The sequence below is a fragment of the Enterobacter cloacae complex sp. SYL001 genome (assembly GCF_049237025.1).
GTDB lineage: Bacteria > Pseudomonadota > Gammaproteobacteria > Enterobacterales > Enterobacteriaceae > Enterobacter > Enterobacter intestinihominis.
The window spans coordinates 1-56651 of sequence record NZ_JBMKJI010000007.1; the positions used below are offsets into that span (position 1 = coordinate 1).

Annotated in this window: 54 protein-coding genes and 2 rRNA genes (1 of these 56 running past the window's edge); 41 read left to right on the forward strand and 15 right to left on the reverse strand. The window is 55.5% G+C overall.

What is annotated here, in order from left to right:
* The 4 genes from ACOTZP_RS09155 to ACOTZP_RS09170 all read left to right on the forward strand — a co-directional run.
* Positions 1-1182: ribosomal RNA gene (locus ACOTZP_RS09155) — 23S ribosomal RNA — on the forward strand; the annotation flags it as partial.
* Positions 1183-1251: 69 nt separating this feature from the next.
* Positions 1252-1367 (forward strand): 5S ribosomal RNA (gene rrf, locus ACOTZP_RS09160).
* A gap of 128 nt (positions 1368-1495) precedes the next feature.
* Positions 1496-1948, forward strand: coding sequence for a DUF4385 domain-containing protein (locus ACOTZP_RS09165; protein WP_006811623.1), 453 nt, complete (start codon positions 1496-1498; stop codon positions 1946-1948).
* Positions 1949-2099: 151 nt separating this feature from the next.
* Complete coding sequence (locus ACOTZP_RS09170) at positions 2100-3407, forward strand: MFS family transporter (protein ID WP_271074827.1); 1308 nt, start codon at positions 2100-2102, stop codon at positions 3405-3407.
* Here ACOTZP_RS09170 and ACOTZP_RS09175 read toward each other — a convergent pair.
* From ACOTZP_RS09175 to trxC, 5 genes are all read right to left on the reverse strand, one after another.
* The gene (locus ACOTZP_RS09175; RefSeq protein WP_046618949.1) at positions 3404-3727 is read right to left on the reverse strand and encodes a YfiM family lipoprotein; all 324 of its coding nucleotides are present in this window, start codon (positions 3725-3727) and stop codon (positions 3404-3406) included. The genes ACOTZP_RS09170 and ACOTZP_RS09175 overlap by 4 nt on opposite strands.
* Positions 3728-3773: 46 nt before the next feature.
* Positions 3774-5129: a CDP-diacylglycerol--serine O-phosphatidyltransferase gene (gene pssA / locus ACOTZP_RS09180; RefSeq protein ID WP_271074826.1), complete on the reverse strand. Its 1356-nt coding sequence runs from the start codon at positions 5127-5129 to the stop codon at positions 3774-3776.
* A gap of 109 nt (positions 5130-5238) precedes the next feature.
* On the reverse strand, positions 5239-7902 hold the full coding sequence (locus tag ACOTZP_RS09185; protein WP_271074825.1) for a bifunctional acetate--CoA ligase family protein/GNAT family N-acetyltransferase: 2664 nt from the start codon (positions 7900-7902) through the stop codon (positions 5239-5241).
* Between the two features lie 35 nt (positions 7903-7937).
* Positions 7938-8636 (reverse strand): tRNA-uridine aminocarboxypropyltransferase, encoded by a 699-nt coding sequence (tapT, locus tag ACOTZP_RS09190; protein WP_022649050.1) that lies wholly within the window; start codon positions 8634-8636, stop codon positions 7938-7940.
* A 70-nt stretch (positions 8637-8706) separates the two neighbouring features.
* Positions 8707-9126, reverse strand: a complete 420-nt coding sequence (trxC, locus tag ACOTZP_RS09195; protein WP_003860733.1) for a thioredoxin TrxC — start codon at positions 9124-9126, stop codon at positions 8707-8709.
* Positions 9127-9330: 204 nt separating this feature from the next.
* Here trxC and ACOTZP_RS09200 point away from each other — a divergent pair, with 204 nt between their 5' ends.
* Positions 9331-10416 (forward strand): tRNA/rRNA methyltransferase, encoded by a 1086-nt coding sequence (locus tag ACOTZP_RS09200; RefSeq protein ID WP_023300740.1) that lies wholly within the window; start codon positions 9331-9333, stop codon positions 10414-10416.
* Positions 10417-10455: 39 nt separating this feature from the next.
* Here ACOTZP_RS09200 and ung read toward each other — a convergent pair whose 3' ends face one another.
* Positions 10456-11145 (reverse strand): uracil-DNA glycosylase, encoded by a 690-nt coding sequence (ung, locus tag ACOTZP_RS09205; RefSeq protein WP_038416527.1) that lies wholly within the window; start codon positions 11143-11145, stop codon positions 10456-10458.
* 314 nt (positions 11146-11459) lie between these two features.
* Here ung and grcA point away from each other — a divergent pair, with 314 nt between their 5' ends.
* Positions 11460-11843 carry an autonomous glycyl radical cofactor GrcA gene (gene grcA, locus ACOTZP_RS09210; RefSeq protein ID WP_022649048.1) on the forward strand — a complete coding sequence of 128 codons (384 nt, stop codon included), beginning with the start codon at positions 11460-11462 and terminating at the stop codon, positions 11841-11843.
* Between the two features lie 52 nt (positions 11844-11895).
* Here grcA and srmB read toward each other — a convergent pair whose 3' ends face one another.
* The gene (gene srmB / locus ACOTZP_RS09215; RefSeq protein ID WP_022649047.1) at positions 11896-13224 is read right to left on the reverse strand and encodes an ATP-dependent RNA helicase SrmB; all 1329 of its coding nucleotides are present in this window, start codon (positions 13222-13224) and stop codon (positions 11896-11898) included.
* Between the two features lie 132 nt (positions 13225-13356).
* Between srmB and trmN the strand changes: the two genes are divergently transcribed.
* Positions 13357-14094 carry a tRNA(1)(Val) (adenine(37)-N(6))-methyltransferase TrmN gene (gene trmN / locus ACOTZP_RS09220; RefSeq protein WP_193129761.1) on the forward strand — a complete coding sequence of 246 codons (738 nt, stop codon included), beginning with the start codon at positions 13357-13359 and terminating at the stop codon, positions 14092-14094.
* Here the strand turns inward: trmN and nadB are convergent.
* On the reverse strand, positions 14079-15698 hold the full coding sequence (gene nadB / locus ACOTZP_RS09225; RefSeq protein WP_271074823.1) for an L-aspartate oxidase: 1620 nt from the start codon (positions 15696-15698) through the stop codon (positions 14079-14081). The genes trmN and nadB overlap by 16 nt on opposite strands.
* A gap of 425 nt (positions 15699-16123) precedes the next feature.
* Here nadB and rpoE point away from each other — a divergent pair, with 425 nt between their 5' ends.
* The 11 genes from rpoE to acpS all read left to right on the forward strand — a co-directional run bounded on the left by rpoE (position 16124) and on the right by acpS (position 25506).
* Positions 16124-16699: an RNA polymerase sigma factor RpoE gene (gene rpoE, locus ACOTZP_RS09230; protein WP_006176728.1), complete on the forward strand. Its 576-nt coding sequence runs from the start codon at positions 16124-16126 to the stop codon at positions 16697-16699.
* A 31-nt stretch (positions 16700-16730) separates the two neighbouring features.
* Positions 16731-17381, forward strand: a complete 651-nt coding sequence (gene rseA / locus ACOTZP_RS09235; RefSeq protein WP_022649044.1) for an anti-sigma-E factor RseA — start codon at positions 16731-16733, stop codon at positions 17379-17381.
* Positions 17381-18334, forward strand: a complete 954-nt coding sequence (gene rseB, locus ACOTZP_RS09240) for a sigma-E factor regulatory protein RseB (RefSeq protein WP_003860717.1) — start codon at positions 17381-17383, stop codon at positions 18332-18334. Before rseA ends, rseB begins: the two co-directional genes overlap by 1 nt.
* Complete coding sequence (rseC, locus tag ACOTZP_RS09245) at positions 18331-18807, forward strand: SoxR-reducing system protein RseC (protein ID WP_271074821.1); 477 nt, start codon at positions 18331-18333, stop codon at positions 18805-18807. Before rseB ends, rseC begins: the two co-directional genes overlap by 4 nt.
* 185 nt (positions 18808-18992) lie before the next feature.
* Complete coding sequence (gene lepA, locus ACOTZP_RS09250) at positions 18993-20798, forward strand: translation elongation factor 4 (RefSeq protein WP_003860714.1); 1806 nt, start codon at positions 18993-18995, stop codon at positions 20796-20798.
* Between the two features lie 15 nt (positions 20799-20813).
* The gene (gene lepB / locus ACOTZP_RS09255) at positions 20814-21788 is read left to right on the forward strand and encodes a signal peptidase I (RefSeq protein ID WP_006811565.1); all 975 of its coding nucleotides are present in this window, start codon (positions 20814-20816) and stop codon (positions 21786-21788) included.
* A 223-nt stretch (positions 21789-22011) separates the two neighbouring features.
* Complete coding sequence (gene rnc, locus ACOTZP_RS09260; protein ID WP_003860711.1) at positions 22012-22692, forward strand: ribonuclease III; 681 nt, start codon at positions 22012-22014, stop codon at positions 22690-22692.
* Complete coding sequence (era, locus tag ACOTZP_RS09265) at positions 22689-23594, forward strand: GTPase Era (protein ID WP_003860709.1); 906 nt, start codon at positions 22689-22691, stop codon at positions 23592-23594. Before rnc ends, era begins: the two co-directional genes overlap by 4 nt.
* Before the next feature lie 17 nt (positions 23595-23611).
* Positions 23612-24319 (forward strand): DNA repair protein RecO, encoded by a 708-nt coding sequence (gene recO / locus ACOTZP_RS09270; RefSeq protein ID WP_015572142.1) that lies wholly within the window; start codon positions 23612-23614, stop codon positions 24317-24319.
* Positions 24320-24394: 75 nt separating this feature from the next.
* Entirely contained in the window at positions 24395-25126 is a 732-nt protein-coding gene (gene pdxJ / locus ACOTZP_RS09275) for a pyridoxine 5'-phosphate synthase (RefSeq protein ID WP_003860707.1), read from the forward strand.
* Complete coding sequence (gene acpS / locus ACOTZP_RS09280) at positions 25126-25506, forward strand: holo-ACP synthase (RefSeq protein ID WP_015572144.1); 381 nt, start codon at positions 25126-25128, stop codon at positions 25504-25506. Before pdxJ ends, acpS begins: the two co-directional genes overlap by 1 nt.
* On the opposite strand, the gene ACOTZP_RS09285 is transcribed toward acpS, so the two are convergent.
* Positions 25503-25763: a YfhL family 4Fe-4S dicluster ferredoxin gene (locus tag ACOTZP_RS09285; protein WP_023300734.1), complete on the reverse strand. Its 261-nt coding sequence runs from the start codon at positions 25761-25763 to the stop codon at positions 25503-25505. The genes acpS and ACOTZP_RS09285 overlap by 4 nt on opposite strands.
* Positions 25764-25819: 56 nt before the next feature.
* Entirely contained in the window at positions 25820-26668 is an 849-nt protein-coding gene (locus tag ACOTZP_RS09290; protein ID WP_023300733.1) for a MurR/RpiR family transcriptional regulator, read from the reverse strand.
* Positions 26669-26786: 118 nt separating this feature from the next.
* Here ACOTZP_RS09290 and murQ point away from each other — a divergent pair, with 118 nt between their 5' ends.
* The 4 genes from murQ to tadA are packed head-to-tail and all read left to right on the forward strand — an operon-like array spanning position 26787 to position 30260.
* Positions 26787-27683 (forward strand): N-acetylmuramic acid 6-phosphate etherase, encoded by an 897-nt coding sequence (murQ, locus tag ACOTZP_RS09295; RefSeq protein WP_023300732.1) that lies wholly within the window; start codon positions 26787-26789, stop codon positions 27681-27683.
* Positions 27684-27692: 9 nt separating this feature from the next.
* Positions 27693-29057: a PTS transporter subunit EIIC gene (locus tag ACOTZP_RS09300; RefSeq protein ID WP_332975906.1), complete on the forward strand. Its 1365-nt coding sequence runs from the start codon at positions 27693-27695 to the stop codon at positions 29055-29057.
* 3 nt (positions 29058-29060) lie between these two features.
* Positions 29061-29696 (forward strand): phosphatidylglycerophosphatase C, encoded by a 636-nt coding sequence (gene yfhb, locus ACOTZP_RS09305; RefSeq protein ID WP_022649033.1) that lies wholly within the window; start codon positions 29061-29063, stop codon positions 29694-29696.
* A 24-nt stretch (positions 29697-29720) separates the two neighbouring features.
* A complete protein-coding gene (gene tadA, locus ACOTZP_RS09310; RefSeq protein ID WP_023300729.1) occupies positions 29721-30260 on the forward strand; it encodes a tRNA adenosine(34) deaminase TadA in 540 nt (179 codons plus the stop codon).
* On the opposite strand, the gene mltF is transcribed toward tadA, so the two are convergent.
* Positions 30148-31698, reverse strand: coding sequence for a membrane-bound lytic murein transglycosylase MltF (gene mltF, locus ACOTZP_RS09315; RefSeq protein WP_023306718.1), 1551 nt, complete (start codon positions 31696-31698; stop codon positions 30148-30150). The two genes, tadA and mltF, sit on opposite strands and share 113 nt — an antisense overlap.
* Before the next feature lie 268 nt (positions 31699-31966).
* Between mltF and purL the strand changes: the two genes are divergently transcribed.
* The 5 genes from purL (at position 31967) to glnB (ending at position 40321) form a co-directional block, all read left to right on the forward strand.
* Positions 31967-35854 carry a phosphoribosylformylglycinamidine synthase gene (gene purL / locus ACOTZP_RS09320; RefSeq protein ID WP_271074819.1) on the forward strand — a complete coding sequence of 1296 codons (3888 nt, stop codon included), beginning with the start codon at positions 31967-31969 and terminating at the stop codon, positions 35852-35854.
* A 531-nt stretch (positions 35855-36385) separates the two neighbouring features.
* Positions 36386-37819: a two component system sensor histidine kinase QseE/GlrK gene (gene qseE, locus ACOTZP_RS09325; protein WP_032622390.1), complete on the forward strand. Its 1434-nt coding sequence runs from the start codon at positions 36386-36388 to the stop codon at positions 37817-37819.
* Positions 37816-38568 (forward strand): two-component system QseEF-associated lipoprotein QseG, encoded by a 753-nt coding sequence (gene qseG, locus ACOTZP_RS09330; protein ID WP_032623754.1) that lies wholly within the window; start codon positions 37816-37818, stop codon positions 38566-38568. Before qseE ends, qseG begins: the two co-directional genes overlap by 4 nt.
* Positions 38565-39902 carry a two-component system response regulator GlrR gene (gene glrR / locus ACOTZP_RS09335; RefSeq protein ID WP_003860687.1) on the forward strand — a complete coding sequence of 446 codons (1338 nt, stop codon included), beginning with the start codon at positions 38565-38567 and terminating at the stop codon, positions 39900-39902. The genes qseG and glrR overlap by 4 nt, the downstream gene beginning before the upstream one ends.
* 80 nt (positions 39903-39982) lie before the next feature.
* Positions 39983-40321: a nitrogen regulatory protein P-II gene (gene glnB, locus ACOTZP_RS09340; protein ID WP_003860685.1), complete on the forward strand. Its 339-nt coding sequence runs from the start codon at positions 39983-39985 to the stop codon at positions 40319-40321.
* A gap of 80 nt (positions 40322-40401) precedes the next feature.
* Here the strand turns inward: glnB and hmpA are convergent, their stop codons facing one another.
* Positions 40402-41592 (reverse strand): NO-inducible flavohemoprotein, encoded by a 1191-nt coding sequence (hmpA, locus tag ACOTZP_RS09345; RefSeq protein ID WP_032623756.1) that lies wholly within the window; start codon positions 41590-41592, stop codon positions 40402-40404.
* 304 nt (positions 41593-41896) lie between these two features.
* On the opposite strand from hmpA, the gene glyA reads away from it, so the two are divergent.
* Entirely contained in the window at positions 41897-43150 is a 1254-nt protein-coding gene (glyA, locus tag ACOTZP_RS09350; protein ID WP_003860678.1) for a serine hydroxymethyltransferase, read from the forward strand.
* 53 nt (positions 43151-43203) lie between these two features.
* On the opposite strand, the gene ACOTZP_RS09355 is transcribed toward glyA, so the two are convergent.
* Positions 43204-43626: a DoxX family protein gene (locus ACOTZP_RS09355; protein WP_038416512.1), complete on the reverse strand. Its 423-nt coding sequence runs from the start codon at positions 43624-43626 to the stop codon at positions 43204-43206.
* Between the two features lie 172 nt (positions 43627-43798).
* Here ACOTZP_RS09355 and ACOTZP_RS09360 point away from each other — a divergent pair, with 172 nt between their 5' ends.
* Positions 43799-44938, forward strand: coding sequence for a 3-phenylpropionate MFS transporter (locus tag ACOTZP_RS09360; protein ID WP_003860673.1), 1140 nt, complete (start codon positions 43799-43801; stop codon positions 44936-44938).
* Here the strand turns inward: ACOTZP_RS09360 and csiE are convergent, their stop codons facing one another.
* Positions 44939-46216, reverse strand: a complete 1278-nt coding sequence (gene csiE / locus ACOTZP_RS09365; protein WP_421633697.1) for a stationary phase inducible protein CsiE — start codon at positions 46214-46216, stop codon at positions 44939-44941.
* Between the two features lie 125 nt (positions 46217-46341).
* Between csiE and ACOTZP_RS09370 the strand changes: the two genes are divergently transcribed.
* Both ACOTZP_RS09370 and ACOTZP_RS09375 read left to right on the forward strand, forming a co-directional pair.
* The gene (locus tag ACOTZP_RS09370) at positions 46342-46980 is read left to right on the forward strand and encodes a DUF1007 family protein (RefSeq protein ID WP_022649022.1); all 639 of its coding nucleotides are present in this window, start codon (positions 46342-46344) and stop codon (positions 46978-46980) included.
* Positions 46971-47951 carry a nickel/cobalt transporter gene (locus ACOTZP_RS09375; RefSeq protein ID WP_271074818.1) on the forward strand — a complete coding sequence of 327 codons (981 nt, stop codon included), beginning with the start codon at positions 46971-46973 and terminating at the stop codon, positions 47949-47951. Before ACOTZP_RS09370 ends, ACOTZP_RS09375 begins: the two co-directional genes overlap by 10 nt.
* A gap of 60 nt (positions 47952-48011) precedes the next feature.
* On the opposite strand, the gene suhB is transcribed toward ACOTZP_RS09375, so the two are convergent.
* Complete coding sequence (gene suhB / locus ACOTZP_RS09380; protein ID WP_022649020.1) at positions 48012-48815, reverse strand: inositol-1-monophosphatase; 804 nt, start codon at positions 48813-48815, stop codon at positions 48012-48014.
* Between the two features lie 132 nt (positions 48816-48947).
* On the opposite strand from suhB, the gene trmJ reads away from it, so the two are divergent.
* The 10 genes from trmJ to pepB form a co-directional block, all read left to right on the forward strand.
* Complete coding sequence (trmJ, locus tag ACOTZP_RS09385; RefSeq protein WP_015572157.1) at positions 48948-49673, forward strand: tRNA (cytosine(32)/uridine(32)-2'-O)-methyltransferase TrmJ; 726 nt, start codon at positions 48948-48950, stop codon at positions 49671-49673.
* Between the two features lie 222 nt (positions 49674-49895).
* Positions 49896-50387, forward strand: a complete 492-nt coding sequence (iscR, locus tag ACOTZP_RS09390) for a Fe-S cluster assembly transcriptional regulator IscR (protein ID WP_003860665.1) — start codon at positions 49896-49898, stop codon at positions 50385-50387.
* Between the two features lie 117 nt (positions 50388-50504).
* Complete coding sequence (gene iscS / locus ACOTZP_RS09395; protein ID WP_271074817.1) at positions 50505-51719, forward strand: cysteine desulfurase; 1215 nt, start codon at positions 50505-50507, stop codon at positions 51717-51719.
* A gap of 24 nt (positions 51720-51743) precedes the next feature.
* A complete protein-coding gene (gene iscU, locus ACOTZP_RS09400) occupies positions 51744-52130 on the forward strand; it encodes a Fe-S cluster assembly scaffold IscU (RefSeq protein ID WP_003860661.1) in 387 nt (128 codons plus the stop codon).
* Between the two features lie 13 nt (positions 52131-52143).
* Complete coding sequence (gene iscA / locus ACOTZP_RS09405) at positions 52144-52467, forward strand: iron-sulfur cluster assembly protein IscA (protein ID WP_003860659.1); 324 nt, start codon at positions 52144-52146, stop codon at positions 52465-52467.
* A 198-nt stretch (positions 52468-52665) separates the two neighbouring features.
* Positions 52666-53181 (forward strand): co-chaperone HscB, encoded by a 516-nt coding sequence (gene hscB / locus ACOTZP_RS09410; RefSeq protein WP_063849990.1) that lies wholly within the window; start codon positions 52666-52668, stop codon positions 53179-53181.
* 14 nt (positions 53182-53195) lie between these two features.
* Positions 53196-55046: a Fe-S protein assembly chaperone HscA gene (hscA, locus tag ACOTZP_RS09415; RefSeq protein WP_271074816.1), complete on the forward strand. Its 1851-nt coding sequence runs from the start codon at positions 53196-53198 to the stop codon at positions 55044-55046.
* Between the two features lies 1 nt (position 55047).
* Positions 55048-55383: an ISC system 2Fe-2S type ferredoxin gene (gene fdx / locus ACOTZP_RS09420; RefSeq protein ID WP_003860652.1), complete on the forward strand. Its 336-nt coding sequence runs from the start codon at positions 55048-55050 to the stop codon at positions 55381-55383.
* A gap of 1 nt (position 55384) precedes the next feature.
* A complete protein-coding gene (iscX, locus tag ACOTZP_RS09425; protein ID WP_003860650.1) occupies positions 55385-55585 on the forward strand; it encodes a Fe-S cluster assembly protein IscX in 201 nt (66 codons plus the stop codon).
* A gap of 53 nt (positions 55586-55638) precedes the next feature.
* Positions 55639-56651 carry the 5' portion of an aminopeptidase PepB gene (pepB, locus tag ACOTZP_RS09430; RefSeq protein WP_271074815.1) on the forward strand. It continues 274 nt past the right edge of the window, so the window shows 1013 of its 1287 coding nt (coding positions 1-1013); it begins with the start codon at positions 55639-55641; the stop codon falls past the right edge of the window.

The window sequence follows — 56651 nt, forward strand, 5'->3', positions numbered from 1 at the left end:
GTCCCTGCGGACGGAGCTGAAATCAGTCGAAGATACCAGCTGGCTGCAACTGTTTATTAAAAACACAGCACTGTGCAAACACGAAAGTGGACGTATACGGTGTGACGCCTGCCCGGTGCCGGAAGGTTAATTGATGGGGTTAGCGGCAACGCGAAGCTCTTGATCGAAGCCCCGGTAAACGGCGGCCGTAACTATAACGGTCCTAAGGTAGCGAAATTCCTTGTCGGGTAAGTTCCGACCTGCACGAATGGCGTAATGATGGCCAGGCTGTCTCCACCCGAGACTCAGTGAAATTGAACTCGCTGTGAAGATGCAGTGTACCCGCGGCAAGACGGAAAGACCCCGTGAACCTTTACTATAGCTTGACACTGAACACTGGTCCTTGATGTGTAGGATAGGTGGGAGGCTTTGAAGCGTGGACGCCAGTCTGCGTGGAGCCAACCTTGAAATACCACCCTTTAATGGCTGGTGTTCTAACGTAGACCCGTAATCCGGGTTGCGGACAGTGTCTGGTGGGTAGTTTGACTGGGGCGGTCTCCTCCCAAAGAGTAACGGAGGAGCACGAAGGTTGGCTAATCCTGGTCGGACATCAGGAGGTTAGTGCAATGGCATAAGCCAGCTTGACTGCGAGCGTGACGGCGCGAGCAGGTGCGAAAGCAGGTCATAGTGATCCGGTGGTTCTGAATGGAAGGGCCATCGCTCAACGGATAAAAGGTACTCCGGGGATAACAGGCTGATACCGCCCAAGAGTTCATATCGACGGCGGTGTTTGGCACCTCGATGTCGGCTCATCACATCCTGGGGCTGAAGTAGGTCCCAAGGGTATGGCTGTTCGCCATTTAAAGTGGTACGCGAGCTGGGTTTAGAACGTCGTGAGACAGTTCGGTCCCTATCTGCCGTGGGCGCTGGAGAATTGAGGGGGGCTGCTCCTAGTACGAGAGGACCGGAGTGGACGCATCACTGGTGTTCGGGTTGTCATGCCAATGGCACTGCCCGGTAGCTAAATGCGGAAGAGATAAGTGCTGAAAGCATCTAAGCACGAAACTTGCCCCGAGATGAGTTCTCCCTGAGACTTTAAGTCTCCTGAAGGAACGTTAAAGACGATGACGTTGATAGGTCGGGTGTGTAAGCGCAGCGATGCGTTGAGCTAACCGATACTAATGAACCGTGAGGCTTAACCTTACAACGCCGAAGCTGTTTTGGCGAAGAGACAGACACGATTTTCAGCCTGATACAGATTAACAGAATTTGCCTGGCGGCTTTAGCGCGGTGGTCCCACCTGACCCCATGCCGAACTCAGAAGTGAAACGCCGTAGCGCCGATGGTAGTGTGGGGTCTCCCCATGTGAGAGTAGGGAACTGCCAGGCATCAAACAAGAAGAACCCCGTACCGTAAGGTACGGGGTTTTTTGCTTTGGGCGCGGAAAACATGCCGGATGGCGGCTTCCCCTTATCCGGCCTACAATTGTTAAAACAATTTTAACAATGGTGCCGCTTTGACTCGTCCCTTTGATTATCAACAAGATTTTGCCAATATTAATTTTCGCGAACATCCCGAACGGTATCAGGTGGGCCGGGGTGAGCAGGGCGTATTGATGGTCGAGCCTTATAAAAGCGAAATCCTTCCACACTGGCGTTATAAAAATGCTGAAGTCGCAGCGCGTTCGGCAGAAGAGATCTACGCCCTCTTTGAAGAGTACCGCAGGAATAACGATTTTGTAGGTATGGATATGGCGCGTAAATTCATACAGATGGGATACACCCGTGCCCGGCGATACGCCAATCATAAAGGCGGAAAAAAGTATGATGAGAAGCGCCAGGTCAAACCCCTCGATCACGATCCCGTAAAAGCTGAGGCCGCTGCGGTATTCAAAACGTGGTGGGATAAAATTCGTGCCGATGAAGATTATTTGCAGCGAAAAAAGGCTCACCAGCAAGCGTGGGGATAATTACTACGTCCGCTAATAATTCGATACCTGATCGAGTTCACAAAATCCAATGAAACATATTGGAAACATTTTATTTACCTAACGATTCGTTTTAAATCCGGTTTTACTGTTTGTGGGCAATGGCCCGCAATGTGAGACAGGGGATTTTAAAATGACAGAAACCGTAGCCAGTGCAGATACGGATAACACAAGTTTAGCAGGCAAGGATACTCGCCGTCGGGTTTGGGCAATTGTTGGAGCCTCATCGGGGAACCTTGTAGAGTGGTTTGATTTTTACGTCTATTCATTCTGTTCACTCTACTTTGCGCATATCTTTTTCCCATCAGGGAACACCACAACGCAGCTTCTGCAAACCGCAGGCGTTTTTGCCGCCGGGTTCCTGATGCGTCCCATTGGCGGATGGCTGTTCGGCAGGATCGCGGACAGGAAAGGGCGCAAGACATCCATGCTCATCTCTGTATGCATGATGTGCGTCGGCTCGCTGGTGATTGCCTGCCTGCCCGGTTATGAGACTATCGGAACATGGGCACCGGCGTTGTTGTTGCTGGCACGTCTGTTCCAGGGGCTATCGGTCGGTGGCGAATATGGCACCAGTGCGACATACATGAGCGAAGTGGCTGTTGAAGGGCGCAAAGGTTTCTATGCATCATTCCAGTATGTAACCCTCATTGGCGGACAGCTACTGGCGTTACTGGTTGTGGTGATCCTTCAACAAATCCTTAGCGATGAAGATTTACGCGCCTGGGGCTGGCGCATCCCGTTTGCCCTGGGGGCAGCCCTGGCGGTTGTGGCGCTGTGGCTACGCCGTCAGCTTGATGAAACCTCACAACAGGAGGTCAGGGCGCTTAAAGAAGCTGGTTCGATGAAAGGGCTGTGGCGTAACCGCAAAGCATTTTTGATGGTATTAGGCTTTACCGCCGCAGGCTCGCTAAGCTTCTATACCTTCACCACCTATATGCAAAAATATCTGGTCAACACTACGGGCATGCATGCAAACGTTGCGAGTGTCGTCATGACGGTGGCGTTACTGGTCTTTATGCTCATCCAGCCGATTGTCGGCGCGCTGTCGGACAAAATTGGTCGCCGTACCTCCATGTTGATCTTTGGCGGCATGCTCACCCTGGGTACCGTTCCGCTTTTGACGGCGCTACAGCATACAACCTCTCCGTATGCCGCTTTCGCTTTAATCATGGTGGCGCTCATTATTATCAGTTTTTACACGGCAATCAGTGGCATTTTGAAAGCGGAAATGTTTCCCGCACAGGTGAGGGCGCTGGGCGTAGGCCTCTCTTATGCGGTTGCAAACGCCCTGTTCGGCGGTTCGGCAGAGTATGTCGCGTTATCCCTTAAGTCATGGGGCAGTGAAACGACCTTCTTCTGGTATGTCACCGTTATGGGGGCGCTGGCGTTTATTGTCTCGCTGATGCTGCATCGCAAAGGAAAAGGTATCCGCCTTTAATAATGCGCCATCTGCCAGACGGCGTAGCCGGTTGTTGCCCCGGCTACGTCCCAGGCAAAATCTTTCCAGCTCCAGCCACTTCCCGAGGGGCGGCTATCCCAAAGTTCTTTTGATGCCCCCAGGCTGATGGAGAACATCAGGCCTATTGTGGCACTTCGATCCCGGCTATATCCCTGGTGCAGCGCATACTCATTGCCCGCAGCGGACAACATTGCAGACGCCAGAAAGTGCTGAGCTTTATCCTGACCCGACCAGTTATCATTAGCCATATGGCTGCAACCTGTCAGCAAAAGAGGGATTATCAGGCAAGGCGTACGCATTAACAGGCTCCATAAAAAAAGCCCCGTCGATGACAGGGCTCGTGTATTACAGAATGCGGCTGATGAGGCGATCGATACGGATCCGACGTAGACGGCGAATCAGCTTGCGAACTTTCACCGGGTAATCAGCGATGCTTTGCAGATCGCGATAATGACGAACCACTGTGGTATGCGTGCGTATAAGCTCCAGCTCACGATCGCGTTTCGCGGCTAACGCATGCTGAGGATCATGAATAAGGATGGCGTTTTCCAGATCCAGACGCCAGGCGCGTGGGTTCAGGTTATTACCGGTCAGCAGCATCCACTCGTCATCCACCCACATCCCTTTGAGGTGATAGCTGTTGTCTTCATCTTTCCAGAGACGCACAACCAGCTGGTCCGTGTTCACATAGTACTGTAAACGGCTCAGGAAGCGGCGCAGGTTAATCTCATAGAGATAAGGCAGTGCGCCGATGATCTTGAAAGGCTGATCTTCCGGAATGAAAAAGTCATTTGCCGTTTTATCCCCGACAATGATTTCCACCTTTTTACCATCACGCAACAGCTGAATGATATTACGCACCAGAACGGCGGGAAGGTTGAAGTACGGGGTGCAGATGGTGAGCTTATGCTCAGCGCACGGCATCAAATGAAAGATGGTCTTGTTCAGCAGGCTGGATTTTCCCAGGCCTACCAGAGGCGTAACGGACAGTTCTTCATTACTGGCATCACCCTGAAAACGATAAACCGCATCGCGCAGTTCCTGGCGGAAGGAGCGAACGTCGTTTTTGATTTCCGGGCTTTTCGGACGATGAGGATCGTCAAGACGGTGCACACCCCGGCCATGAACCAGGTTTTTATCAACCCAGTTGAACATGATGTCGGTCATCTGCGGATTACGGATAAGATGGTAGCGATCGTAACGGTATTTATCGAGCTGATGGAGATACACATCATTCAGACTGGCGCCGCTATAAAGGACGCTGTCATCAATGATAAATCCTTTAAAATGAAGAACGCCAAGCGCTTCACGGGTATTCACCGGTACGCCATATACCGGGATATCAATACCCGGATTTTCCTGGGCCATGCGGCAATACCAGTCAGCATTGGTATTCGAGGCAGCCGCACCAATACGGCCACGCTGAGCACGGTGCCAGTCAACCAGCACGCGAACATCCAGTTCCGGACGCTGACGTTTCGCTTCATAGAGCGCGTTCAGGATCGCACGCCCACCTTCATCTTGTTCAAGATAGAGCGCCACAATGCAAATACGTCGCGTAGCGCTGGCAATCTTTTCAAGAAGCGTCTCCCGGAAATGAGCGGGAGCATAAAAGAACTCTACATCATCAACTGACTGAGAAATCTTCGGTAGTTGAGCAAGGTGTTGTTGATGTTTATTACGCTTAAATTTTGACAACATCACAGTGCGTTTCTTCTCTGTTCATTGAAGGGTTGTCTGTACCAGGCAAACAACATAAGCGGACAATGATACCCCAGTGCCGGGAAAAGTGGGTAACATTTCCAGCAGCTTACTCTTGTTTATCCGTCGAAGTCAGGCTGAGGGACAAAGAGACAATGCCTTCATCCAGCTGGATATCAACGTCAAAACCGAGCTTCCGCGCCAGGGTCACCATACCCCGATTATTTGGCATAGTAATGCCATTGAGCCGTGACAATCCGTGATCGCGCGTATAACCAATGAGTTTTTCGAGCAGCCGTCTGCCCAAACCCAAACCTTTAAGATCGGAACGCACCAGTACGGCAAACTCCGCATCCACGTTATCCGGGTCGGAAATGGCACGCGTCACGCCGAGGATCTCTTCTCCCTCTGCGGAACGGCGGACCGCCACAATCGCCATTTCTCGATCGTAGTCGATCTGGGTCATATTGGCTAAATCGTCGTGGGTAAATTCATTAATTTCGCTGAAATAGCGATAGTACAAATCTTCTTTCGTCACCTGCGAGATGAACGTTCGCAGCAGCGGCTCGTCTTCCGGCAGGATAGGGCGAAACAGTGCCCGCTCTCCATTTTTCATCTCCACCCACTCTTCCAGATGGAGAGGATAAGGACGAATGGCGAGACGGCTTTCCCGGTCACCGACAAATGGCGCAATTTCCAGCGTCACGTCGAGGGCAGTGAATTCATTTCCGGAAGCGAGGAGCGGGTGGATGTCCAGGCGCTGGATCTCCGCACAGTCAACAATGAGGTTGGAGACCTTCACCAGAAACTGGCTTAACCCGGCGATATCAAGCGGCCTCAGAGCGCTTCTGCCGCGGATTTTTTTACTTTTGATGGCCTGAATAACCAAATAACGCGCCAGGTTCATGTTTAGAGGTGGAAGCGCGACAGCCGCTTGTTCTTCTGGCCGCCATTCAACGCCGCCTTCACCCAGCATAATGAGTGGACCAAAAACCGGATCGTGTTCGACGACCACGCGCAGCTCCTGCGCACCTGCTCGGTTAGCCATGCTCTGCACCAGCAGGCCGTGGATCCGGGCCTGTGGCCACGTCATTTTAACGCGATCGATAATGGCATCCGCGGCCTGTTGTACTTCTGTCGCGGTGCGCAGATACAGCATGACGCCCTGAACATCCGATTTGTGCGGAATATCGGGGGAGCGCAGCTTCAGCGCGACCGGATAGCCAATCTGCTCAGCGATATGTACCGCCTCAGCGCTGTCACCGGCAATCCAGGTCGGCAGTGTTTGCATCCCATAGCAGCCAAGAATGGGTTGCACTTCATGCGTATCAAGCGAAGTGGCGCCCTCTTCGATGGCCTGTTGCAATAAACTGTGTACGTCCACCGAATTTGCTGTGAGGTTGCCCGGTAGGGCAGGCGTTTCACGCAGCTGCTTCTGGTTGCGGCGGTACTCAACCATATGCATAAACGCGGTTATGGTGCCCTCTGGCGTACGGTAGGTTGGCAACCCGGCTTCACTAAACAGACGTCGCGCTTCCTGCGAGGAGAACTCGCCGCACCAGTTGGTCAGCAGGGTGACGTATTTGCCGCGCGGATGGTTTCGGACAGCCTCAATCAGCGTTCGTGCACTTTCGCTGCCTGGCGCAACCGCGCTGGGCGAATGGATAATCATCAGCGCATCAAAGTCCTGGCTATCCAGCAAAATCGTGATCGCCTTAATGTAACGATCGCTGCTGGCATCATCGCGCAAATCGAGGGGATTATCGGGAACAACGCTTCCCGGTAACGCGTCCCGCAGGCGCTGGAGCGTCTCTTCACCCAGCGTGGCCAGCTTGCCGTTGCGTAGCCAGAGCTCGTCCAGCGCCAGGGCGGCGGGAGCGGCTCCGTTGCTGACAATCATCAGCTTTTCACCGCGCAGGGGACGCATGTGGCTCAACGTTTCGACGGCGGAAAAAAGCTCGTGCGTATCCTGTACCCGCAGTAAACCGGCGCGCTGGATCGCTGCATCCCATGCGGGATCCATCCCGGAATGGGAATGCAGCAGGCGCTGAGCCGCGGGGCTGCGCCCGCTTTTGATGACCAGAATCGGTTTATTACGCGATGCGCTACGCGACGCCGACACAAAACGACGGGCGTCGCTCAGGTGTTCAAGGTAGAGCAGGATAGCGCTGGTTTTGCTGTCACGCGCCAGGAAATCCAGCAGCTCATCAACGTCAATGTCCAGGCTGTCGCCGAGGGCGATGAAATAGGAAAAGCCCATCTCACGCTGCTGCGCCCAGTCGAGGATGGTATTGGATACCGCTGCCGACTGTGAAATAAAGGCCAGTTTGCCTTTACGGATCGGAACCGGGGAAAAACTGGCATTCAGCCCTTGCCAGGGCGCAAGCAGACCGAGGCTATTTGGACCAAGAATGCGCATCTGGTAGCGGCTGGCGCAGGCCAGCAGTTCGGGCTGCTGTTCAGGAGGCGAGGAAAGAATAATGCAGGTTTTACAGCCTTTCTGACCGAGCGACTCAAGCAATTCGAGGTTTCGTTTCGCATGCGTACAGAGCACGGCGAGGTCGGGAACAAACGGTAAACTTTGCACGTCCGGCCACGCCAGCACCCCCTGTACCGCTTTATAAGCGGGCGTAACGGGCATGACCGGGCCGTTAAACCCGCCAGCCAGCAGGTTACGCATCATCAGATACCCTGCGCGGTCCGGTTTCATCGAGGCGCCAATAACGGCAATGGATTTCGGACGGAGTAGCGCTTCTAACCCTCTCTGGCTCATGCAGGCCTCCTGTGAATGCAAGCGACCTGATGATTTTAAACGCTTTCTGTCTCTGTTGCTGTGACGCTACCCTTATGAACGGTTTTTCCTGCCAGATAACGTTCGCGGAAGCAGGAGAAGTGGGAGCTTAATGCGCTGGCCGCCTGGGTATCGCCCGCCAGATCCAGTAGCGCAATGGCGACTTCAGCGGTGCAATATTGACCCTCGGCATGCGCTTCCCGTAAGCGATAGGCCGAAACGCGCGACAGATCGACGGAAATCACCGGCAGCGCATCAAGATAAGGGCTTTTGCGAAACATCTTTCTTGCTTCGGTCCAGGTGCCGTCGAGCATAATAAACAGCGGCGGCTTACCGGATGGTGGCGCCGTAAGCACCTGGCGTTGTTCGCCTGCATATGATGCCGGGAAAACGACCATGGGCTGATAGTCAGGGTTTGCCACCAGGTCAAGCAGAGCCTGAGGTGGCTCAGTGCGCGACCACTGAAACGCTGCGGTATTGGGCAGAATATCGGCGATCAAACGCCCCGTGTTGCTGGGCTTCATCGGTTCGGTATCGAACATGACCAGACAAAAGCGGCTTTTCGCCTCGCTCGGTGCAAGCGTTTCGCATAGACACACTTTCAGCGGTAAAAGGCAGCGCTGGCAGCGGCGAATACGATTGCCTCGGGCCAGAAAAGGGCGGGTGGCGCGCGCAAGGCGCTCGGCGCGTAATTGAAGTACAGCGTTATCAGTCATGGGCGAAAAGGCAGGAAAAACCCCATTTTCGCAGAGGAGAGAACGGGGCACAAGATATGCCCCGCGAATGTTACAGGGATTCGTTTAACCAGCTGTCGAAAGGCGCTTTCGGTACTGCACCATTGAGCATGTCGATCACTTCACCATTTTTGAAAATCATAATGGTTGGAATGCTGCGAATGCGAAAACGGGCGCTGAGTTCACGTTCCGCTTCGGTATTCACTTTAACAAAACGCATTTTCCCGCTGCGCTCTTCAGCCACGTCTTCGAAGATGGGTGCAAAGTTACGGCAGGGGCCGCACCACGGTGCCCAGAAATCGACCACAACCGGCAGATCGTCCTTGAGGAGTTTGTCCAGCGTAGCACCCGTCGCGTTAATGACATCGCCATCAAATAATTCGTGGCCACAACGCCCGCATTTCGCACCGTCATCCATCCGATCGTCCGGAATGCGGTTTAAAGCCTGACAGTTGGCACATACGGTATTCATAACTAACCTCTGATAGAGCCGTGGAACAACGGCGGAACGCCGATAATGTTTCTGATATGTTACATATTATCAGTGAGCCTGTATAAATCGACAACGCGTTTTATTCAATGGGAACAATAGTCACAGGCTTTTGTACGAAATTATGGCTATGAGCTTGCACATCGGGTAATCTGCGCGCTTCGCGCAGCGCTGGTGGAGAAAAGCATGAACGACGAAATGAAAAACAAAAGCGGCAAGGTCAAAGTGATGTATGTCCGCAGTGATGATGACTCTGATAAACGCACCCAAAATCCGCGTACCGGAAAAGGTGGCGGGCGTCCGGCGTCTTCTCGTGCAGACGGTGGCCGTCGCCCCGCCCGCGATGACAGAAATAACCGCGGCGATGACCGCAAACGTGATGACCGTAAGCGTGACGATCGCAAACGCGATGATTTTGTCCGCGACGGTGGATCGCCATGGCGTACCGTTTCGCGCGCGCCCGGTGAAGAGGCGACCGAAAAAGCCGATCACGGCGGTATCAGCGGAAAAAGCTTTATCGATCCGGAAGTGCTGCGTCGTCAGCGTGCGGAAGAAACCCGTGTATATGGCGAGAACGCCTGTCAGGCCCTGTTCCAGAGCCGCCCGGAGTGTATCGTTCGCGCATGGTTTATCCAGAGCGTGACCCCGCGCTTTAAAGAAGCGCTGCGCTGGATGGCGGCGAACCGTAAAGCCTACCACGTGGTTGACGATGCCGAGCTGACAAAAGCGTCCGGGACTGAACACCACGGCGGCGTCTGCTTCCTGATCAAAAAACGTAACGGCACCACCGTGCAGCAGTGGGTCAGCCAGGCGGATGCCGATGACTGTGTGCTGGCGCTGGAAGATGTGGGTAACCCGCATAACCTGGGCGCTATGATGCGTAGCTGCGCGCACTTTGGCGTGAAAGGCGTTCTGTTGCAGGATGCCGCGCTGCTGGAATCCGGTGCGGCAATCCGTACCGCGGAAGGCGGTGCTGAGCATGTTCAGCCGATCACCGGCGACAGCGTGCTGGAGGCCCTTGAGCAATTCCGTAACGCGGGCTACACCATTGTCACCACCTCAAGCCGTGCCGCTACGCCGCTGTTTAAAGCGACGTTGCCGCGCAAAATGGTGCTGGTGTTAGGTCAGGAGCGCGATGGTCTGTCTGATGCGGCACTCTCCAGCGCTGACATGAGCGTTTCTATCGACGGCACTGGCAACGTTGAAAGCCTGAACGTATCCGTTGCGACCGGCGTGCTGCTGGCCGAATGGTGGCGTCAGAACAAGGCATAAGCCTTATATGTGCCGGGCCTGACCCGGCACATTCAAACCCTACTCACTCTCTGCCGGTAACACAGGCATCCAGTCAATCGGCTTTTCGCCACGCTTTTCCAGCCACTCATTCGTCAGAACAAAATGGTTACTGCCAAAGAAACCGCGATGCGCAGACAGCGGCGACGGGTGCGGTGCTTTCAGTACGTGATGGCGCTGACGATCGATAATCGCCCCTTTCTTTTGGGCATGTGAACCCCAGAGTAAAAACACGACGCCTTCACGATGCTCATTGATTAGGCTGATAACCTTATCGGTAAAGGTTTCCCATCCCAGACTGGCGTGGGAGTGTGCCTGACCCGCCCGGACGGTTAATACGGTATTCAGCAACAGCACGCCCTGGCGCGCCCAGCTTTCCAGATAACCGTGATTAGGGCGGGTGAAACCCGGAATCGTTCCTTCCAGCTCTTTATACATATTCAGCAGAGAAGGGGGAATGGCCACGCCCGGACGCACGGAAAATGCCAGTCCGTGAGCCTGCCCGGGACCATGGTACGGATCCTGCCCCAGTATAACCACCTTCACGTCGCTCAGTTCGGTGTAGCGAAAGGCGTTAAATACATCTTTCTGCGGTGGATAAATTATCTGGCCGGCCTGCCGTTCAGCCGCAACGGTACTGAGGGTATTAATAAAATAGGGCTGCTGCTTCTCTTCTGCCAGCACGTCATGCCAGGTTAAAGGTGTTGTCATCTCGCTCTCCTGCGAATTTCATTCTCTGCCTAGCTTACCTGCTAATGCCTGGTGAGCAAAATTACCCGCGGAAAAGCGGCTAAGTGTCTCAATTTATGTTGAAAACCAGGCAGGGTAAGTTGAATTGGTAAATCATTAAAATTGATCTAAAACAAAAAATTCAGACCACACTCTTTATGTGGTTAGTGATTTTGTTGATTTAAATCAATAAATCACCCGGGTCTGAATGTTATATATACACACAACAAACAATGGTTTTACCAATTGGCCGCAAAAGGCCAGCATCAGTTAATGTAGCCTAAGGGAGGCAACACATGATTACAGGTATCCAGATTACTAAAGCTGCAAATGACGATCTGCTGAACTCTTTCTGGCTGCTGGACAGCGAGAAAAACGAAGCGCGCTGTGTAGTAGCGAAAGCAGGTTTTGCGGAAGACGAAATCGTTCCGGTGAGCAAACTGGGCGAAATTGAATACCGTGAAATTCCAATGCAAGTGCAACCAGAAGTGCGCGTGGAAGGTGGTCAGCACCTGAACGTTAACGTCCTGCGTCGTGAAACGCTGATGGATGCTGTTGAGAACCCAGAAAAATACCCGCAGCTGACCATCCGTGTGTCTGGCTATGCGGTGCGTTTCAACTCTCTGACTCCGGAACAGCAGCGCGACGTTATCGCCCGTACCTTTACTGAAAGCCTGTAAGGTTTCAGCTTCGGGGGTGGAATAAAAAAGCCGGGAATGTCCCGGCTTTTTTTTACTCTTCAGTTTTTGTCTCTGGCGCAGCAGAACTTGGCTTACGGCGCTTACCAATATTTTTGGTATCGCGGTGGCGCTGCTTCACGCGCGGCTTCTCTTTTTCTTTCTCTTTTCTCTCAGCACGTTTCGCGAGCGCTTTCTTGGACGGTTTACCCGTCATTTTTTCACTCGGTGCACGTGTCGTCGGACGAAGTTCGTCAATCACACGAGCTTTTAGCGGCTCATCAACGTAGCGGCCAATTTTTTGGAGCAGCAGATGGTCGTGCGCTTCTACCAGAGAAATAGCAATCCCTTTGCGGCCCGCACGGCCGGTACGACCAATACGGTGCAGGTAAGTATCACCGCTGCGCGGCATATCAAAGTTGATCACATGGCTCACGTCCGGGATGTCGATCCCGCGCGCGGCAACGTCGGTTGCAACCAGCACATTCACGCGACCATCGGTCAGGCGCTTAATCCCTTCGGTACGCTTAACCTGTGCCATTTCACCTTCGAGATAGCAGTTGTTGATGCCAGCGTTGCGGAGCATTTCTGCCAGCTCATGCACGCGCTCGCGTTTACGTACGAAGACGATGGTACGGGTTGCTTCTTCCTGCTTCAGCAGATGTTTCAGCAACTCAACTTTATGCTCAAGGTTATCTGCGCGGTAGTACCACTGGTGGATCTTCTTACGCTCACGCGTCGATGGCGTAGCGGACACTTCCACCGGATCTTCCAGCAGACGTTCGGCGAAATCTTTAATGGCATCCCCTTCAAGGGTTGCCGAGAACAGCATTGTCTGGTTACGCCAGCGCGTTTCACCCGCGATGTGTTCGATATCCTGGGCAAAGCCCATGTCCAGCATGCGGTCAGCTTCATCGAGAATCAGCGTTTCCACCGCCCGGCAGTCGAAGTTCTCTTCTTTTATGTATTGCAGCAGACGGCCTGTCGTCGCGACAACGATATCCTGGTTTTCGCTGAACACTTCGGCGTGGTTCATATACGCTACGCCGCCAGTGATGGTCGCGATATCCAGATGGGTGTTCGCCGCCAGCTCACGCGCGTGTTCGGCAACCTGCATCGCCAGTTCACGGGTCGGGGTCAGGATCAAAATGCGCGGCGGCCCTGATTTTTTACGCGGAAAATCGAGCAAATGCTGCAACACAGGCAGCAAGTAGGCTGCTGTCTTCCCCGTGCCGGTTGGCGCAGAACCGAGCACATCGCGGCCCTCAAGCGCAGGCGGAATGGCCGCGGCCTGAATGGCGGTCGGGCGTGTAAAGCCTTTACTCTCAAGAGCATTGAGCAGGCTTTCATCGAGTTCAAGTTCGGAAAAAGTCGTTACAGTCATGTTCTACCTCTGTGTGGGGCGCTGATTATAGACGTTACGGCTGTAATCTTCATCTGTTTGTATGGATATCGCTTTTCGACCACTTCGCTTTCCCCTATGCTACTCCAGTTTCACACAGAAGGTTGCCCTGACATGTCTCAACTCAAAGCGCAGTTGCGCCGCGATGGTTTTACGTTTAAACAATTTTTTGTGGCGCACGATCGTTGTGCAATGAAAGTCGGTACAGACGGTATTTTACTGGGTGCATGGGCCCCTGTCGCAGGTGTAAAACGCATTCTGGATATTGGTACGGGCAGCGGACTTCAGGCGCTGATGCTGGCGCAGCGTACCGAAGAACACGTCACTATCGACGCCGTTGAGCTTGATCCTCAGGCGGCCCAGCAGGCAAGCGAAAACGCTGCCGATTCTCCGTGGGCAGAACGGATCAGGGTGGAATGTGCCGATGTCCTGACCTGGGCACCGGAGCAGACTGCGCGTTACGATTTGATCGTCAGCAATCCGCCGTATTTCACGCCAGGTGTGGAGTGTGGAACGCCGGAACGCGAGCAGGCACGTTACACCGGCTCGCTCGATCACAAGGCGCTACTGACCAGCGCGGCGGAACTCATCTCGGAAGAGGGATTTTTCTGCGTGGTCTTGCCCGAAAGCACGGGTAACACCTTCATTGAGATCGCTCGGGATATCGGCTGGAGTTTGCGTCTTCGTACCGATATTTCGGATACGGAAGGTCGCTTACCGCACCGTGTGTTGCTGGCGCTCTCGCCGAAAGAGGGGGAGTGCTTTACCGACAGGATGGTTATTCGCGGGCCAGACCAGCGTTATTCCGAAGATTACACTGCCCTGACCCAGCCCTTTTATCTGTTTATGTGAACCTGCGGCGTCAACACCGACGGGCCGGACGTTTCCAGCGGGTCGGGATAGTCCAGCGTATAATGCAGGCCACGACTCTCTTTGCGCATCATCGCACAGCGTACAATCAGCTCGGCAACCTGCACAAGGTTGCGCAGTTCCAGCAGATTATTGGAAACGCGGAAGTTGGCGTAATATTCATCAATTTCCTGCTGCAACATCATGATGCGGCGTAACGCGCGTTCCAGACGCTTCGTTGTGCGTACAATCCCGACATAATCCCACATGAGAAGCCGCAGCTCGTGCCAGTTATGCTGGATAACCACCAGTTCGTCCGGGTTCTCTACTCGACTTTCATCCCATGCTAGCAGGTGCGTTGTTGGACGTGCATAGGGCATGCGTTTGGTTATATCTTCCGCAGCCGACCATCCATACACCAGACACTCCAGCAATGAGTTTGATGCCATGCGATTCGCACCATGCAGGCCGGTGTAACTGACCTCGCCGATCGCATACAAACCATCCACGTCGGTACGACCATGATCGTCAACCATCACCCCGCCACAGGTATAGTGGGCGGCAGGCACAATCGGCACCGGATCGCGGGTTAAATCGATACCCAGACTCAGCAGCTTTTCATAAATCATCGGGAAGTGCTGGCGAATAAAGTCTGCCGGTTTATGGCTAATGTCCAGATACATACAGTCCACGCCAAGCCGCTTCATCTCGTGGTCAATGGCGCGGGCCACGATATCCCGCGGGGCAAGTTCACCTCGGGGGTCGAAGTCCGGCATAAACCTGGAACCGTCCGGTCGCTTGAGATACGCGCCTTCGCCGCGCAACGCTTCAGTTAACAGGAAGTTACGTGCCTGCGGGTGGAACAGGGCGGTAGGATGGAACTGATTAAACTCCATATTCGCTACGCGGCAGCCTGCGCGCCAGGCCATGGCGATACCGTCTCCGGAGGCGATATCCGGGTTAGTCGTGTACTGGTAAACCTTGGAGGCGCCGCCGGTCGCCAGCACAACGGCTTTAGCCTGGCAGGTTTCCACCTTCTCTTTATTCCGATTCCACACCCATGCGCCGACAACACGGCGCGTGCCGGGCAGGCCAATTTTATCGGAAATAATCAGGTCGACGGCGTTACTGCGCTCCAACACCCGAATATTGGGATGGCTGAGGGCTTTGCTGACCAGCGTGGTTTCAACCGCTTTTCCTGTTGCATCAGCAGCGTGCAGAATACGGCGATGGCTGTGCCCGCCTTCACGGGTCAGATGATAGCTCTCTTCACCATTAGGCTGAACCTGCGTATCAAACAGCACGCCCTGGTCGATAAGCCATTGCACGCAGTGGCGGGCATTGCTGGCGACAAACTCTGCGGCATGCTCATCCACGATCCCGGCACCGGCAATCAGAGTGTCTTCTACGTGTGAGGCAATGCTGTCCGTTTCATCAAACACGGCGGCAATACCGCCTTGTGCATAGAAGGTGGAACCTTCGCTCATCGGCCCTTTACTCAGCACGATTACGTTCTGATGTTCCGCCAGGCGCAGCGCGAGGGAGAGGCCAGCAGCACCGCTGCCGATAATCAGTACATCACAATGGAGTTCAGGCGTTGTATTCATGATGTTTGTTTAATTTACTAAACATGGTCTGGGCAGAATAGCATTGTGATGCGAGTTATCGCACGTTTTTTTTGAAGCGTGTTGCAATGACTAAACGGATGGCCGGAAGTTAAATCATCGCTAAATGACTGGAATTATTTTGCGAAGCAGATCGTTAGCTTCAGATTTTGTGGTGAAATAAAGCCTGTGTTGCGTTACTCTTCTGACGATAAAGTTAATGATTCTTGTCAGAAAGCGGGTGCGTATCGTGAACAGACTTATAATGAGAGAAAATGAACGGTCTGCGGCGCGATGAACAAAAACAAAGGCGTTACGGAACTTATTGAAGAACAGACGCTCTAATTCGGTGCTTGCTCAAAGTGCAATGTTGTTAGAGTGGCGTTTCGATAACGCGTGGAATTTGGTTTGGGGAGACATTACCTCGGATGAGCGAGCAGTTAACGGACCAGGTCCTGGTTGAACGGGTCCAGAAGGGAGATCAGAAAGCTTTTAACCTACTGGTGGTGCGCTACCAGCATAAGGTAGCGAGTCTGGTTTCCCGCTATGTACCGTCAGGCGATGTTCCTGATGTGGTACAAGAGTCTTTTATTAAGGCCTATCGCGCGCTGGATTCATTCCGGGGGGATAGTGCTTTTTATACCTGGCTGTATCGTATTGCAGTCAATACGGCTAAGAATTATTTGGTTGCTCAGGGGCGTCGTCCGCCTTCAAGTGATGTTGACGCTATCGATGCAGAAAACTTCGAAAGTGGCGGCGCGCTGAAAGAAATTTCGAACCCTGAGAACTTAATGTTGTCAGAAGAACTGAGACAAATCGTTTTTCGCACGATCGAGTCGCTCCCGGAAGATTTACGCATGGCAATTACGTTACGGGAGCTGGATGGCCTAAGCTATGAAGAGATAGCCGCCATCATGGATTGTCCGGTCGGCACGGTTCGTTCACGAATTTTCCGTGCGCGAGAAGCCATTGATAATAAAGTTCAACCGCTTATCAGGCGTTGACGATAGCGGGATACTGGAAAAGGTATTAGGCATGCAGAAAGAAAAACTTTCCGCTTTAATGGATGGTGAAATGCTGGATAGTGAGCTGCTCGATGAGTTGTCTCATTCTCCCGAAATGCAACAGACCTGGGAGAACTATCATCTTATCCGCGACACTCTGCGGGGTGATACCAGCGATGTTCTCCATTTCGATATCTCAGCACGCGTTATGGCGGCCATTGAGAACGAACCTGTTCATCAGACCACGCCGCTTATTCCTGAAGCGCAGCCTGCACCTCACCAATGGCAGAAAATGCCGTTCTGGCACAAGGTGCGCCCATGGGCCAGCCAGCTCACCCAGATGGGAGTCGCTGCGTGTGTATCGCTTGCAGTTATCGTTGGGGTCCAGCACTATAATACCCAGTCTGAAGCCAGTCAGCAGCCTGAAGCGCCAGTGTTCAATACGCTGCCGATGATGGGTAAAGCCAGTCCGGTTAGCCTGGGCGTACCGGCAGATGCCTCCGCAAGCGGCGGACAGCAACAGCAGGTACAGGAGCAGCGTCGTCGCATTAATGCGATGTTGCAGGATTACGAGTTGCAGCGTCGTCTGCACTCCGAGCAGCTTCAGTTTGAGCAGGCCCAAACCCAGCAGGCTGCTGTGCAGGTGCCAGGAAACCAAACTTTAGGAACGCAATCGCAGTAATGAAGCAACTTTGGTTCGCCATGTCTTTGATGGCGGGTAGCCTGTTCTTCTCTGCTAACGCCTCGGCTGATGTTTCATCCGGGGCGTTGTTGCAGCAAATGAATCTGGCCAGCCAGTCACTCAATTACGAGTTGGCATTTATTAGCATCAATAAGCAGGGTGTCGAATCGTTACGCTATCGCCACGCCCGCCTTGATAATCAGCCGCTCGCCCAGCTTTTACAGATGGATGGCCCGCGTCGGGAAGTGGTCCAGCGTGGGAACGAAATCAGTTATTTCGAGCCAGGCCTTGAGCCGTTTACGCTCAATGGTGACTACATCGTTGATTCCCTGCCATCGCTCATTTACACCGATTTTAAACGTCTCGCCCCCTACTATGATTTTATCTCGGTGGGGCGAACGCGTATTGCCGACAGGTTGTGCGAAGTGATCCGCGTAGTCGCGCGGGATGGGACACGTTACAGCTATATCGTCTGGATTGACGCAGAGACGAAGCTGCCGATGCGCGTTGATCTGCTCGATCGCGACGGTGAAACGCTGGAGCAGTTCCGTGTGATCTCCTTTGACGTAAACAGTCAGGTTGGCAACAGCATGCAGAATCTGGCCAAAGCCAGCCTGCCGCCTTTGCTTTCCGTGCCTGCCGGCGATTCTGTCAATTTCAACTGGGTACCTTCCTGGATCCCGCAAGGATTCAGCGAAGTATCCAGCAGCCGTCGCCAGCTGCCGACTATCGAAACACCGGTTGAGTCGCGACTCTATTCCGATGGGCTGTTTAGCTTCTCGGTGAATATCAATCGCGCTACGGCGAACAGTTCCGAACAGATGCTCCGTACCGGTCGCCGGACGGTCAGCACGACGGTGCGCGATAATGCGGAAATTACCATTGTCGGTGAATTACCGCCGCCAACGGCAAAACGTATTTCAGACAGCATTAAATTCAGGGCTGCGCAATGATTAAAGAGTGGGCCACGGTCGTATCCTGGCAGGATGGCGTAGCGCTTGTTAGCTGTGACGTTAAAGCATCATGCAGCAGTTGCGCTTCGCGAGCCGGTTGCGGCAGCCGCGTGTTGAATAAGCTGGGGCCGCAAACGTCGCACACTATTACTGTGCCGAGCGATCAGCCGCTGGTGGCAGGGCAAAAAGTGGAGCTCGGCATCGCTGAAGGTAGCCTGCTCACTTCCGCCATGCTGGTTTACCTTTCTCCGCTCGCAGGCCTGTTCGTGATGGGCGGGGTTTTCCAGATGCTGTTCGGCACAGATTTGTCCGCCATGTGCGGGGCCGCGTTGGGCGGCGTGGGCGGGTTCTGGCTTGCTAAAGGCGTTTCCCCAAGGCTTGCCGCCCGGGAAGCGTGGCAGCCTGTCATCCTCAGCGTTGCACTGGCACCCGACCAACTTCGTGTTGAGACGCTCTCTTCTGAGGCCCGGTGATCTGCCGGGCTTTATTATTATTTACATCGCCATAAAGAAAACGCCGTCTCTTCGCGCTACACCTGGCTCTAAGTGCATTTCCAGCTGACGAGGATGTAGTGTAGAATGCTGCGTTTTCGCACTGAAAAACGTCAGGCTAAGAACAGCGGCCTCCAGGAATTCGTAAGGCATAATTATTTAACTATATGAAGAACATACGTAACTTTTCGATCATTGCTCACATTGACCACGGTAAGTCGACGCTGTCTGACCGTATTATCCAGATTTGCGGTGGCCTGTCTGATCGTGAAATGGCAGCCCAGGTTCTGGACTCCATGGACCTGGAACGCGAACGCGGTATTACCATCAAAGCGCAGAGCGTGACGCTCGACTATAAAGCTTCCGATGGTGAAACCTATCAGCTGAACTTTATCGACACCCCAGGGCACGTTGACTTCTCTTATGAAGTGTCACGCTCGCTGGCGGCCTGCGAAGGCGCGCTGCTGGTGGTGGATGCCGGGCAGGGCGTAGAGGCCCAGACGCTGGCAAACTGCTACACCGCCATGGAAATGGATCTCGAAGTGGTGCCGGTTCTGAATAAAATCGACCTGCCAGCCGCCGATCCTGAGCGCGTAGCGGAAGAGATTGAAGACATCGTCGGTATTGATGCGACCGATGCAGTGCGCTGCTCGGCGAAAACCGGCGTCGGCGTTCCGGATGTACTGGAACGTCTGGTGCGTGATATTCCGCCGCCGGAAGGTGACCCGGATGCGCCGCTACAGGCGCTGATCATCGACTCCTGGTTTGATAACTACCTCGGCGTTGTTTCGCTGGTGCGTATTAAAAACGGCACCATGCGTAAAGGCGACAAAATCAAGGTCATGAGCACCGGCCAGGTCTACAACGCTGACCGTCTGGGCATCTTCACGCCAAAACAGGTTGACCGTACCGAGCTGAAATGCGGCGAAGTGGGCTGGCTGGTCTGTGCCATTAAAGACATCCTCGGCGCGCCGGTGGGTGATACCCTGACCGGTGCACGTAACCCGGCAGATAAAGCGCTGCCAGGCTTCAAAAAGGTGAAACCGCAGGTTTATGCGGGTCTGTTCCCGGTCAGCTCTGACGATTACGAAAACTTCCGCGATGCGCTCGGAAAGCTGAGCCTCAACGATGCCTCCCTGTTCTACGAGCCAGAAAGCTCAACGGCGCTGGGCTTCGGCTTCCGCTGTGGCTTCCTCGGTCTGCTGCACATGGAGATCATTCAGGAACGTCTGGAGCGTGAATACGATCTGGATCTGATCACCACCGCCCCGACGGTTGTCTACGAAGTAGAAACCACGTCGAAAGAGGTGATCTACGTCGACAGCCCGTCCAAGCTCCCGCCGCTGAATAATATTCAGGAACTGCGCGAGCCTATCGCAGAGTGTCACATGCTGCTGCCGCAGGAGTTCCTCGGCAACGTGATCACCCTGTGTATTGAGAAGCGTGGCGTGCAGACCAACATGGTTTACCACGGTAACCAGGTGGCGCTGACCTATGAAATTCCGATGGCAGAAGTGGTGCTCGACTTCTTCGACCGTCTGAAGTCTACCTCCCGTGGCTATGCGTCGCTGGACTACAACTTCAAACGCTTCCAGGCCTCGAACATGGTTCGTGTGGACGTGCTGATCAACGGCGAGCGTGTGGATGCGCTGGCGCTGATCACCCACAACGATAACGCACCGTACCGTGGTCGTGAGCTGGTTGAGAAGATGAAAGATCTGATCCCGCGTCAGCAGTTTGACATTGCGATACAGGCGGCCATTGGTAACCACATCATTGCCCGTTCAACCGTGAAGCAGCTGCGTAAAAACGTTCTGGCTAAGTGCTACGGCGGCGACGTCAGCCGTAAGAAAAAGCTGTTGCAGAAGCAGAAAGAAGGTAAGAAGCGTATGAAGCAGGTCGGTAACGTTGAGCTGCCGCAGGAAGCATTCCTTGCCATCCTTCATGTTGGTAAAGACGGTAACGGTAAATAACCTTAAGGAGTTGGCATGGCGAACATGTTTGCCCTGATCCTGGTCATCGCTACCCTGGTGACAGGTCTGTTGTGGTGCCTCGATAAGTTTATCTTCGCCCCAAAACGCCGTGAACGTCAGGCTGCCGCGCAGGCAGCCACGGGCGATGCGCTGGACGCGAAAACCCTGAAAAAAGTCGGCCCAAAACCGGGCTGGCTGGAAACAGGGGCATCGGTATTCCCGGTGCTGGCGATTGTGCTGGTGGTGCGTTCATTTATCTATGAACCGTTCCAGATCCCGTCAGGATCGATGATGCCAACGCTGCTGATCGGTGATTTCATTCTGGTTGAGAAGTTTGCCTATGGCATCAAAGATCCGATCTATCAGAAAACGCTGATCGAAACGGGTCATCCGAAACGTGGCGACATCGTGGTGTTTAAATATCCGGAAGACCCGCGGCTGGATTATATTAAACGCGCGGTAGGTCTGCCGGGCGATAAAGTGACCTACGATCCGGTGGCGAAAGAGGTGACCATTCAGCCAGGCTGTAGCTCTGGCACCGCATGTGAAAATGCGCTGCCAGTCACTTACTCCAACGTTGAGCCAGCTGATTTTGTGCAGACCTTCGCCCGCCGTAACGGCGGTGAAGCGACCAGCGGATTCTTCCAGGTGCCAAAAGGTGAAACCAAAGAGAATGGCATTCGTCTGGTTGAACGCAAAGAGACGCTGGGCGATGTTACTCACCGCATTCTGACCGTGCCCATCGCACAGGATCAGCTGGCAATGTACTACCAGCAGCCAGGCCAACAGCTGGCGACCTGGATTGTGCCGCCGGGACACTACTTCATGATGGGTGACAACCGCGATAACTCTGCGGACAGCCGTTACTGGGGCTTTGTGCCGGAAGCGAATCTGGTCGGTAAAGCAACTGCTATCTGGATGAGTTTTGAGAAGCAGGAAGGCGAGTGGCCGACCGGCGTTCGCCTGAATCGTATTGGCGGAATTCATTAATTTTCGCCAAAAATAACACGTAGCGGCTTTTATTCGCCGCTACGTGAATTATTTCAGCGATAAATCTCTTTGAACTAACGACATCCCCTGTCGTTGTGTATAGAATATTCCCCCGAAGTTTAAGGTTGGCCCTGCAAGGGTGCCACGGCACACGAAACCGCGTTGGTTTTCTCAGGTCGGTTTCGTGTGCTGCATTTTTGACGCATTCATTTATTGGTATCGCATGAACCCCATCGTAATTAATCGGCTTCAACGGAAGCTGGGCTACACTTTTCATCATCAGGAGTTGTTGCAACAGGCATTAACCCATCGCAGTGCCAGCAGCAAACATAATGAGCGTCTCGAGTTTTTAGGCGACTCTATTTTAAGTTTTGTGATTGCAAATGCGCTTTATCATCGTTTTCCGCGTGTGGACGAAGGTGATATGAGCCGCATGCGCGCCACGCTGGTGCGCGGCAATACCCTCGCTGAAATCGCACGCGAGTTTGAGCTGGGTGAATGCCTGCGTCTGGGGCCAGGTGAGCTGAAAAGTGGTGGTTTCCGTCGTGAATCCATCCTTGCCGATACGGTCGAGGCATTGATCGGTGGCGTGTTCCTGGACAGCGATATCCAGACCGTAGAAAAGCTGATCCTTAACTGGTATCAGACCCGCCTGGACGAAATCAGCCCGGGCGATAAACAAAAAGATCCTAAAACGCGTCTGCAAGAATATTTGCAGGGTCGTCATCTGCCGCTGCCATCCTATCTGGTGGTGCAGGTGCGTGGCGAAGCCCACGATCAGGAATTTACCATCCATTGCCAGGTCAGTGGCCTGAGTGAACCGGTGGTCGGCACGGGTTCAAGCCGTCGTAAGGCTGAACAGGCTGCCGCCGAACAGGCGTTAAAAATGCTGGAGCTGGAATGAGCATCGACAAAACCTATTGCGGATTTATTGCCATCGTCGGACGTCCGAACGTTGGCAAATCCACCCTGCTGAATAATCTGCTTGGGCAGAAGATTTCCATCACCTCGCGTAAGGCGCAGACCACGCGTCACCGCATTGTCGGTATCCATACTGAAGGCGCGTATCAGGCGATCTACGTCGATACCCCGGGCCTGCACATGGAAGAGAAGCGCGCCATCAACCGTCTGATGAACAAGGCGGCGAGCAGCTCCATCGGCGACGTAGAGCTGGTGATTTTCGTTGTGGAAGGCACCCGCTGGACGCCGGACGACGAAATGGTCCTGAACAAGCTGCGCGACGGCAAAACGCCGGTGATCCTCGCAGTCAATAAAGTGGACAACGTGCAGGAAAAAGCCGATCTGCTGCCGCACCTGCAATGGCTGGGCAGCCAGATGAACTTCCTGGACATCGTCCCGCTGTCTGCGGAAACGGGTCTGAACGTTGATACCATTGCGGGTATCGTGCGCAAGCATCTGCCGGAAGCGACTCATCACTTCCCGGAAGACTACATCACCGATCGCTCTCAGCGTTTTATGGCGTCTGAAATCATCCGTGAGAAGCTGATGCGTTTCCTGGGCGCTGAACTTCCGTATTCTGTGACGGTGGAGATCGAGCGTTTCCAGAGCAACGAGCGTGGCGGCTACGATATTAACGGTCTGATCCTCGTTGAGCGTGAAGGGCAGAAGAAGATGGTGATCGGCAATAAAGGCGCCAAGATCAAAACTATCGGAATCGAAGCCCGTAAAGACATGCAGGACATGTTTGAAGCACCGGTTCACCTGGAACTGTGGGTGAAAGTGAAATCTGGCTGGGCCGATGATGAGCGTGCGCTGCGCAGCCTCGGTTACGGCGAAGATCAGTAACCTAAGACGACGAGCATATGGATGGATGGCAGCGCGCCTTTGTCCTGCATAGTCGTCCCTGGAGCGAAACCAGCCTGATGCTGGACGTCTTCACGGAAGAGTCCGGTCGCGTGCGCCTTGTTGCCAAAGGCGCACGTTCCAGACGTTCTAATCTGAAAGGTGCCTTGCAGCCTTTCACCCCGCTGCTGGTCCGCTTTGGCGGGCGAGGGGAAGTCAAAACCCTGCGCAGTGCTGAAGCCGTCTCCCTGGCGCTTCCTCTTTCTGGTATCACGCTCTACAGCGGTTTGTATGTTAACGAACTCATCTCACGGGTTCTTGAACATGAGACCCGCTTCTCTGAACTTTTCTTTGATTACCTGCACTGTATTCAGGCACTTGCTGGCGCAACCGGCACCCCTGAGCCTGTTCTGCGTCGTTTCGAACTGGCTCTGCTCGGGCACCTTGGTTACGGCGTCGATTTTCTGCACTGTGCGGGAAGCGGAGACGAGGTAGAAGACACCATGACCTATCGCTATCGTGAGGAAAAGGGCTTTATTGCCAGTGTCGTCGTCGATAACAGCACCTTTACCGGGCGCCAGCTCAGAGCACTGTATGAACGCGAGTTCCCGGACGCCGACACTCTGCGTGCGGCAAAACGCTTTACCCGAATTGCGCTCAAGCCGTATCTTGGGGGCAAACCTTTAAAGAGCCGCGAATTATTCAGGCAGTTTATGCCGAAACGCTAATGTTTTACCCCTCACCCCAGCCCTCTCCCGGAGGGAGAGGGAGAAGGTAAATGAACAAAAATACCGAGGATTGTCATGGCTGAATTACTGTTAGGCGTCAACATCGATCACATCGCCACGTTACGTAATGCACGCGGTACCGCGTATCCCGATCCGGTTCAGGCGGCGTTTATCGCTGAGCAGGCTGGCGCCGACGGCATTACCGTTCACCTGCGTGAAGATCGTCGCCACATCACCGACCGGGACGTGCGCATCCTGCGCCAGACGCTGGATACCCGCATGAATCTGGAGATGGCAGTAACGGAAGAGATGCTGACGATTGCCTGCGATACGAAGCCGCATTTCTGCTGCCTGGTGCCGGAAAAACGACAGGAAGTGACCACCGAAGGCGGTCTGGATGTGGCCGGGCAGCTCGACAAAATGCGCGATGCCTGCAAACGCCTGGCGGATGCCGGTATCCTGGTATCTTTATTTATCGACGCCGATTTCACCCAGATTAAAGCCGCTGCCGACGTGGGCGCGCCGTATATTGAAATTCACACCGGCTGCTATGCCGATGCCGAAAACGACGCAGCGCAGGCGAAAGAGCTGGAGCGAATCGCCAAAGCGGCAACCTACGCCGCGAGCCTGGGACTGAAGGTGAACGCCGGTCACGGCCTGACCTATCACAACGTAAAAGCCATTGCTGCCCTGCCGGAAATGCATGAGCTGAACATTGGCCACGCCATTATTGGTCGTGCGGTGATGAGCGGCCTGAAAGAGGCGGTGTCCGAGATGAAGCGCCTGATGCTGGAAGCGCGTCAGTAATGGCTATTCTGGGCTTAGGCACCGACATCGTCGAAATAGCCCGCATTGAAGCGGTGATCGCCCGCAGCGGCGATCGCCTCGCAAGACGCGTGCTGAGCGATAACGAATGGGCTATCTGGGAGGCGCATCAACAGCCGGTGCGCTTTCTGGCAAAGCGCTTCGCGGTAAAAGAGGCGGCGGCGAAAGCGTTCGGCACGGGCATTCGTAACGGCCTGGCGTTTAACCAGTTTGAAGTGTTTAACGATGAGCTGGGTAAGCCACGTCTGCGTTTATGGGGCGAGGCGCTTAAGCTGGCGGAAAAGCTGGGCGTGGCGCACATGCACGTAACGCTTGCAGATGAACGCCACTATGCCTGTGCGACGGTGATTATTGAGAGTTAAATTTTGTCCGCATGGTGCATCAGGACAAACTTATCCCACAACTGTTCTTCGTTCTCGACGTGTGCCGGATCTTTTAAGATCGTATTGGGAATTGGGCACACCTTCTGGCAGGTCGGCGTTTCATAGTGGCCGATGCATTCGGTGCAGCGGTCGCTGTTAATCTCATAAATGCTGTCGCCCATCGAAATCGCCTGGTTCGGGCATTCGGGTTCGCACATATCGCAGTTGATGCATTTTTTGGTGATTAACAGCGCCATCAGGAAATTCTCAGAAACATCACAAACAGGGCGGGCATTATACGCTCATTCGTTGTTCAGACCAGTTTTTTTACCAGCTCTTCGCTGTGACGAATACGCTCTGGCGCACGCTCCAGATCCTGCTGAACCAGCGCCATAAACAGCAGGTCCGTCAGCATCATCTGCGCACTCGTCGACGAAATCGCCGCGCTGCGAGTGGCCTGTTCCTCGGCAATGGTATACAGACAGCGGGTGGCCCGCTGCTGAAGCGCATTCGGGCTAAAACCGGTAATCGCCAGAATTTTTCCTCCTACGCGCAGGGCTTCGTCGGTGGCCATATTAATTTCACGTCGCTCGCCGGAATAGGAGATGGCCAGCAGTAAATCGTCAGGATCCATGGCCTGCACGGTCGCCAGCAGCGCGTGCATATCCTGTTCAACGATGGCGTTATAGCCGATTTTTGTCAGCTTCCAGCCAAAGTTACGCGCAACCAGTCCGGAGGCGCCGATCCCGGTCAACACAATGCGCCGCGCGTCGCGAAGCATGGCTACGCTTTCCAGCAGCTTCTCTTCCGTGTTTACATCCAGCGTGGCATGCATTGCCGCCACGTTCTCCTTGATCAGCTTTTCGCCCACCAGACGCATCGGATCGTCGCCACGGATCTGGTTATGCACCGGCATTGACTGCGGATTCGGGTTGCTCACCAGTGCTTCACTGATCGCCAGCTTTAGCGCCGGAAAGCCCTTATAGCCTATTTTCTGGGCGAATTTCACCACGCTCGACTGGCTTACCCCGGCTTCGCCTGCCAGCTGCTGGGAGCTGAGGTGTCGCGCGCGATCGGGCTGAGAAAGTAAAAAATCCGCCAGCTTTTTATCACTCTGGGCAAACCCTGCGTAGCGCTGACGAATACGAATTAAACAGTTCATACGGTCTCCTGGCGAAAATGTGATTACCCGCGCAAATACGAATTTTACTCGCCTGAATGAATTTTATATTCCATTATAGTGCTTTTATTATGAATTAAAAATTCCAGAGGTAAATAACATGAATCTTGGCTCTCTTGTTTCTGAAACGCGTAACCCGCAAACCATGGATCTTGATGCACTGTCCACGCTGGAGCTGGTAAACCGCTTTAATCAACAGGATACCCTCGTCGCGCTGGCAGTCAAAGAGACATTGCCTGAGGTAGCAAAAGCCGTAGACGCCGCTGCCGGCGCTCTGAAAGCAGGAGGACGCATTATTTATATGGGAGCGGGAACCAGCGGGCGCCTCGGTGTGCTGGATGCCTCAGAATGTCCGCCGACTTTTGGCGTTCCGCACGGGCTGGTCGTTGGCCTGATTGCCGGTGGCCCCGGCGCGCTGCTGAAAGCGGTAGAAGGGGCAGAAGACAATAAACAGCTTGGGGAAGATGATCTCAGGGCGCTGAACCTGACCGCGCAGGATCTGGTGGTCGGCCTGGCGGCTTCTGGTCGTACGCCGTACGTCATTGGTGGACTGGAATATGCCAGACAGACCGGGTGCACCACAGTGGCCATCTCCTGTAACCCGGGCTCGCCGATTGCGCAGGTGGCCGCCATTGCCATCTCTCCGGTCGTCGGGCCGGAAGCGCTCACCGGCTCCACACGGCTGAAGTCGGGTACCGCGCAGAAGCTGGTACTCAATATGATCTCCACCGGCGCGATGGTGAAATTTGGCAAGGTCTACCAAAACCTGATGGTGGATATGCAGGCCACTAACATCAAGCTGGTGGACAGAGCGTGTCGCATGGTGATGGAAGCGACAGGCGCCAGTCGTGAAGAGGCGGAAAAGGTGCTTCAGCAGACCGATCACGATGTAAAACCCGCCATTCTGATGATATTAACCGGGCTGGATGCAGCCGCGGCCAGAGCCAGACTCGAAGCCCATCACGGGTTTTTACGGGCGGCATTAGAACACCAATAAGAGGCGTGTATGGACAAAACAGCAGCGCTCGCCAGCGACATCCTGCTCGGGATCGGTGGGGAAAAAAATATTCAGCGTCTTGAGAACTGTATGACGCGTGTTCGCGTCGAGGTGCATAACGACGAACAGCTTGATTTGACGCGCCTTAAGCAGCTTCCCGGCGTGAGCGGGTACGTTAAGCAGGGGCAACAGCACCAGTTGATTGTCGGTCCGGGCAAAGCGGCGCAGGTGGTAGATGCCATGCGCGCCCTGATGACGGGCGGTGAAACGGCTCCCGCCTTTGACGATGCGGAACGCACCAAAGCGCAGGCGAAAGCCAAATACAAAGCCCCTATGAGCGATGCGCTGCGCCAACTGGCTAACGTCTTTATTCCGCTGATCCCGGCGTTTATCGCGTCGGGGCTGATCACCGGGATTATCAATATTCTTAAGCGTCCGGATATTGTCGGGGATTTTGCCACGCAGTATCCGAACCTGCTGGGTATTCTGGCGATTTTCGGCAGCGCGGTGTTTGCCATCATGAACATTCTGGTGGGGGTGAACACGGCCAAAGTGTTTGGCGGCTCGCTGGCGATGGGCGGCGTTATGGCGGGTATCCTCTCCAGCCCGCAGCTGGCGCAGATTACGCTGTTTGGCGAGGCGCTTCAGCCTGGCCGCGGCGGGGTGATTGCCGTGCTGCTGGTGGTCATTCTGATGTGCTGGATCGAGAAAAAGCTGCGCGCGGTGCTGCCAGGCTCGATTGAGCTGATCCTCAACCCGCTGCTGACCACATTGATTACCGGGAGCGTGGCGATTGTGGCGCTGCAACCGTTAGGCGGCGCCATCTCTGAAGCCATCGCCCACGGCGCGTCTCTGGCTATCGATCGCGGTGGGTTATTGGTGGGGGCTGTGCTGTCCGGAACCTTCCTGCCGTTAGTGCTGACCGGTCTGCATCAGGGGCTAGTGCCGATTCACGTCGAACTGGTACAGGCGCACGGCTATAACGCCCTGCTGCCGATCCTGTCGATGGCGGGCGTTGGGCAGGTCGGCGCGGCCATCGCGGTGCTGATGAAAACCCGCAACGCACGTCTGAAAAAGGTCATTAAAGGGGCGTTGCCGGTCGGGTTGCTCGGTATCGGCGAGCCGCTGATTTTCGGCGTTACGCTGCCGCTGGGCAAGCCGTTCCTGGCCGCCTGTCTCGGTGGCGCGGTGGGCGGGGCGTTGATTAGCTACTGGAAAGTGGCGACCGTTATCACCTTCGGGATTTCCGGTTTACCGCTGGCATTAACCATCGCGACCGGAAAAGTGATGCTCTATCTGTTAGGCTATCTGGTAGCGGTGATCGCCGGGTTCCTGTTTACCTGGCTATTAGGATTCAACGACCCAGAGGAGTAAGGTTTGGCAAATCACGAGCGTCGCGTTGTCTTTTTTGATCTGGATGGAACGCTGCATCAGCAGGATATGTTCGGCACCTTTATGCGCTATCTGCTGCGGCGCCAGCCCCTTAACGCGTTGCTGGTATTGCCCCTTTTACCCGTTATTGGCATCGCGCTACTGGTGAAAGGCCGTTCAGCGCGCTGGCCGATGAGCCTGCTGCTCTGGGGATGCACGTTTGGTCATAGCGAAGCGCGTCTTAAGCAGCTTGAACAGGATTTTGCCCACTGGTTTCGCGGGCACGTCGCCGCGTTTCCCGTGGTCCAGGCGCGCCTGACCAGCTATCTCGACGCCAACGATGCCGATATCTGGCTGATTACCGGCTCCCCGCAGACGCTGGTAGAGCAGGTCTATTATGATACGCCCTGGCTGCCGCGCGTAAACCTTATCGCCACGCAGATCGCGCGCGGCTACGGCGGCTGGGTGCTTACCCTGCGCTGCCTCGGACATGAAAAAGTGGTGCAGCTGGAGAAACGCATCGGTACGCCGCTGCGTCTGTACAGCGGCTACAGCGACAGCAAGCAGGACAACCCGCTGCTCTATTTTTGCCAGCACCGCTGGCGCGTCACGCCTCTGGGCGAACTTCAGCAACTCGAATAGTCTTATCTGTACCGGCTGTGTATAATGCCGCCCGCTTTTCGACTGGAGTATCAGCCCTTGTCCAACCCTGAACACAATCATGAATACTGGATGCGCCACGCGCTGGCGCTGGCTCAGCGCGCCTGGGAAGAGGGCGAAGTTCCCGTGGGCGCGGTGCTGGTCCATAACAATCAGGTAATTGGTGAAGGGTGGAACCGTCCGATTGGCCGTCACGATCCTACCGCGCATGCTGAAATTATGGCGCTGCGTCAGGGCGGACTGGTGCTGCAAAACTATCGTCTGCTTGATACCACCCTGTATGTCACCCTTGAACCGTGCGTGATGTGCTCCGGGGCGATGGTGCACAGCCGAATCGGTACGCTGGTGTTTGGCGCGCGGGATGAAAAAACGGGCGCTGCTGGTTCACTGATGGACGTGCTTGGGCATCCGGGGATGAACCACCAGGTGAAAACTATCGGCGGGGTACTTGCACCAGAATGTTCGGGTCTGTTAAGTGACTTTTTTCGAATGCGTCGGCTGCAGAAAAAGCAACAAAAGGCAGAATTGAAACCGCAGGGTGATTAAGCTCGTCCGGTGCGACCACCGGATAGCTTTCAGCCAGCTGTTGCGCCTCGGCCGCCTCTTTTTCTTTCTCCAGCAGATATCCCACCAGGCTTATCTGATACTTACGAATATTTTCCACGTAGGCATACGCTTCATGCCCGCGCGCATAGCCGTACGTCAGCTTCTGGTACCACTGTTTCTGGCTAAGCAGCGGCAGGCGCTGTTTTACATCTGACCAGCTGTCCGGGTTACCTTTGGTTTTTGCCGTCAGCGTCCGCGCGTCGAGCATATGGGCATAACCCATGTTATAGGCGGCCAGCGCAAACCAGATCCGCTCCCCTTCAGGGACCGTCTCCGGCACTTTCGCCATCATATCCTGTAAATATTGCGCGCCGCCGCTGATGCTCTGTTCCGCATCGGTTCGATCGCTAATGCCGAGGCTCTGCGCGGTATTTTTGGTCAGCATCATCAACCCGCGCACGCCCGTGGGGGAGGTGGCCTGAGCATCCCAGTGCGATTCCTGGTAGGAAATTGCCGCCAGTAACTTCCAGTCAATCTCCTGAGCGTACTTCTCGAACAGCGGTTGCAGGTCCGGCAGCACGCTATCCACCGCGCGCAGGAAGGAGCGGGTGTCAACGTAATCAAAATCGTCACCGTGACCGAGATATTTCTCTTCCAGACGCGCCAGGGTGCCGTCTTCATTGATGGAATTAAAGAAATCGAGCATAGCCGCAGAGACGGTTTGATCGTCGTCTAACTGGGTAAACCAGGTTACCGGCTGTTCATCGGTCACATCCAGCGCCACGGCGATTTCAGGATGAACGCGCTGGAAAAGGCTGATCGCCACCGAATCAGCAATGGTATAGGCCAGCTTTTTATCTTTTACCTGCTCCAGCAATTCGGTAGTGCCGAGTTTAGGATCGACCGTCCAGCTGAGGTTCGGGTATTTGTTCTCTTTCAACGCCCGCAGATCGTCAATCACCACATGGCCTGGCGCAATGGTCAATTGCTGGTCGGTAATGTCGGCCAGTGAGCGCGGGCGCAAGCTACCCACACGATAAACCACCTGCTGCGACACAGAGTAATAGGTCGGGCCCGGCTGATAATTTTTGCTGCGTTCGCTGTTGTACACCAGACCTGCGGCGAGAATATCGGCACGGTCATGGTCTAAATCATCAAACAGCTGGTTGATGTTCTGCCGCACGGTGACTTTCAGCTTCACGCCCAGATAGTCCGCAAACAGCTGTGCCAGTTCGTAATCAAGACCAATGGTTTTACCGTTGATATCGTCGTATATAAGCGGAGAGGAGAGGGTACTGACGCGCAACTCCCCCCGCTCCTGAATGGCGGCGATACGGTTTTCGGCTTTGCCGAACCAGGGGATAGACGGCCAGAGGGCCACTGCCAGCAGCAACGTAACAATGCCGATGAGCAGATAATTAATCTTTAATTTTTTCAATTAGTTAATTCTCTGCGACGCCGGTTGCCTCAGTGTGCTGTAGTCATGTTAAGAGTAGAGTTTGCCATTGATTGAGCGGCATTTTGCGCAAAGTAGCGCCAGTTGGCAACCAATTAGAGAGACAGGTCACATCTATTGTTAAACAAAAAGGATGATTTTATTTCGACGCAAACGGTTTCGTCGGCGCTCAGGATTCTCTATAATGACGCCCGTTTTCCCCCCCTTGCGCACACTGTAAGCGCCCCGGCGCTTCGAAGACGAGAGACTTATGATGGAAATTCTGCGTGGTTCGCCTGCACTGTCTGCCTTCCGTATTAATAAACTGCTGGCACGTTTTCAGGCGGCCGACCTTCCGGTAAGCAATATTTACGCTGAGTATGTCCATTTTGCTGACCTGAATGCCCCCCTGAATGCAGAGGAGCGCGTACAGCTGGAACGTCTGCTTAAATATGGCCCAAGCCTGAGCAGCCATACGCCGACCGGCAAATTAATCCTCGCCACGCCACGTCCTGGCACCATCTCCCCCTGGTCTTCCAAAGCCACCGACATCGCTCACAACTGCGGCCTGAGCCAGATTAACCGTCTGGAGCGCGGCGTGGCGTACTATGTGGAAGCGTCAACCCTGAGCGACGCGCAGTGGCAGGCCGTCACAGCGGAGCTGCACGACCGCATGATGGAGAGCGTATTTGACTCTCTGGATGATGCGCAGAAACTGTTCTCCCACCATCAGCCTGCGCCGGTACAGAGCGTGGATCTGCTGGGGCAGGGGCGTCAGGCGCTGATCGACGCAAACCTGCGTCTTGGTCTGGCGCTCGCAGAAGATGAAATCGACTACCTTCAGGATGCATTCGTTAAGCTGAATCGCAACCCGAACGACATCGAACTGTATATGTTCGCGCAGGCCAACTCCGAGCACTGCCGCCACAAAATTTTCAACGCCGACTGGATTATCGACGGCGAACAGCAGCCGAAGTCGCTGTTCAAAATGATCAAAAACACCATGGAGCAAACCCCTGACCACGTGCTGTCTGCCTATAAAGACAACGCCGCGGTGATGGAAGGTTCCGAGGTGGGCCGCTTCTTCGCCGACCGCGAAGCAGGGCGCTATGACTTCCACCAGGAGCCTGCGCATATCCTGATGAAAGTGGAAACCCACAACCACCCGACGGCCATCTCTCCGTGGCCGGGTGCGGCGACCGGCTCCGGCGGTGAAATCCGTGACGAAGGTGCGACCGGTCGCGGCGCGAAACCAAAAGCGGGTCTGGTCGGTTTCTCCGTTTCCAACCTGCGTATCCCGGGCTTTGAACAGCCGTGGGAAGAAGATTTCGGCAAGCCAGAGCGCATTGTGACCGCGCTGGATATCATGACCGAAGGCCCGCTGGGCGGCGCGGCGTTCAACAATGAATTTGGTCGTCCGGCGCTGAACGGTTACTTCCGTACCTACGAAGAGAAAGTGGACAGCCACAACGGCGAAGAGCTGCGCGGCTACCACAAACCCATCATGCTGGCGGGCGGGATCGGCAACATTCGCGCCGATCACGTGCAAAAAGGTGAGATCGTCGTGGGCGCGAAGCTGATCGTGCTCGGCGGCCCGGCCATGAACATTGGTCTGGGCGGTGGTGCAGCCTCGTCTATGGCTTCCGGCCAGTCTGATGCGGATCTCGACTTCGCGTCCGTGCAGCGCGACAACCCGGAAATGGAGCGCCGCTGTCAGGAAGTGATCGACCGCTGCTGGCAGCTCGGCGATGCCAACCCGATTCTGTTCATCCACGACGTGGGCGCGGGTGGTCTGTCCAACGCTATGCCTGAGCTGGTGAGCGACGGCGGTCGCGGCGGGCGCTTCAACCTGCGCGATATCCTGAGCGATGAGCCAGGCATGAGCCCGCTGGAAATCTGGTGTAACGAATCCCAGGAGCGCTACGTGCTGGCGGTTGCTGCCGATCAGCTGCCGCTGTTTGACGAGCTGTGCCGCCGCGAGCGCGCGCCGTATGCCGTCATCGGTGAAGCGACCGAAGAGCAGCACCTGACTCTCAGTGATGCTCATTTCGACAACCAGCCGATCGATCTGCCGCTCGACGTGCTTCTTGGCAAAACGCCGAAGATGACCCGCGACGTTACAACCCGCAAAGCGGCGGGTAAAGCGCTGGATCGTCAGGGCATTATTGTGGCGGAAGCGGTTAACCGCGTGCTGCACCTGCCTGCGGTGGCGGAGAAAACCTTCCTGGTCACCATCGGCGACCGTACCGTGACCGGTATGGTGTCACGCGATCAGATGGTCGGCCCGTGGCAGATCCCGGTCGCTAACTGCGCCGTGACCACCGCGAGCCTCGACAGCTACTACGGCGAAGCGATGGCGCTGGGTGAACGCACCCCGGTGGCTCTGCTGGACTTCGCCGCTTCTGCCCGTCTGGCGGTCGGTGAAGCGCTGACCAATATCGCCGCGACGCAGATTGGCGACATCAAACGCATCAAACTTTCCGCGAACTGGATGGCCGCTGCCGGTCACCCTGGCGAAGACGCGGGCCTGTACGAAGCGGTAAAAGCGGTGGGTGAAGAGCTGTGTCCTGCGCTCGGCCTGACCATTCCGGTGGGTAAAGACTCCATGTCGATGAAAACCCGCTGGCAGGAAGGCAGCGAGCAGCGCGAGATGACTTCGCCTCTGTCGCTGGTGATCACCGCGTTTGCGCGCGTGGAAGACGTGCGTCATACCGTTACGCCGCAGCTTTCCACTGATGATAACGCCCTGCTGCTGATTGACCTCGGCAAAGGCCATAACGCGCTGGGTGCCACCGCGCTGGCACAGGTTTATCGCCAGCTCGGCGAAAAGCCAGCCGACGTGCGGGACGTCGCACAGTTGAAAGGCTTCTACGACGCAATTCAGGCGCTGGTGGCGCAGCGTAAGCTGCTGGCCTACCACGATCGTTCCGATGGCGGCCTGCTGGTGACGCTGGCAGAGATGGCCTTCACCGGCCACTGCGGCGTTGAAGCAAACATTGCAACGCTTGGTGAAGACCGCCTGGCGGCGCTGTTTAACGAAGAGCTGGGTGCCGTCATTCAGGTACGCGCCGCAGATCGCGACGCGGTGGAAGCGATTCTGGCGCAGCACGGTCTGGCAGACTGCGTGCACTATCTCGGTAAAGCGGTGCAGGGCGACCGTTTCGTGATTGAAGCCGACGGCCACCCGGTGTTCAGCGAAAGCCGCACCACGTTGCGTATGTGGTGGGCGGAAACCACCTGGCAGATGCAGCGCCTGCGTGACAACCCGGAATGTGCCGATCAGGAGCATAACGCGAAGGCGAACGACAACGATCCTGGCCTGAACGTGAAGCTCACCTTCGACATCAACGAAGACATTGCCGCGCCGTACATTGCGACCGGTGCGCGTCCTAAAGTGGCCGTGCTGCGCGAACAGGGCGTTAACTCCCACGTTGAAATGGCAGCGGCCTTCCACCGGGCGGGCTTTGACGCCATCGACGTCCACATGAGCGACCTGCTGGCAGGGCGTACCGGGCTGGATGATTTCCAGGCATTGGTAGCCTGCGGGGGGTTCTCCTACGGTGACGTGCTGGGCGCGGGCGAAGGCTGGGCGAAGTCCATCCTGTTCAACAGCCGCGTACGTGACGAGTTTGAAACCTTCTTCCACCGTCCGCAGACGCTGGCGCTGGGCGTGTGTAACGGCTGCCAGATGATGTCTAACCTGCGCGAGCTGATCCCGGGCAGCGAAGCCTGGCCGCGCTTTGTGCGTAACCAGTCTGACCGCTTTGAAGCGCGCTTCAGCCTGGTAGAAGTAACCCAAAGCCCGTCTCTGCTGTTGCAGGGGATGGTCGGTTCGCAGATGCCAATCGCGGTTTCGCACGGTGAAGGTCAGGTTGAAGTCCGTGATGCGGCGCACCTGGCTCAGCTTGAAAGCAAAGGACTGGTGGCGCTGCGCTTTGTTGATAACTTTGGCAAGGTCACCGAAACCTATCCGGCTAACCCGAACGGTTCGGCAAATGGCATTACCGCGGTCACCAGCGAAAGCGGTCGGGTGACCATCATGATGCCGCACCCGGAGCGTGTCTTCCGCACCGTGAGCAACTCCTGGCACCCGGAAAACTGGGGCGAGGACAGCCCGTGGATGCGCATTTTCCGCAACGCGCGTAAACAACTAGGTTAAGTTTCAACGCCTGACTGTAGGCCCGGTAAGCGCGAGCGCCACCGGGCTTTTTTGTCTCTGTCGCAAATTCGCGACAACTCTCTGGTCTGAGTGTCTCCAAAAGGAGACATTTAACCTGTTGATTTATATGCGGCAGGACAGGTTCCCATTAAGGTGTTGCTTAATAGCGACACTTAGCCTGGAAATCATTCACGTAACAATCAATACGTTTTGATAATAAAAATATTACTAATCATAAGGATAGCGTTAATTTTTGCAATCTGGCACGCGTGTTGCATAATAGTAACCAGTGGCTCATTCACCTTCTTATGTCAGCCCCTTCGGGACGTGCTACATAAACTTCGAATGACGCACAAAAAGGTGCCTGCCGTCCAACTACTGATTATTGCAATGCTTTATCAGGCCAGGGCGAAACGTCGAGTTAGGCACCGCCTTATTCCATGACAAAGCCGGGTTTTTACCCGGCTTTGTTGTATCTGAAGGGCAGACTCAGTTACGCTCTCCTCAAACCCGGATGAAGAGAGTAATGTGTTGAAACGCTGGCCCGCTTTCCCTCGCTCCCTGCGACAGCTCGTTATGATGGCCTTCCTGCTGATCCTGCTACCTTTGCTGGTTCTGGCCTGGCAGGCCTGGCAAAGCCTGAACGCGTTAAGTGCACAGGCGGCCCTGACTAACCGCACCACGCTTATTGATGCTCGCCGTAGCGAGGCGATGACCAACGCCGCGCTTGAGATGGAGCGTAGCTATCGCCAGTACTGCGTGCTTGATGATCGCACGCTGGAGAGGGTCTATCAGAACCAGCGTAAACGCTACAGCGAAATGCTGGACGCCCACGCCGGGGTGCTGCCAGATGACAAACTCTATCAGGCGCTGCGTCAGGATCTGAACGATCTGGCGCAGCTCCAGTGCAAAAACAGCGGTCCTGATGCCGCCGCCGCCGCCCGACTTGAAGCCTTCGCGAACGCCAATACGGAGATGGTTCAGTCCACCCGTACGGTTATCTTTTCCCGTGGTCAGCAGCTCCAGCAGGAGATTGCCGAGCGCGGCCAGTTCTTCGGCTGGCAGGCGCTGGTGCTGTTCCTCGTCAGCCTGGGGCTGGTGCTGCTCTTTACCCGCATGATCATCGGCCCCGTGAAGGGGATCCAGCGGATGATTAACCGCCTGGGGGAGGGTAAATCTCTCGGGGATACGGTCGTTTTTAAAGGCCCGCGCGAGCTGCGCTCGGTCGGTCAACGCATCATCTGGCTTTCAGAGCGCCTGGCGTGGCTGGAATCGCAGCGCCACCAGTTCCTGCGCCATATCTCACACGAACTCAAAACGCCGCTGGCCAGCATGCGTGAAGGTACGGAACTGCTGGCCGACGAAGTGGCGGGGCCGTTAACCCCTGAGCAAAAAGAGATCGTGGCGATTCTGGATGCCAGCAGCCGCAATTTACAAAAGCTTATTGAACAACTGCTGGACTATAACCGCAAGCTGGCGGATGGTGCAGTGGTGCTTGAAAGCGTTGAGATTGAACCGCTGGTGGACATGGTGATATCCGCCCATAGCCTGCCAGCAAGAGCTAAAATGATGCATACCCAGGTGGAACTCAACGCGCCAGCCTGTCTTGCAGAACCGATGCTGTTAATGAGCGTACTGGATAATCTTTATTCCAATGCGGTGCACTATGGTACTGAATCCGGTACCATTTATATCAGAAGCAATAACAACGGTTCGCGGGTATTTATTGACGTAGCGAATACCGGAAGCCCGATTCCGGATGATGAAAAAACGATGATCTTTGAACCCTTCTTCCAGGGGAGTCATCAGCGAAAAGGTGCGGTAAAAGGAAGTGGTCTGGGGCTGAGTATTGCCCGCGACTGCATACGACGCATGCAGGGTGAGCTTAACATCGTGAGTGATGAACGCGCCGATGTCTGTTTTCGTATCGAACTGCCTCTTGAGCCGGAAAAATCAATGAAATGAATAACAACCTGGTGAGTATGTCACACGTCTTTTACCGCGCACTGCGCGCGGTGTTTTCCAGCAAAAATGTGCGCCTCAGCCTGCCCTGCTTACTGCTGGCAGGCTGTGTAACCCATGCACCGAAAAGTGCAATTAGCCACAAACAGGAAGATAAATGGCCGCAAAAACAGCTGGCTGATTTCCTTTCGACACGTTGCGATGATATCTGGAGCCTGTCGGGGCGTGATGTTGAATCCAATCCGCTGTTCTGGCTGCGCGGAATAGACTGCGCCCAGCGGCTGGCGCCCGCCGAGGCCCGTGCCCAGGCGGCGATGCTGGTGGACGATACCTGGCAGGACGCGTTTAAACGCGGGATCGTGATGGCGGATGCCAGAATCACGCCTGTCGAACGCCGCGCCAACGTGACGCGGCTGGATACTTACGTGATCAATATTCCTCCGCAGGTGCGCCCGGTCTATCAGCTCTGGCGGGACGGACAAACCCTGCAATTACAGCTGTCTGAAGAGCGTTTCCGCTACAGCAAATTGCAGCAGTCAAGCGACAGCGAGCTTGATGCGCTTCGCCAGCAGCAGGAGTCGCTGCGCGAGCAGCTGGAAACCACCACCCGCAAGCTCGAAAATCTGACCGATATCGAAAGACAGCTCTCGACGCGTAAGCCGGCAGGCAGCTATCTGCCCGATGGGTCGAAAGGCAACTCTGCCACGACGCCAGACAGTGAGACGCCGAAACAAGAGGATGTGAAGCCATGACAAGCCGTAAACCTGCCCATCTGTTACTGGTGGATGACGATCCCGGGTTGTTAAAGCTGCTGGGGATGCGTCTGGTCAGCGAAGGCTACAGCGTGGTCACCGCTGAAAGCGGGCAGGAGGGGCTGAAAGTGCTCAGCCGTGAGAAAATCGATCTGGTGATCAGCGATTTGCGCATGGATGAAATGGATGGCCTGCAACTGTTCACGGAGATCCAGAAGCAGCAGCCCGGGATGCCGGTGATTATCCTCACCGCTCACGGATCTATTCCTGATGCGGTGGCCGCGACGCAGCAGGGGGTATTCAGCTTCCTCACCAAACCGGTGGATAAAGACGCCCTCTATAAAGCGATCGACAGCGCTCTTGAGCACGCGGCGCCATCCGGCGACGACGGCTGGCGTGAATCCATCGTGACGCGTAGCCCTGTGATGCTGCGCCTGCTGGAACAGGCGCGGATGGTGGCGCAATCCGACGTTAGCGTGCTGATCAACGGCCAGAGCGGGACCGGGAAAGAGATCCTCGCCCAGGCGATCCACAACGCCAGCCCGCGCAGTAAAAATGCTTTTATTGCCATTAACTGTGGCGCGTTGCCGGAACAGCTGCTCGAATCAGAGCTCTTCGGCCATGCCCGCGGCGCCTTTACCGGCGCGGTGAGCAGCCGTGAAGGGCTGTTCCAGGCGGCTGAGGGCGGCACGCTGTTTCTTGATGAAATTGGCGATATGCCCGCGCCGCTGCAGGTCAAATTGCTGCGCGTGTTGCAGGAGCGGAAAGTACGTCCGCTCGGCAGCAACCGCGATATCGATATCAACGTGCGTATTATTTCCGCCACCCACCGTGATTTACCCAAGGTGATGGCGCGCAACGAGTTCCGCGAAGATCTCTACTATCGACTGAATGTCGTCAACCTGAAAATCCCGGCGCTGGCCGAGCGTGCGGAAGATATCCCGCTGCTGGCAAATCACCTTTTGCGCCAGGCCGCTGACCGCCACAAACCATTTGTGCGCGCGTTCTCCACCGATGCGATGAAACGCCTGATGACCGCAAGCTGGCCGGGTAACGTACGCCAGCTGGTGAACGTGATTGAGCAGTGCGTGGCGCTGACGTCATCGCCGGTGATCAGCGATGCGCTGGTGGAGCAGGCGCTCGAGGGGGAAAACACGGCCTTACCGACGTTTGCGGAAGCGCGAAATCAGTTCGAGCTGAACTATCTGCGCAAGCTGCTGCAAATCACCAAAGGCAACGTGACCCACGCGGCGCGCATGGCCGGGCGTAACCGTACCGAGTTCTATAAATTGCTCTCACGCCACGAGCTGGAAGCGAACGATTTTAAAGAGTAATACCGCAAAATTCGCCTGAATATGATACTGTGAGCAACCGATTACGAGGCTGCTTACTGGCAAGAGTTTAAGGACCCACCATGAAAAAAATTGATGCGATTATTAAACCTTTCAAACTGGATGATGTACGTGAAGCGCTGGCAGAAGTAGGCATCACCGGGATGACCGTAACTGAAGTGAAAGGTTTTGGTCGTCAGAAGGGCCACACCGAGCTATACCGTGGCGCAGAGTACATGGTGGACTTTCTGCCGAAAGTGAAAATCGAGATCGTGGTGAGCGATGATATCGTCGATACCTGTGTGGATACCATCATCCGCACGGCGCAGACCGGTAAAATTGGCGACGGGAAAATCTTCGTCTTTGACGTGGCGCGCGTGATCCGTATCCGTACCGGCGAAGAAGACGACGCGGCGATTTAACATTCTTGCCGGGTGGCGCTGCGCTTACCCGGCCTACAGAACCCTTCGCAGGTCCGTGCAAGCGCAGCGCCGCCGGGCGATTACAGCACTTTATGCGGGCCGAAACATTCGTAATGAATGTTGTCTTTGTTCACGCCCAGGTCTACCAGCTGCTTCGCGGCATACTGCATAAACGCTACCGGCCCACACACGTAGAACTGCATCCCCGGTGCGCTAAACGCCCCTTCGTGCTGCCCTAAATTCATCAGGCCTTCGCTGTCAAAACGTGCCGCTGCGCGGTCAGCTTCCGTGGGTAAACGATACCAGGTATGCGCGGTAAAGTGTGGCAGACCCGCTCCGAGCGCTTTCACTTCATCTGCAAAGGCGTGCACATCACCGTTTTCGGCCGCGTGGAACCAGTTAACCTGCGCGCTGTGGTTTGATTTTGCCAGCGTATCCAGCATCGCCAGCATTGGCGTTTGACCAACACCTGCGGAAATCAGCGTCACCGGGGTACCCGATTCCACCGCCATAAAGAAATCACCCGCTGGCGCGGCCAGATGAACGATATCACCCACGCTGGCGACGTTATGCAGCCAGCTGGATACCTGACCGCCTTCCTCACGTTTAACCGCAATGCGATAGCCTTTGCCGTCTGGCTTGCGGGTCAGGGAGTACTGGCGAATCTCCTGGTGCGGGAAGCCTTCAGGCTTCAGCCAGACGCCCAGATACTGCCCCGGCTGGTAATCGGCAACTGGCTGGCCGTCCACCGGCTCAAACTCAAAGCTGGTAATCAGTGCGCTGCGCGGGGTTTTCTCAACGATGCGGAAAGCACGCGTGCCTTCCCAGCCGCCATTCTTGCTGGCGTTTTCGCTGTAGATCTGCGCTTCACGGTTGATGAACACGTTTGCCAGCACGCCGTATGCCTTACCCCAGGCATCCAGCACTTCCTGGCCCGGGCTGAACATTTCGTCCAGGGTTGCCAGCAGGTGACTGCCCACGATGTTGTACTGCTCAGGTTTGATCTGGAAGCTGGTGTGCTTCTGCGCGATTTTTTCCACCGCAGGCAGCAGAGCCGGCAGGTTTTCGATGTTGCTGGCATAGGCGGCAATAGCGTTAAACAGCGCTTCGCGCTGATCGCCGTTACGCTGGTTGCTCATGTTGAAAATCTCTTTGAGCTCCGGGTTATGCGCGAACATGCGATCGTAGAAATGAGCGGTCAGTTTAGGACCCGTTTCAACCAGCAGGGGGATTGTGGCTTTCACGGTAGCGATGGTTTGGGCGTCGAGCATAGCAGCTTCCTTCTGATGTTACTTTAATGATGTATTTTATATGCATCTTATAAAAATACCCCTGCAATGTAAATGGTTCTTTGCATCGTGAAAAATATGCATCACAAAGCTGAAAAGAAATCCGTTGAGAATGGCGAGAGCTTTATTGCTCAAACCCTTGCGTGGCGTGGAGGTAAACGTTTGCGTAAAATCGTTTGTCAAGACCTGTTATCGCAGAACTATTCAGTTATACTGTTGCCCGTCGTCCAACAGGACTGCCTTTTCAGGCCAAAAATTTACTTGTTAGCTGAGTCAGGAGATGCGGATGTTAAAGCGTGAAATGAACATTGCCGATTATGATGCCGAACTGTGGCAGGCTATGGAGCAGGAAAAAGTACGTCAGGAAGAGCACATCGAACTGATCGCCTCCGAAAACTACACCAGCCCGCGCGTGATGCAGGCGCAGGGTTCTCAGCTGACCAACAAATATGCTGAAGGTTATCCGGGCAAGCGCTACTACGGCGGTTGCGAATACGTTGATATCGTTGAGCAGCTGGCGATTGACCGTGCGAAAGAACTCTTTGGCGCTGACTACGCGAACGTCCAGCCGCACTCTGGCTCTCAGGCTAACTTCGCTGTTTACACCGCGCTGTTGCAGCCGGGCGATACCGTTCTGGGTATGAACCTGGCGCAGGGCGGCCACCTGACTCACGGCTCCCCGGTTAACTTCTCTGGCAAACTGTACAACATCATCCCTTACGGTATTGATGAGTCCGGTAAAATTGACTACGAAGACATGGCGAAGCAGGCCAAAGAGCACAAGCCGAAGATGATCATCGGTGGCTTCTCTGCTTACTCCGGCATCGTTGACTGGGCAAAAATGCGTGAAATCGCTGACAGCATCGGTGCGTACCTGTTCGTCGACATGGCGCATGTTGCCGGTCTGATTGCGGCAGGCGTTTACCCGAACCCGGTTCCACATGCGCACGTTGTGACCACCACCACCCACAAAACCCTGGCGGGTCCACGCGGTGGGCTGATCCTGGCGAAAGGCGGTGACGAAGAGCTGTACAAAAAGCTGAACTCCGCCGTGTTCCCAAGCGCCCAGGGCGGCCCGCTGATGCACGTTATCGCCGCGAAAGCCGTCGCGCTGAAAGAAGCGATGGAGCCAGAGTTCAAGGTTTATCAGCAGCAGGTTGCTAAAAACGCCAAAGCGATGGTGGAAGTGTTCCTGAACCGTGGCTACAAAGTGGTCTCTGGCGGGACTGAAAACCACCTGTTCCTGCTGGACCTGGTTGATAAGAACCTGACCGGTAAAGAAGCTGACGCAGCCCTCGGCCGCGCCAACATCACCGTGAACAAAAACAGCGTGCCAAACGATCCGAAGAGCCCGTTCGTGACCTCCGGTATCCGTATCGGTTCTCCGGCTGTCACTCGCCGCGGCTTTAAAGAAGCTGAAGTAAAAGAGCTGGCGGGCTGGATGTGTGACGTTCTGGACAACATCAATGACGACGCGGTTATCGAGCGCGTTAAAGGTAAAGTTCTGGACATCTGCGCACGCTTCCCGGTGTACGCATAATTCTGTGCGTTTCAGAACTGAAAAAGGCCGCTTATGCGGCCTTTTTTTATGGGCTAACGTCGGTCGAGGGAGATGGCCCCCGGCCCGGTAATCGCCAGCAAAATAAAGGCGCCAGCGATACTCACATTTTTATAGAAGTTAATCATATTTGGCAGGACCGCATCGCCCGTCATATCCCAGTAGTGGTGTCCAATCACCGCCGTCCCCAGCGTATAGAAGACAAAGATCACCGCGAGGGGGCGGGTAAAAAAGCCCAGAACGATCAGAATCGCGGCGGGGATTTCCATTACCACCGCAATAATCGCGGCCAGCATGGGCATGGGGGCGCCGAGCGACGTCATGTACTGAACGGTGCCGCTAAACCCCGTCAGCTTGGGATAACCGAAAATAATAAACAGGACCACGATAGCAATGCGGGCAATTAAAAGCAGGAGAGAACGAGAGGATCCGAAATCGAAATAACGTAAGCTGTTCATGGCAAACGACCTCTTCAGGCGATGTCTTATAAACGTAATACAGTTTTACCGCTCTCGCCATACGCTGTACGGCTGGTGATGATGTTAATTTTTAGTTAATTTATAGCGCGCTAACGACTTGCTAAAGTCAGGGATTAACGCCAGACTATCGCCTCCATTTCGGGAGGGATTCATGGTCTTGCATTCCACGCGCTGGCTGGCGCTCAGCTATTTCACCTATTTCTTTAGTTACGGTATTTTTTTGCCTTTCTGGAGCGTCTGGCTCAAGGGAATTGGTCTGACGCCTGAGACCATCGGCATCCTGCTGGGCGCGGGGCTGGTGGCACGTTTCCTGGGTAGCCTGCTGATAGCGCCCCGCGTCAGCGATCCCTCTCTGTTGATTAAAGCCGTGCGTATTCTGGCCCTGCTGACGCTGGTCTTTGCGGCCTGCTTCTGGGTCAGCCACCAGTTTGCCTGGCTGATGGTGGTGATGGTTGGCTTTAATCTGTTCTTCTCCCCGCTGGTGCCGCTGACGGATGCCCTGGCGAACACCTGGCAAAAGCAGATCACCATGGACTATGGCCGCGTGCGCCTGTGGGGATCGATTGCCTTCGTGATTGGCTCTGCGCTGGTCGGGAAACTGGTCAGCCTCTATGACTATCGCGCCATTCTGGCCCTGTTAACGCTCGGCATCGCCTCGATGCTGCTCGGTATGTTGCTGCGTCCGTCGGTGATGCCGCAGGGCGAAAGCCGCCATCAGGAGAGCGCTGGCTGGCCCGCCTGGCGCTCGCTGGTGGCGCAAAGCTGGCGTTTCCTGGCCTGCGTCTGTCTGCTTCAGGGGGCGCATGCGGCCTATTACGGCTTCAGCGCCATCTACTGGCAGGGGGCGGGCTACTCGGCTTCTGCGGTAGGCTACCTGTGGTCACTCGGCGTGGTAGCGGAGGTCATTATCTTCGCGCTGAGCCAAAAACTGTTCCGTCGTTTCGGGGCGCGTGACCTGCTGCTGCTTTCCGCCGTTTGCGGCGTAGCGCGCTGGGGCATCATGGGCTGGACGACGGAGCTGCCGTGGCTGATTGTGGCGCAAATTCTGCACTGCGGAACCTTCACCGTCTGCCATTTGGCGGCGATGCGCTATATCGCGGCGCGAGAGGGTGGGGACGTTATTCGTCTTCAGGCAGTCTATTCAGCGGTGGCGATGGGCGGCAGTATTGCGGTGATGACCGTATTTGCCGGTTTCCTCTATCAGCACCTGGGCCACGGTGTGTTCTGGGTGATGGCGCTGGTCGCTTTGCCGGCCATTGTCATCCGCCCTAAAGTCGCTGCTCGCACGTAACTAGGATTCGAGCATAACGCGAATATGTTCCTGCTGCTGCGTGTTCAGGGTCTCAACGGCATGAATGAGCGGCGGCGAGAACAGCGGCAGAGCGGTTGGATAAGGCGTAATAACCAGCGCCGCCTCGCGGGGGGCGCCCTCCTTCTTAAACGCTTCCAGGCTAAGATAACGAATATTGAGCGGCAGCAGCGTTAGCTCGCGAAGCTGCTGCTCAATTAACTCCTCGCAGGCTTTATCTTCCCACGTTAACAGGACCACCTGTTTTTCATGAAGATCGGTTTCCTGCATCAGCCAGGCACCAAAAATCACCGCCACCAGAGCCATCTCTTCACCGGAGAATCGCAGGCCAAATTCGGCTTCCAGCTCAAACAGCGCCTCTTTAGTGGTGCGCAGTAGCCGGGGGTATAGACGGTGGATCTCTTCCGGCAGACTGTTGTCGATGCCGATGTCAAATAAGGAGCGGTCCAGCGCCTGAGCCAGATGAATATACAGCTGATCGGTCAGCCCTTGCTCATCGCTGAAGTTCATCCCGGTTTGCGCCCGGAAACGGGCAATCATACGCACGATGGCCCGACGCAGGCGCTGATCCTGCTGGTGTTTATCCAGTACCGGGTCGGGTGTGCGGAGCATCATAAACAGCAGCGCCAGGAACAGCTGTTCATCACTGTGCGTTCCCTGCGGGACGCGCCGTTTCCAGTGACGGACAATTTCCTGCGCCGTAAAGTATTCCCCTCTCGATTGCGTCCAGCTGCGCTGAACGGTTGAAAACTCCGGCGTATTGCCCAGATGATGCTGAATAAGACAATATTGCAGATAAAGCTGTAAAAACTGTACGTCGCGGGACTCAAACTGGCGCTGAAGCTTGCGCGCGCAAAAGTTGATAAGCGCCCGAAGGTTCGCATCGTCATAAAGCGGGCGGGCAATGCCGTGCTGTTTGAGCGCGGTTTTTAAGGCAGGGGTAAACTGTTGGGCGACAAAATGTGGACACAGCCGAAGCGCCCTGCGCAGCCAGTGCAGCAGGCACAAACGCTGATTCAGGGCGGAGCCCTCAATACGGTAGCAACCGTCATGGTGCGTGACGATATCAAGCCGATGATAGCGCTGGATTTCATCGCGCGTCTCGGCTATATCTTGCCGTGCCAGGACGTCGTCCACGCCGTTGGCAGCGATTATGCTCTGTGCGGTGACGGCAGCATCGGGCAGGTAAAGCATCAAAAGCACCTGGCAACGGCGCTGCGAACTGGAAAGCACAGATGGAATTTCAAGCGTCGTCATCATCTGTCGGGTATCCAGTGTGAATGTTTGATAAGAATAGCTAAAGGATGGGCGCTGAAAAGCGCGCCGGCAGGCCTTTCATTCAGGATTGCTGGCGAACATCACAGAATTTTTGACGTGAGGAATTGATGCAAACAGTTAAACAAAGCGTGACAGCGTTATTTTTGGCGGTTATCACCTCCGCCGCCAGCGCACATCCTCACAGCTTTATCAGCCTGAAAACCGAACTGGTGACGGACGGCACACAGCTCAGCGGCCTGAAGATGCGCTGGACGATGGATGAAATCACCTCCGCCGACCTGCTGTACGATGCCGGAAACGCAAAGCCCGGCGACGAGATCTGGAAAAAGCTGGCGGCGGAAGTCATGGCCAACGTGCTGGGTCAGCACTACTTCACCGAGTTCTGGCACAACGGACAAAAGGTGAAATTTCTTAACCGTCCCACGGAGTACGGTATGACCCGCGACGGCCATCAGGCGGTGCTGACGTTTATCCTTCCGCTGGCGCACCCTCAGCCGCTGGCCGGGCAGAAGTACAGGTTTTCCACGTTTGACCCAACCTACTATGTCGATATGCATTACGCCCAGGACAGCGACGTACAGTTGCCAGAAATATTGCAAAAAAGCTGCAAAATTGCCGTGCACACGCCGACGCCCAGTGAAGAGACGCTGAACTTTGCCGTTTCCCTTGATAAAGAAGATGCGCCTCCAGAAGACATGGAATTAGGAAAACAGTTTGCGCAGGAGGTGACGTTACAATGTCAGTGATCTCCTCCCCCGTCAGTAAGCCGCGTCGCTGGCTGCACCTCTGGCCTCTGGCGCTCTTTTTGCTGTTAGCGTCTGGCGGCGCGCTCTGGCTGTGGCAGGCATGGCCGCAGGTGATGATGAAAAGTATCCTCTGGCAGCGGGAAGTTAATCAGCAGATGAGCGGGCTGCTGAAAGCCGTGGCGGAAAATCCGTCCAAAGCGGGCGGCTCTCTTCTGGCGTTCAGCTTTATCTATGGCGTGCTGCATGCCCTGGGGCCGGGGCACGGCAAAATCGTCATCACGACCTGGCTTGCCACCCATCCGTCGAATCTGAAATCGAGTATCGGCCTGACGCTGGCTTCCTCTTTACTTCAGGGCGGTGTGGCAATTGCGCTGGTCGTGGTCGTCCTTTCGCTGCTACAGCTCCCGGCCCGCCAGCTGCATATGAGCAGCTTCTGGCTGGAGAAGGGAAGTTACGCGCTGGTAGGCTTACTGGGGCTGATTCTCTGCTGGCGGGCGCTGAAAAAATTGCGCGCGTTGCTGCAAAAACCAAAATTCAAAATCTTTACGCCGCATCACCTTCACCATGAAAACTGCGGGTGCGGGCATCAGCATCTGCCGACGCAGGAACAATTACAGAATGGTGACGACTGGCGTGCGCGCCTGATGATTGTTCTCTCAATGGGGATGCGTCCATGCTCGGGCGCAATCATGGTGCTGTTGTTCAGCAAAGTGATAGGTGTATTTGGCTGGGGCATGATCTCGGCGCTGGCGATGGCGGCGGGAACATCTCTGACTATCTCTTCGTTAGCCTTGCTGGTGCACAGCTTCCGTCAGCTGGCGGTAAAACTCAGCGGCAATAAAACGCCGGTATTGTGGCGACAGGTTGGCTGGACGACGCTTGCGCTGGCGGGCGGGGTGATTCTGCTGGTGGCTGCGGTCACGATGTGGATAAGTGCGGTGCCGGTGGGAAGGGGGTTGCGGCCTTTTTAGCCATACCTGAGGGGTTTGTAGGCCCGGTAAGCGTAGCGCCACCGGGCTTAACAGACTGGATTAACGCTTCAGCGCATCGCTCAGTTCTTCACGCATGTTTGCCAGCATGGCTTTAACAACGCGCGGGTTACCTGCAACGATGTTGCCGGTAGACATATAGTTATGGCCGCCGGTGAAGTCACAAACAATCGCGCCAGCTTCACGTGCGATCAGCTCGCCCGCCGCGAAGTCCCACGGCTTCAGAGACAGCTCAAAGTAACCGTCAACGCGGCCGGTCGCCACGTAGGCCAGATCCAGTGCAGCAGAGCCGGTGCGACGGAAGTCCGCGCATTCGGTGAACAGTTTGCCGAGGATATTCATATAAGTGGTTGCGTGCTGCTTCGCCTTGAACGGGAAGCCGGTCGCCAGAATCGTGCCGTCCAGATCGCGTGCATTGCTGCAGCGCAGACGGTAGCCGTTCAGCTGCGCGCCCTGACCGCGGGTCGCGGTGAACAGTTCGTTACGCATTGGATCGTAAACAACGGCGACTTCAGTACGGCCTTTGATGCGTACTGCGATAGACACAGAGAAGTGTGGCAGGCGCTTAACGAAGTTGGTGGTGCCATCCAGTGGATCGATAACCCATTGAACATCCTGATCGGTACCTTCATGTTCACCGCTTTCTTCGGTGATGATGGTGTGCTGCGGGTAAGATTTGCGGATCGTTTCGATAATAATCGCTTCGGCGGCTTTATCGACGTTAGTCACGAAATCATTGCTGCCTTTCTGGCTGGTTTCTACGGAGTCTGGGGTTTCGTAGTGTTTGGCAATTACATTACCCGCCTTGCGCGCTGCGCGCACGGCGATGGTCAGCATCGGATGCATCGGTCTCTCTCACTGGATGTTAAAGAACAGGAAAATCGGCGCAGAGTATAGCAGCGGGATCGGATTATGTCTCTCGTTTATGATAATATGCCCGAATATTCTTCAGACACTGAATCCAGACATCTAAAAATTATGCTGCAAAACATTCGAATCGTGCTGGTTGAAACATCGCACACCGGCAACATGGGCTCTGTGGCCCGCGCTATGAAAACCATGGGCTTAACGAACCTGTGGCTGGTTAATCCGCTGGTGAAACCAGACTCTCAGGCTATTGCGCTGGCGGCCGGCGCCAGCGACGTGATTGGGAATGCACAGATTGTGGACACCCTGGACGAAGCCCTGGCCGGTTGCAGTCTGGTGGTGGGGACCAGCGCGCGCTCCCGTACGCTGCCCTGGCCGATGCTGGACCCGCGCGAATGCGGCCTGAAAAGTATCTCAGAAGCGGAGCAGGCGCCGGTTGCGCTGGTGTTTGGTCGCGAACGCGTTGGCCTGACCAACGAGGAACTACAGAAGTGCCACTACCACGTGGCGATTGCCGCCAACCCGGAATACAGCTCGCTGAACCTGGCGATGGCGGTGCAGGTGATTGCCTACGAAGTGCGCATGGCATGGCTGGCGACGCAGGAAAAACCGGTCGAACCTAAAGAAGAGACGGCCTACCCGCTGGTGGACGATCTGGAGCGCTTCTACGGCCACCTGGAGCAGACGCTGCTCTCTACCGGCTTTATCCGTGAAGGCCATCCAGGGCAGGTGATGAACAAGCTGCGCCGTATGTTCACCCGGGCGCGCCCGGAAAGCCAGGAGCTGAACATCCTGCGCGGGATCCTGGCGTCGATTGAGCAGAAGAATAAAGAGTAGTAGTGCAGTGTGTTTTTCCCTCTCCCTGTGGGAGAGGGCCGAGGTGAGGGCATCAGTCCGCACCTTTGTTATGAAGGCACAGAAGGTTAAATACCTGACTAAAACAGTCAAGTAAATAGTTGACCAATTTAGTCAGGAATGTCAGACTTGGCCCTGCTATGCAATACCCCCATTTTACAATAAAAAACCCCGGGCAGGGGCGAGTTTGAGGTTAAGTAAGACATGAGACTGACATCTAAAGGGCGTTATGCCGTGACCGCGATGCTGGACGTTGCGCTCAACTCCGAAGCGGGCCCGGTTCCGTTGGCTGATATTTCTGAACGACAGGGGATCTCCCTCTCTTATCTGGAACAGCTGTTCTCCAGACTGCGTAAAAATGGACTGGTGTCCAGCGTTCGTGGCCCGGGCGGCGGTTATCTCCTGGGTAAAGACGCGGGCAGTATTGCGGTTGGCGAAGTGATTAGCGCAGTTGACGAATCCGTTGACGCGACCCGTTGCCAGGGCAAAGGCGGCTGTCAGGGCGGCGATAAATGCCTGACCCACGCGCTGTGGCGCGATCTGAGCGACCGTCTGACCGGCTTCCTGAATAACATCACCCTGGGTGAGCTGGTTAATAACCAGGAAGTTCTGGATGTTTCTGGTCGTCAGCACAGTCAGGATTCACAACGCAGCACCCGCACGCAGGACGCCATCGACGTTAAACTGCGCGCGTAATTAAAAAGATAAGTATTCAGAATCAGGCCGGGGTGGTCACACCCCGCGTACTCGGTCGTACATCCAGCCGGTTGCCTGATTCCTTGCATTGAAGCGATGTACGGAGTTTATAGAGCAATGAAATTACCGATTTATCTCGACTACTCCGCAACCACGCCGGTGGACCCGCGTGTTGCCGAGAAAATGATGCAGTGTCTGACCCTGGACGGAAACTTTGGTAACCCAGCTTCCCGTTCACACCGTTTTGGCTGGCATGCTGAAGAGGCGGTTGATATCGCCCGTAATCAGATTGCTGACCTGGTCGGTGCCGACCCGCGTGAAATTGTTTTCACCTCCGGTGCGACCGAATCCGACAACCTGGCGATCAAAGGTGCAGCCAACTTTTATCAGAAAAAAGGCAAGCACATCATCACCAGCAAAACCGAACACAAAGCCGTGCTGGACACCTGCCGTCAGCTGGAGCGTGAAGGGTTCGAAGTGACTTACCTGGCGCCGCAGAGCAACGGGATCATCGACCTGAAAGAGCTCGAAGCGGCGATGCGTGATGACACCATTCTGGTTTCCATCATGCACGTTAACAACGAAATCGGTGTTGTGCAGGACATCGCCACCATCGGCGAAATGTGCCGTGCGCGCGGCATCATCTACCACGTGGATGCGACCCAGAGCGTGGGCAAACTGCCTATTGACCTGAGCCATCTGAAAGTGGACCTGATGTCCTTCTCCGGTCACAAAATCTATGGCCCGAAAGGGATCGGCGCGCTGTACGTTCGTCGTAAGCCACGTATCCGCATCGAAGCACAGATGCACGGCGGCGGTCACGAGCGCGGCATGCGTTCCGGTACTTTGCCTGTTCACCAGATCGTGGGGATGGGCGAAGCGTATCGCATCGCGAAAGAAGAGATGGAAAGCGAGATGGCACGCCTGCGTACGCTGCGTAACCGTCTTTGGGACGGCGTGAAGGATATGGAAGAAGTCTATCTGAACGGCGATCTCGAGCAGGGCGCGCCCAACATCCTCAACGTCAGCTTCAACTATGTTGAAGGCGAGTCGCTGATCATGGCGCTGAAAGACCTGGCCGTTTCTTCCGGTTCTGCCTGTACGTCTGCAAGCCTGGAGCCATCCTACGTGCTGCGTGCGCTGGGCATGACTGACGAGCTGGCGCACAGCTCTATCCGTTTCTCTTTAGGTCGTTTCACTACCGAAGAAGAGATTGACTACACCATCAAACTGGTTCGTAACTCCATCGGCCGTCTGCGCGACCTTTCTCCACTGTGGGAAATGTTCAAGCAGGGCGTGGATCTGAACAGCATTGAATGGTCACATCACTAATCGGTACATAAGGAGAATTCAATCATGGCATACAGCGAAAAAGTTATCGATCATTACGAGAACCCGCGCAACGTTGGCTCTTTTGACAACAGCGACGAATCTGTCGGTAGCGGTATGGTTGGCGCGCCAGCGTGTGGCGACGTGATGAAGTTGCAGATTAAAGTCAACAATGAAGGTATCATTGAAGACGCGCGCTTCAAGACCTACGGCTGCGGTTCTGCTATCGCCTCCAGCTCCCTGGTCACCGAGTGGGTGAAGGGCAAGTCTCTGGACGAAGCACAGGCAATCAAAAACACGGACATTGCTGAAGAACTCGAACTGCCGCCGGTGAAAATTCACTGTTCAATTCTGGCAGAAGACGCGATCAAAGCCGCCATTGCGGATTACAAAAGCAAACGTGAAGCAAAATAATTGAGGTTTGAGTATGTCGATTACCCTTAGCGACAGCGCTGCCGCGCGAGTAAGCTCTTTTCTGGCGAACCGTGGTAAAGGCTTTGGCCTGCGACTGGGCGTACGTACCTCCGGCTGTTCTGGTATGGCTTACGTACTGGAGTTTGTTGACGAACCGGCGTCTGATGACACCGTGTTTGAAGACAAGGGCGTGAAGGTGGTGGTCGATGGCAAAAGCCTGCAATTTCTCAACGGCACTCAGCTGGACTTTGTAAAAGAAGGCCTGAACGAAGGGTTCAAATTTACGAACCCGAACGTCAAAGACGAGTGTGGTTGCGGCGAAAGCTTCCACGTTTAACCGCGTTCCGCTGTTATACCGATTAATTCGTGTTGCAGAAAGGCGGCAAGCGAGTGAATCCCCGGGAGCTTACTTAAGTAAGTGACTGGGGTGAACGAGCGCAGACAACGCATCTGCAGCGCGAAGTAAGAAGGTATAACCCCACCGTGGCTGTGCTACGCGTGGGGTTTGTTCTAACAGGCTACCCCTGAGATTGTTATGGATTACTTCACTCTCTTCGCACTACCCGCTCAATACCCGATTGATCTCCAGGCGCTGACGATCCGTTTTCAGGATCTCCAGCGTCAGTACCATCCGGATAAATTCGCCAGCGGGACGCAGGCAGAGCAGCTGGCTGCGGTATCACACTCCGCAACCATCAACCAGGCCTGGCAAACGCTGCGTCATCCGCTGGCGCGTGCAGAATATCTGCTCTCGCTCCACGGTTTTGATCTGGCGAGCGAACAGCATACCGTGCGCGACACCGCGTTTCTGATGGAGCAGCTGGAGCTTCGCGAAGAGCTGGATGAAATTGAACAGGCTAAAGACGAAGCGCGTCTGGAACGTTTTCTCCAGCGCGTAAAGGGCATGTTCGATACCCGCCATCAGCAGATGGTTGAGCAACTGAACAACGAGACCTGGGACGTGGCGGCAGACACTGTGCGCAAACTCCGTTTTCTCGATAAACTGCGAAGCAGTGCTGAACAACTCGAAGAAAAGCTGCTCGATTTTTAATTTCGGAAGCAATTATGGCCTTATTACAAATTAGTGAGCCAGGCTTAAGCGCCGCACCGCACCAGCGTCGTCTGGCGGTCGGTATTGACCTGGGCACCACCAATTCTCTCGTGGCGACCGTGCGTAGCGGCCAGGCGGAAACGCTGGCTGACGAGCAGGGCCGCCATCTGCTGCCTTCCGTGGTCCACTACCAGCAGCAGGGTCACGCTGTCGGCTTTGATGCCCGCGCCAATGCCGCGCGCGATCCGGCTAACACCATCAGCTCGGTTAAGCGCATGATGGGCCGCTCGCTGGCGGATATCCAGACCCGTTATCCGCATCTGCCGTACCAGTTACAGGCCAGCGAAAACGGCCTGCCGATGATTGCGACATCTGCCGGTCTGCTGAACCCGATTCGTGTTTCCGCTGACATCCTCAAAGCGCTGGCGGCGCGCGCGACGGCGACGCTCGGTGGCGATCTGGACGGCGTGGTAATCACCGTTCCGGCCTACTTCGACGATGCACAACGTCAGGGCACCAAAGACGCCGCGCGTCTGGCGGGCCTGCACGTGCTGCGTCTGCTGAACGAACCGACAGCGGCAGCCATTGCCTACGGCCTCGATTCCGGTCAGGAAGGGGTGATTGCGGTTTACGATCTCGGCGGCGGGACGTTTGATATCTCTATCCTGCGCTTAAGCCGCGGTGTGTTCGAAGTGCTGGCCACCGGCGGGGATTCCGCGCTCGGCGGCGATGACTTCGACCATCTGCTGGCGGACTACATCCGCGAGCAGGCGGGCATCAGCGATCGCAGCGATGCGCGCGTCCAGCGTGAACTGCTGGATGCGGCCATCGACGCCAAAATCGCCCTGAGCGATGCGCAGTCCGTCAGCGTGAACGTCGCAGGCTGGCAGGGTGAGATCACCCGCGACCAGTTCAGCGAACTGATTGCGCCTCTGGTTAAGCGTACCCTGCTGGCCTGCCGTCGCGCATTGAAAGATGCGGGCGTTGAGGCTAACGAGGTGCTGGAAGTGGTCATGGTTGGCGGCTCAACCCGCGTGCCGCTGGTACGTGAGCGCGTAGGGGAATTCTTTGGCCGCACGCCGCTAACCTCTATCGACCCGGACAAAGTGGTTGCCGTGGGTGCCGCTATCCAGGCCGATATCCTGGTCGGCAACAAGCCGGACAGCGAAATGCTGCTGCTGGACGTCATCCCGCTGTCTCTGGGTTTAGAAACCATGGGCGGCCTGGTGGAGAAAGTTATTCCCCGTAACACCACCATTCCGGTGGCGCGCGCGCAGGAGTTTACGACCTTCAAAGACGGCCAGACCGCGATGTCCATCCACGTGATGCAGGGCGAGCGCGAGCTGGTGCAGGACTGCCGCTCTCTGGCGCGCTTTGCGCTGCGCGGAATTCCGGCGCTGCCGGCGGGCGGGGCGCATATTCGCGTCACCTTCCAGGTGGATGCGGACGGTCTCCTGAGCGTGACGGCGTTGGAAAAATCCACCGGCGTCGAATCGTCCATTCAGGTGAAGCCGTCCTACGGCCTGACCGATGGCGAAATCGCCTCCATGATTCAGGACTCAATGAGCTACGCCGAGCAGGATGTGAAGGCGCGTATGCTGGCGGAACAAAAAGTGGAAGCCGCACGCGTGCTGGAAAGCCTGAACGGCGCGCTTGCTGCCGATGCCGCGCTGTTAAGCGCCGCTGAGCGCCAGGTAATTGACGACGCTGCCGCGCGCTTAAGCGTAGTCGCCGAAGGCAATGACGCTGACGCAATAGAAGAAGCCATTAAAAACGTTGATAAACAAACCCAGGACTTCGCTGCTCGCCGCATGGACAAATCTGTCCGCGTCGCGCTGAAAGGCCAGTCCGTGGACGAGGTTTAATATGCCAAAGATTGTTATTTTGCCTCATGCGGACCTCTGTCCGGATGGCGCTGTTCTGGAAGCGAAGACCGGTGAAACCATTCTCGATGTAGCCCTGCGTGCAGGTATCGAAGTGGAACACGCCTGTGAAAAATCCTGTGCCTGCACCACCTGCCACTGCATCGTGCGTGAAGGTTTTGATTCTCTCGCCGAGAGCACCGAAGACGAAGACGACATGCTGGACAAAGCATGGGGTCTGGAGCCAGACAGCCGCTTAAGCTGCCAGGCGGCGGTGACCGATGAAGATCTGGTCGTGGAATTCCCACGCTACACCATCAACCACGCACGCGAGCATTAATATGGGACTGAAGTGGACAGACAGCCGTGAAATCGGCGAAGCGCTCTACGACGCGAACCCGGATCTCGATCCGAAGACCGTACGATTCACCGACATGCATCAGTGGATCTGCGATTTAGAGGATTTTGACGACGATCCAAACGCATCCAATGAAAAAATTCTGGAGGCGATTCTGTTAGTCTGGTTAGATGAAGCAGAGTAAATCACTTAACGGGCTGCCTTCAGGCGGCCCGTTTGCTAATAAGGACAAATAAAATGACCGAAGCGATGAAGATTACGCTCTCCACGCAGCCAGCCGACGCACGCTGGGGCGAGAAAGCCACCTGGAGCATCAATAACGACGGTATTACCCTGCACCTGACGGGTAACGATGATTTGGGCCTGATCCAGCGCGCCGCGCGTAAAATTGACGGCCTGGGCATTAAGCATGTCACTCTGACTGGCGAAGGCTGGGACACCGACCGCAGCTGGGCTTTCTGGGCGGGTTACAAAGGCCCGAAAGGCACCCGTAAAATTGAGTGGGCGAACCTCGATGAAGCCGGTCAGAAAGAGCTGGAAAGCCGCCTGAAAATTATCGACTGGGTGCGCGACACCATCAACGCCCCGGCGGAAGAGTTGGGGCCTGAGCAGCTGGCGCAGCGCGCGGTTGACCTGCTGTGCGGCGTGGCGGACGACAAGATGTCCTACCGCATCACCAAAGGTGAAGACCTGCGCGAACAAAATTACATGGGTATCCACACCGTGGGCCGTGGCTCCGAGCGTCCTCCGGTCCTGCTGGCGCTGGATTACAACCCAACCGGCGATAAAGAAGCGCCGGTCTTTGCCTGTCTGGTCGGGAAAGGTATCACCTTCGATACCGGCGGTTACAGCCTTAAGCAGAGCGCGTTCATGGACTCCATGAAGTCCGACATGGGCGGCGCGGCGACCATTACCGGCGCGCTGGCGTTCGCCATCACCCGTGGTCTGAACAAGCGCGTGAAGCTCTACCTGTGCTGCGCGGATAACATGGTGAGTGGCAACGCCTTCAAGCTGGGCGACATCATTCGCTACCGCAACGGTAAAAATGTTGAGGTGATGAACACCGATGCCGAAGGCCGTCTGGTGCTGGCCGATGGCCTGATCGACGCCTCTGCGCAGAAGCCGGAGCTGATTATCGACATGGCGACCCTGACCGGCGCGGCGAAAACTGCCCTTGGCAACGATTACCATGCGCTGTTCAGCTTCGACGACAAGCTGGCCGCTCGCCTGCTGGCCAGCGCGGCGGCGGA

Excerpts from the sequence above, each read along its gene's own strand:
- ACOTZP_RS09170 (WP_271074827.1), top strand. The coding sequence starts at position 2,100 with ATGACAGAAACCGTAGCCAGTGCAGATACGGATAACACAAGTTTAGCA.
- ACOTZP_RS09175 (WP_046618949.1), bottom strand. The coding sequence starts at position 3,727 with ATGCGTACGCCTTGCCTGATAATCCCTCTTTTGCTGACAGGTTGCAGC.
- pssA (WP_271074826.1), bottom strand. The coding sequence starts at position 5,129 with ATGTTGTCAAAATTTAAGCGTAATAAACATCAACAACACCTTGCTCAA.
- ACOTZP_RS09185 (WP_271074825.1), bottom strand. The coding sequence starts at position 7,902 with ATGAGCCAGAGAGGGTTAGAAGCGCTACTCCGTCCGAAATCCATTGCC.
- tapT (WP_022649050.1), bottom strand. The coding sequence starts at position 8,636 with ATGACTGATAACGCTGTACTTCAATTACGCGCCGAGCGCCTTGCGCGC.
- trxC (WP_003860733.1), bottom strand. The coding sequence starts at position 9,126 with ATGAATACCGTATGTGCCAACTGTCAGGCTTTAAACCGCATTCCGGAC.
- ACOTZP_RS09200 (WP_023300740.1), top strand. The coding sequence starts at position 9,331 with ATGAACGACGAAATGAAAAACAAAAGCGGCAAGGTCAAAGTGATGTAT.
- ung (WP_038416527.1), bottom strand. The coding sequence starts at position 11,145 with ATGACAACACCTTTAACCTGGCATGACGTGCTGGCAGAAGAGAAGCAG.
- grcA (WP_022649048.1), top strand. The coding sequence starts at position 11,460 with ATGATTACAGGTATCCAGATTACTAAAGCTGCAAATGACGATCTGCTG.
- srmB (WP_022649047.1), bottom strand. The coding sequence starts at position 13,224 with ATGACTGTAACGACTTTTTCCGAACTTGAACTCGATGAAAGCCTGCTC.
- trmN (WP_193129761.1), top strand. The coding sequence starts at position 13,357 with ATGTCTCAACTCAAAGCGCAGTTGCGCCGCGATGGTTTTACGTTTAAA.
- nadB (WP_271074823.1), bottom strand. The coding sequence starts at position 15,698 with ATGAATACAACGCCTGAACTCCATTGTGATGTACTGATTATCGGCAGC.
- rpoE (WP_006176728.1), top strand. The coding sequence starts at position 16,124 with ATGAGCGAGCAGTTAACGGACCAGGTCCTGGTTGAACGGGTCCAGAAG.
- rseA (WP_022649044.1), top strand. The coding sequence starts at position 16,731 with ATGCAGAAAGAAAAACTTTCCGCTTTAATGGATGGTGAAATGCTGGAT.
- rseB (WP_003860717.1), top strand. The coding sequence starts at position 17,381 with ATGAAGCAACTTTGGTTCGCCATGTCTTTGATGGCGGGTAGCCTGTTC.
- rseC (WP_271074821.1), top strand. The coding sequence starts at position 18,331 with ATGATTAAAGAGTGGGCCACGGTCGTATCCTGGCAGGATGGCGTAGCG.
- lepA (WP_003860714.1), top strand. The coding sequence starts at position 18,993 with ATGAAGAACATACGTAACTTTTCGATCATTGCTCACATTGACCACGGT.
- lepB (WP_006811565.1), top strand. The coding sequence starts at position 20,814 with ATGGCGAACATGTTTGCCCTGATCCTGGTCATCGCTACCCTGGTGACA.
- rnc (WP_003860711.1), top strand. The coding sequence starts at position 22,012 with ATGAACCCCATCGTAATTAATCGGCTTCAACGGAAGCTGGGCTACACT.
- era (WP_003860709.1), top strand. The coding sequence starts at position 22,689 with ATGAGCATCGACAAAACCTATTGCGGATTTATTGCCATCGTCGGACGT.
- recO (WP_015572142.1), top strand. The coding sequence starts at position 23,612 with ATGGATGGATGGCAGCGCGCCTTTGTCCTGCATAGTCGTCCCTGGAGC.
- pdxJ (WP_003860707.1), top strand. The coding sequence starts at position 24,395 with ATGGCTGAATTACTGTTAGGCGTCAACATCGATCACATCGCCACGTTA.
- acpS (WP_015572144.1), top strand. The coding sequence starts at position 25,126 with ATGGCTATTCTGGGCTTAGGCACCGACATCGTCGAAATAGCCCGCATT.
- ACOTZP_RS09285 (WP_023300734.1), bottom strand. The coding sequence starts at position 25,763 with ATGGCGCTGTTAATCACCAAAAAATGCATCAACTGCGATATGTGCGAA.
- ACOTZP_RS09290 (WP_023300733.1), bottom strand. The coding sequence starts at position 26,668 with ATGAACTGTTTAATTCGTATTCGTCAGCGCTACGCAGGGTTTGCCCAG.
- murQ (WP_023300732.1), top strand. The coding sequence starts at position 26,787 with ATGAATCTTGGCTCTCTTGTTTCTGAAACGCGTAACCCGCAAACCATG.
- ACOTZP_RS09300 (WP_332975906.1), top strand. The coding sequence starts at position 27,693 with ATGGACAAAACAGCAGCGCTCGCCAGCGACATCCTGCTCGGGATCGGT.
- tadA (WP_023300729.1), top strand. The coding sequence starts at position 29,721 with ATGCCGCCCGCTTTTCGACTGGAGTATCAGCCCTTGTCCAACCCTGAA.
- purL (WP_271074819.1), top strand. The coding sequence starts at position 31,967 with ATGATGGAAATTCTGCGTGGTTCGCCTGCACTGTCTGCCTTCCGTATT.
- qseG (WP_032623754.1), top strand. The coding sequence starts at position 37,816 with ATGAATAACAACCTGGTGAGTATGTCACACGTCTTTTACCGCGCACTG.
- glrR (WP_003860687.1), top strand. The coding sequence starts at position 38,565 with ATGACAAGCCGTAAACCTGCCCATCTGTTACTGGTGGATGACGATCCC.
- glnB (WP_003860685.1), top strand. The coding sequence starts at position 39,983 with ATGAAAAAAATTGATGCGATTATTAAACCTTTCAAACTGGATGATGTA.
- hmpA (WP_032623756.1), bottom strand. The coding sequence starts at position 41,592 with ATGCTCGACGCCCAAACCATCGCTACCGTGAAAGCCACAATCCCCCTG.
- glyA (WP_003860678.1), top strand. The coding sequence starts at position 41,897 with ATGTTAAAGCGTGAAATGAACATTGCCGATTATGATGCCGAACTGTGG.
- ACOTZP_RS09355 (WP_038416512.1), bottom strand. The coding sequence starts at position 43,626 with ATGAACAGCTTACGTTATTTCGATTTCGGATCCTCTCGTTCTCTCCTG.
- ACOTZP_RS09360 (WP_003860673.1), top strand. The coding sequence starts at position 43,799 with ATGGTCTTGCATTCCACGCGCTGGCTGGCGCTCAGCTATTTCACCTAT.
- csiE (WP_421633697.1), bottom strand. The coding sequence starts at position 46,216 with ATGATGACGACGCTTGAAATTCCATCTGTGCTTTCCAGTTCGCAGCGC.
- ACOTZP_RS09370 (WP_022649022.1), top strand. The coding sequence starts at position 46,342 with ATGCAAACAGTTAAACAAAGCGTGACAGCGTTATTTTTGGCGGTTATC.
- ACOTZP_RS09375 (WP_271074818.1), top strand. The coding sequence starts at position 46,971 with ATGTCAGTGATCTCCTCCCCCGTCAGTAAGCCGCGTCGCTGGCTGCAC.
- suhB (WP_022649020.1), bottom strand. The coding sequence starts at position 48,815 with ATGCATCCGATGCTGACCATCGCCGTGCGCGCAGCGCGCAAGGCGGGT.
- trmJ (WP_015572157.1), top strand. The coding sequence starts at position 48,948 with ATGCTGCAAAACATTCGAATCGTGCTGGTTGAAACATCGCACACCGGC.
- iscR (WP_003860665.1), top strand. The coding sequence starts at position 49,896 with ATGAGACTGACATCTAAAGGGCGTTATGCCGTGACCGCGATGCTGGAC.
- iscS (WP_271074817.1), top strand. The coding sequence starts at position 50,505 with ATGAAATTACCGATTTATCTCGACTACTCCGCAACCACGCCGGTGGAC.
- iscU (WP_003860661.1), top strand. The coding sequence starts at position 51,744 with ATGGCATACAGCGAAAAAGTTATCGATCATTACGAGAACCCGCGCAAC.
- iscA (WP_003860659.1), top strand. The coding sequence starts at position 52,144 with ATGTCGATTACCCTTAGCGACAGCGCTGCCGCGCGAGTAAGCTCTTTT.
- hscB (WP_063849990.1), top strand. The coding sequence starts at position 52,666 with ATGGATTACTTCACTCTCTTCGCACTACCCGCTCAATACCCGATTGAT.
- hscA (WP_271074816.1), top strand. The coding sequence starts at position 53,196 with ATGGCCTTATTACAAATTAGTGAGCCAGGCTTAAGCGCCGCACCGCAC.
- fdx (WP_003860652.1), top strand. The coding sequence starts at position 55,048 with ATGCCAAAGATTGTTATTTTGCCTCATGCGGACCTCTGTCCGGATGGC.
- iscX (WP_003860650.1), top strand. The coding sequence starts at position 55,385 with ATGGGACTGAAGTGGACAGACAGCCGTGAAATCGGCGAAGCGCTCTAC.